This is a genomic window from Roseomonas sp. HF4, assembly GCF_005222755.1.
Taxonomy (GTDB): domain Bacteria; phylum Pseudomonadota; class Alphaproteobacteria; order Acetobacterales; family Acetobacteraceae; genus Neoroseomonas.
On record NZ_STGD01000023.1, the window covers coordinates 1 to 54,904 of the forward strand.

Annotated in this window: 54 protein-coding genes; 21 read left to right on the forward strand and 33 right to left on the reverse strand. The window is 72.7% G+C overall.

Annotation, left to right across the window (positions count from 1 at the left end):
• Positions 1-131 precede the first annotated feature (131 nt).
• Positions 132-1,115, forward strand: a complete 984-nt coding sequence (locus E8M80_RS23590; protein WP_137128188.1) for a hypothetical protein — start codon at positions 132-134, stop codon at positions 1,113-1,115.
• 332 nt (positions 1,116-1,447) lie between these two features.
• Here E8M80_RS23590 and E8M80_RS23595 read toward each other — a convergent pair whose 3' ends face one another.
• From E8M80_RS23595 to E8M80_RS23615, 5 genes are all read right to left on the reverse strand, one after another.
• Positions 1,448-3,061, reverse strand: coding sequence for a GMC family oxidoreductase (locus E8M80_RS23595; protein ID WP_137128189.1), 1,614 nt, complete (start codon positions 3,059-3,061; stop codon positions 1,448-1,450).
• Between the two features lie 63 nt (positions 3,062-3,124).
• Positions 3,125-4,105, reverse strand: coding sequence for an ABC transporter ATP-binding protein (locus tag E8M80_RS23600; protein WP_137128190.1), 981 nt, complete (start codon positions 4,103-4,105; stop codon positions 3,125-3,127).
• Entirely contained in the window at positions 4,102-5,073 is a 972-nt protein-coding gene (locus E8M80_RS23605; protein ID WP_137128191.1) for an ABC transporter ATP-binding protein, read from the reverse strand. Before E8M80_RS23605 ends, E8M80_RS23600 begins: the two co-directional genes overlap by 4 nt.
• Positions 5,070-5,930 (reverse strand): ABC transporter permease, encoded by an 861-nt coding sequence (locus tag E8M80_RS23610; protein ID WP_137128192.1) that lies wholly within the window; start codon positions 5,928-5,930, stop codon positions 5,070-5,072. Before E8M80_RS23610 ends, E8M80_RS23605 begins: the two co-directional genes overlap by 4 nt.
• Entirely contained in the window at positions 5,927-6,904 is a 978-nt protein-coding gene (locus E8M80_RS23615; protein WP_137128193.1) for an ABC transporter permease, read from the reverse strand. Before E8M80_RS23615 ends, E8M80_RS23610 begins: the two co-directional genes overlap by 4 nt.
• A gap of 199 nt (positions 6,905-7,103) precedes the next feature.
• On the opposite strand from E8M80_RS23615, the gene E8M80_RS23620 reads away from it, so the two are divergent.
• From E8M80_RS23620 to E8M80_RS23630, 3 genes are all read left to right on the forward strand, one after another.
• On the forward strand, positions 7,104-8,696 hold the full coding sequence (locus E8M80_RS23620) for an ABC transporter substrate-binding protein (protein ID WP_137128194.1): 1,593 nt from the start codon (positions 7,104-7,106) through the stop codon (positions 8,694-8,696).
• A 5-nt stretch (positions 8,697-8,701) separates the two neighbouring features.
• Complete coding sequence (locus tag E8M80_RS23625; RefSeq protein ID WP_137128195.1) at positions 8,702-9,409, forward strand: creatininase family protein; 708 nt, start codon at positions 8,702-8,704, stop codon at positions 9,407-9,409.
• Between the two features lie 143 nt (positions 9,410-9,552).
• A complete protein-coding gene (locus E8M80_RS23630) occupies positions 9,553-10,128 on the forward strand; it encodes a DedA family protein (protein ID WP_137128196.1) in 576 nt (191 codons plus the stop codon).
• Positions 10,129-10,165: 37 nt separating this feature from the next.
• Here E8M80_RS23630 and E8M80_RS23635 read toward each other — a convergent pair whose 3' ends face one another.
• Positions 10,166-12,202, reverse strand: a complete 2,037-nt coding sequence (locus tag E8M80_RS23635) for a DUF4139 domain-containing protein (protein ID WP_137128197.1) — start codon at positions 12,200-12,202, stop codon at positions 10,166-10,168.
• A gap of 217 nt (positions 12,203-12,419) precedes the next feature.
• Complete coding sequence (locus E8M80_RS23640) at positions 12,420-13,007, reverse strand: LysE family translocator (protein WP_137128198.1); 588 nt, start codon at positions 13,005-13,007, stop codon at positions 12,420-12,422.
• 96 nt (positions 13,008-13,103) lie between these two features.
• On the opposite strand from E8M80_RS23640, the gene E8M80_RS23645 reads away from it, so the two are divergent.
• Together E8M80_RS23645 and E8M80_RS23650 are read left to right on the forward strand one after the other, a co-directional pair.
• A complete protein-coding gene (locus E8M80_RS23645) occupies positions 13,104-13,571 on the forward strand; it encodes a RidA family protein (RefSeq protein WP_206035731.1) in 468 nt (155 codons plus the stop codon).
• Positions 13,558-13,965 carry a hypothetical protein gene (locus E8M80_RS23650; RefSeq protein ID WP_137128200.1) on the forward strand — a complete coding sequence of 136 codons (408 nt, stop codon included), beginning with the start codon at positions 13,558-13,560 and terminating at the stop codon, positions 13,963-13,965. Before E8M80_RS23645 ends, E8M80_RS23650 begins: the two co-directional genes overlap by 14 nt.
• 116 nt (positions 13,966-14,081) lie before the next feature.
• On the opposite strand, the gene E8M80_RS26165 is transcribed toward E8M80_RS23650, so the two are convergent.
• On the reverse strand, positions 14,082-14,303 hold the full coding sequence (locus E8M80_RS26165) for a hypothetical protein (protein WP_170979605.1): 222 nt from the start codon (positions 14,301-14,303) through the stop codon (positions 14,082-14,084).
• Between the two features lie 146 nt (positions 14,304-14,449).
• On the opposite strand from E8M80_RS26165, the gene E8M80_RS23655 reads away from it, so the two are divergent.
• Positions 14,450-16,009, forward strand: a complete 1,560-nt coding sequence (locus E8M80_RS23655; protein WP_170979606.1) for a winged helix-turn-helix domain-containing protein — start codon at positions 14,450-14,452, stop codon at positions 16,007-16,009.
• A gap of 151 nt (positions 16,010-16,160) precedes the next feature.
• Here the strand turns inward: E8M80_RS23655 and E8M80_RS23660 are convergent, their stop codons facing one another.
• Positions 16,161-17,615: an amidohydrolase family protein gene (locus tag E8M80_RS23660; protein ID WP_137128202.1), complete on the reverse strand. Its 1,455-nt coding sequence runs from the start codon at positions 17,613-17,615 to the stop codon at positions 16,161-16,163.
• A gap of 70 nt (positions 17,616-17,685) precedes the next feature.
• A complete protein-coding gene (locus E8M80_RS23665) occupies positions 17,686-19,101 on the reverse strand; it encodes a phenylacetate--CoA ligase family protein (protein WP_170979607.1) in 1,416 nt (471 codons plus the stop codon).
• Positions 19,102-19,217: 116 nt separating this feature from the next.
• Here E8M80_RS23665 and E8M80_RS23670 point away from each other — a divergent pair, with 116 nt between their 5' ends.
• Positions 19,218-19,664, forward strand: coding sequence for a hypothetical protein (locus E8M80_RS23670; RefSeq protein ID WP_170979604.1), 447 nt, complete (start codon positions 19,218-19,220; stop codon positions 19,662-19,664).
• A 19-nt stretch (positions 19,665-19,683) separates the two neighbouring features.
• Here the strand turns inward: E8M80_RS23670 and E8M80_RS23675 are convergent, their stop codons facing one another.
• The 5 genes from E8M80_RS23675 to eno form a co-directional block, all read right to left on the reverse strand.
• Positions 19,684-20,901 carry a hypothetical protein gene (locus E8M80_RS23675; protein WP_137128205.1) on the reverse strand — a complete coding sequence of 406 codons (1,218 nt, stop codon included), beginning with the start codon at positions 20,899-20,901 and terminating at the stop codon, positions 19,684-19,686.
• The gene (locus E8M80_RS23680) at positions 20,898-22,028 is read right to left on the reverse strand and encodes a hypothetical protein (RefSeq protein WP_137128206.1); all 1,131 of its coding nucleotides are present in this window, start codon (positions 22,026-22,028) and stop codon (positions 20,898-20,900) included. Before E8M80_RS23680 ends, E8M80_RS23675 begins: the two co-directional genes overlap by 4 nt.
• Positions 22,029-22,079: 51 nt before the next feature.
• A complete protein-coding gene (locus E8M80_RS23685; RefSeq protein ID WP_240790196.1) occupies positions 22,080-23,414 on the reverse strand; it encodes an MATE family efflux transporter in 1,335 nt (444 codons plus the stop codon).
• Positions 23,411-24,349, reverse strand: a complete 939-nt coding sequence (locus E8M80_RS23690) for a 2-hydroxyacid dehydrogenase (protein WP_137128207.1) — start codon at positions 24,347-24,349, stop codon at positions 23,411-23,413. Before E8M80_RS23690 ends, E8M80_RS23685 begins: the two co-directional genes overlap by 4 nt.
• Before the next feature lie 229 nt (positions 24,350-24,578).
• Positions 24,579-25,865, reverse strand: a complete 1,287-nt coding sequence (eno, locus tag E8M80_RS23695) for a phosphopyruvate hydratase (RefSeq protein WP_137128208.1) — start codon at positions 25,863-25,865, stop codon at positions 24,579-24,581.
• 182 nt (positions 25,866-26,047) lie between these two features.
• Here eno and E8M80_RS23700 point away from each other — a divergent pair, with 182 nt between their 5' ends.
• Positions 26,048-26,827 (forward strand): SDR family NAD(P)-dependent oxidoreductase, encoded by a 780-nt coding sequence (locus tag E8M80_RS23700; RefSeq protein ID WP_137128209.1) that lies wholly within the window; start codon positions 26,048-26,050, stop codon positions 26,825-26,827.
• Between the two features lie 14 nt (positions 26,828-26,841).
• Here E8M80_RS23700 and E8M80_RS23705 read toward each other — a convergent pair whose 3' ends face one another.
• A complete protein-coding gene (locus tag E8M80_RS23705) occupies positions 26,842-27,861 on the reverse strand; it encodes a phosphotransferase (protein ID WP_137128210.1) in 1,020 nt (339 codons plus the stop codon).
• 263 nt (positions 27,862-28,124) lie between these two features.
• On the opposite strand from E8M80_RS23705, the gene E8M80_RS23710 reads away from it, so the two are divergent.
• From E8M80_RS23710 to E8M80_RS23720, 3 genes are read left to right on the forward strand one after another with little or no spacing between them, the layout of a single operon-like run.
• Positions 28,125-29,093, forward strand: a complete 969-nt coding sequence (locus E8M80_RS23710) for a S1C family serine protease (RefSeq protein ID WP_137128211.1) — start codon at positions 28,125-28,127, stop codon at positions 29,091-29,093.
• A gap of 28 nt (positions 29,094-29,121) precedes the next feature.
• Positions 29,122-29,679, forward strand: coding sequence for a cupin domain-containing protein (locus tag E8M80_RS23715; protein ID WP_170979608.1), 558 nt, complete (start codon positions 29,122-29,124; stop codon positions 29,677-29,679).
• 59 nt (positions 29,680-29,738) lie between these two features.
• The gene (locus E8M80_RS23720) at positions 29,739-30,056 is read left to right on the forward strand and encodes a hypothetical protein (protein ID WP_137128213.1); all 318 of its coding nucleotides are present in this window, start codon (positions 29,739-29,741) and stop codon (positions 30,054-30,056) included.
• Positions 30,057-30,304: 248 nt separating this feature from the next.
• Here the strand turns inward: E8M80_RS23720 and E8M80_RS23725 are convergent, their stop codons facing one another.
• Together E8M80_RS23725 and E8M80_RS23730 are read right to left on the reverse strand one after the other, a co-directional pair.
• Positions 30,305-31,270 (reverse strand): polysaccharide deacetylase family protein, encoded by a 966-nt coding sequence (locus tag E8M80_RS23725; protein ID WP_137128214.1) that lies wholly within the window; start codon positions 31,268-31,270, stop codon positions 30,305-30,307.
• A gap of 34 nt (positions 31,271-31,304) precedes the next feature.
• Positions 31,305-31,844, reverse strand: coding sequence for a carboxymuconolactone decarboxylase family protein (locus E8M80_RS23730; RefSeq protein WP_170979609.1), 540 nt, complete (start codon positions 31,842-31,844; stop codon positions 31,305-31,307).
• Positions 31,845-31,962: 118 nt separating this feature from the next.
• On the opposite strand from E8M80_RS23730, the gene E8M80_RS23735 reads away from it, so the two are divergent.
• Entirely contained in the window at positions 31,963-33,384 is a 1,422-nt protein-coding gene (locus E8M80_RS23735) for a M20 family metallopeptidase (RefSeq protein WP_137128216.1), read from the forward strand.
• A gap of 7 nt (positions 33,385-33,391) precedes the next feature.
• On the opposite strand, the gene E8M80_RS23740 is transcribed toward E8M80_RS23735, so the two are convergent.
• The 6 genes from E8M80_RS23740 to E8M80_RS23765 all read right to left on the reverse strand — a co-directional run bounded on the left by E8M80_RS23740 (position 33,392) and on the right by E8M80_RS23765 (position 38,810).
• Positions 33,392-34,087, reverse strand: a complete 696-nt coding sequence (locus E8M80_RS23740; RefSeq protein WP_137128217.1) for an ABC transporter ATP-binding protein — start codon at positions 34,085-34,087, stop codon at positions 33,392-33,394.
• Positions 34,084-35,217 (reverse strand): FtsX-like permease family protein, encoded by a 1,134-nt coding sequence (locus tag E8M80_RS23745; RefSeq protein WP_137128218.1) that lies wholly within the window; start codon positions 35,215-35,217, stop codon positions 34,084-34,086. The genes E8M80_RS23740 and E8M80_RS23745 overlap by 4 nt, the downstream gene beginning before the upstream one ends.
• A complete protein-coding gene (locus E8M80_RS23750; RefSeq protein ID WP_137128219.1) occupies positions 35,214-36,362 on the reverse strand; it encodes an efflux RND transporter periplasmic adaptor subunit in 1,149 nt (382 codons plus the stop codon). The genes E8M80_RS23745 and E8M80_RS23750 overlap by 4 nt, the downstream gene beginning before the upstream one ends.
• A gap of 166 nt (positions 36,363-36,528) precedes the next feature.
• On the reverse strand, positions 36,529-37,341 hold the full coding sequence (locus E8M80_RS23755) for a DUF169 domain-containing protein (RefSeq protein WP_137128220.1): 813 nt from the start codon (positions 37,339-37,341) through the stop codon (positions 36,529-36,531).
• A gap of 111 nt (positions 37,342-37,452) precedes the next feature.
• Positions 37,453-38,265, reverse strand: a complete 813-nt coding sequence (locus E8M80_RS23760; RefSeq protein WP_137128221.1) for a DUF6065 family protein — start codon at positions 38,263-38,265, stop codon at positions 37,453-37,455.
• A 71-nt stretch (positions 38,266-38,336) separates the two neighbouring features.
• A complete protein-coding gene (locus E8M80_RS23765; protein WP_137128222.1) occupies positions 38,337-38,810 on the reverse strand; it encodes a hypothetical protein in 474 nt (157 codons plus the stop codon).
• A gap of 272 nt (positions 38,811-39,082) precedes the next feature.
• Between E8M80_RS23765 and E8M80_RS23770 the strand changes: the two genes are divergently transcribed.
• A complete protein-coding gene (locus E8M80_RS23770; protein WP_137128223.1) occupies positions 39,083-41,092 on the forward strand; it encodes a BTAD domain-containing putative transcriptional regulator in 2,010 nt (669 codons plus the stop codon).
• A gap of 14 nt (positions 41,093-41,106) precedes the next feature.
• On the opposite strand, the gene E8M80_RS23775 is transcribed toward E8M80_RS23770, so the two are convergent.
• The 5 genes from E8M80_RS23775 to E8M80_RS23795 form a co-directional block, all read right to left on the reverse strand.
• The gene (locus E8M80_RS23775) at positions 41,107-41,580 is read right to left on the reverse strand and encodes an MOSC domain-containing protein (RefSeq protein WP_137128224.1); all 474 of its coding nucleotides are present in this window, start codon (positions 41,578-41,580) and stop codon (positions 41,107-41,109) included.
• Positions 41,577-42,416, reverse strand: coding sequence for an alpha/beta hydrolase (locus tag E8M80_RS23780; RefSeq protein WP_240790197.1), 840 nt, complete (start codon positions 42,414-42,416; stop codon positions 41,577-41,579). The genes E8M80_RS23775 and E8M80_RS23780 overlap by 4 nt, the downstream gene beginning before the upstream one ends.
• The gene (locus E8M80_RS23785; protein WP_137128225.1) at positions 42,413-43,384 is read right to left on the reverse strand and encodes a D-2-hydroxyacid dehydrogenase family protein; all 972 of its coding nucleotides are present in this window, start codon (positions 43,382-43,384) and stop codon (positions 42,413-42,415) included. The genes E8M80_RS23780 and E8M80_RS23785 overlap by 4 nt, the downstream gene beginning before the upstream one ends.
• Before the next feature lie 209 nt (positions 43,385-43,593).
• On the reverse strand, positions 43,594-44,031 hold the full coding sequence (locus E8M80_RS23790) for a thioesterase family protein (RefSeq protein WP_137128226.1): 438 nt from the start codon (positions 44,029-44,031) through the stop codon (positions 43,594-43,596).
• Positions 44,032-44,033: 2 nt separating this feature from the next.
• Entirely contained in the window at positions 44,034-44,981 is a 948-nt protein-coding gene (locus tag E8M80_RS23795) for an ABC transporter substrate-binding protein (protein WP_137128227.1), read from the reverse strand.
• Between the two features lie 195 nt (positions 44,982-45,176).
• Between E8M80_RS23795 and minC the strand changes: the two genes are divergently transcribed.
• The 3 genes from minC to minE all read left to right on the forward strand — a co-directional run bounded on the left by minC (position 45,177) and on the right by minE (position 47,114).
• Positions 45,177-45,944 (forward strand): septum site-determining protein MinC, encoded by a 768-nt coding sequence (gene minC / locus E8M80_RS23800; RefSeq protein WP_137128228.1) that lies wholly within the window; start codon positions 45,177-45,179, stop codon positions 45,942-45,944.
• A 64-nt stretch (positions 45,945-46,008) separates the two neighbouring features.
• Positions 46,009-46,827 (forward strand): septum site-determining protein MinD, encoded by an 819-nt coding sequence (gene minD, locus E8M80_RS23805; RefSeq protein WP_137128229.1) that lies wholly within the window; start codon positions 46,009-46,011, stop codon positions 46,825-46,827.
• Entirely contained in the window at positions 46,827-47,114 is a 288-nt protein-coding gene (gene minE / locus E8M80_RS23810; protein WP_137128230.1) for a cell division topological specificity factor MinE, read from the forward strand. The genes minD and minE overlap by 1 nt, the downstream gene beginning before the upstream one ends.
• A 137-nt stretch (positions 47,115-47,251) precedes the next feature.
• On the opposite strand, the gene E8M80_RS23815 is transcribed toward minE, so the two are convergent.
• Both E8M80_RS23815 and E8M80_RS23820 read right to left on the reverse strand, forming a co-directional pair.
• Entirely contained in the window at positions 47,252-48,916 is a 1,665-nt protein-coding gene (locus tag E8M80_RS23815; protein ID WP_137128231.1) for an iron ABC transporter permease, read from the reverse strand.
• Between the two features lie 49 nt (positions 48,917-48,965).
• Positions 48,966-49,781: a hypothetical protein gene (locus tag E8M80_RS23820; RefSeq protein ID WP_137128232.1), complete on the reverse strand. Its 816-nt coding sequence runs from the start codon at positions 49,779-49,781 to the stop codon at positions 48,966-48,968.
• Between the two features lie 100 nt (positions 49,782-49,881).
• Here E8M80_RS23820 and glcF point away from each other — a divergent pair, with 100 nt between their 5' ends.
• From glcF to ada, 4 genes are all read left to right on the forward strand, one after another.
• Positions 49,882-51,198: a glycolate oxidase subunit GlcF gene (gene glcF / locus E8M80_RS23825; protein ID WP_137128233.1), complete on the forward strand. Its 1,317-nt coding sequence runs from the start codon at positions 49,882-49,884 to the stop codon at positions 51,196-51,198.
• Between the two features lie 5 nt (positions 51,199-51,203).
• Positions 51,204-51,494, forward strand: a complete 291-nt coding sequence (locus tag E8M80_RS23830; protein ID WP_137128234.1) for a hypothetical protein — start codon at positions 51,204-51,206, stop codon at positions 51,492-51,494.
• A 40-nt stretch (positions 51,495-51,534) separates the two neighbouring features.
• The gene (locus E8M80_RS23835; protein WP_137128235.1) at positions 51,535-52,107 is read left to right on the forward strand and encodes a tetratricopeptide repeat protein; all 573 of its coding nucleotides are present in this window, start codon (positions 51,535-51,537) and stop codon (positions 52,105-52,107) included.
• Positions 52,108-52,182: 75 nt separating this feature from the next.
• Positions 52,183-53,271, forward strand: a complete 1,089-nt coding sequence (ada, locus tag E8M80_RS23840) for a bifunctional DNA-binding transcriptional regulator/O6-methylguanine-DNA methyltransferase Ada (protein ID WP_305013597.1) — start codon at positions 52,183-52,185, stop codon at positions 53,269-53,271.
• A gap of 174 nt (positions 53,272-53,445) precedes the next feature.
• On the opposite strand, the gene E8M80_RS23845 is transcribed toward ada, so the two are convergent.
• Both E8M80_RS23845 and E8M80_RS23850 read right to left on the reverse strand, forming a co-directional pair.
• Positions 53,446-54,033, reverse strand: coding sequence for a transposase (locus tag E8M80_RS23845; RefSeq protein WP_240790198.1), 588 nt, complete (start codon positions 54,031-54,033; stop codon positions 53,446-53,448).
• A 329-nt stretch (positions 54,034-54,362) separates the two neighbouring features.
• Positions 54,363-54,830, reverse strand: a complete 468-nt coding sequence (locus tag E8M80_RS23850; protein WP_137128236.1) for an alpha/beta fold hydrolase — start codon at positions 54,828-54,830, stop codon at positions 54,363-54,365.
• Positions 54,831-54,904 lie beyond the last annotated feature (74 nt).

Genomic DNA, 54,904 nt, shown 5'->3' on the forward strand with positions numbered 1-54,904 from the left:
ACCAACTCCACCATCTGCCGCCGGAACTCCGGCGGGTAGGGCACTCTGAATCTCGGCATCTCGAACACCTCCGTCTCAAGCCTCGGGGTGTCCACGAAACCGGGTCAACTTCAACTTCAGTCTTCGAGCGCATGGCAGGTGTCTTCTTCGAGCGCCAAGGCGCGGAGGTCGAGTTTCCCGCGACCTCGAACCATCCATCCGCTGATCTGCGTATCAACGGCGAATGGTTTCAGGCGAAGTGCACAACCTCGCTCGCGATCATCAGGCGCCATTTCGAACGCAACCCCGACGTCCCGGTGCTTGTGAACGAGGATATCGCTGGCCACTTCGCGACCGACCCGCGGGTCATGGGCATCCCCGGAGTAACCTCGGACGCAGTCCGAGCTTCTACCAACCAGGCGTTGTCGGACGCCGCCGAGATTCTTGATTTCGAGATCTGTCTATATGTGCCAGCGTCGACTGCGGCACGAGTCGCCTTCGCCTGGTTCAAGGGCGACACCGACCTGGTAGGTGCCGCCACCGAGGCGGGTATGGGCACGACGGGGCGAGCGCTAGGTGCCGGCATGGGAAAGGCGCTGGCGGCGAGCGCGGTTGTGGCGACAGGACTTACCGGCTGGCCGGCAATCATCCTTCCCCTCGCGGCCGCCGTCGGCGGCTCCATCGGAGGCCGGTCCGCGACGACCTGGCTAAAGCAGACCATCCTTGGCCGAGGCCCGACAGCCGCACTTCGTCAGAGCGTCGGCGCATACTGCGTTCGGGCCGTGACTAGGCTCGAGAACATCCTGAGTATCTCGGCTGACCAATTGGCACTCTGGAGAAAGCTCCAGGCCGGCGCATCGGCACAGTGGCACGGGATCATCGACAATTGGATCTCCCGACTCGAGGATCAACGAGATCGCCAAGCCCTAGCGCTGCGCCGCCTCAGAGCCGGTGCCCGGGATCCAGAGTCGCTCGAGAAGCATGGCGGACCGCTCCATAGCGCCTATCGGGCGGCTATACTTGCGGGAGGAGCCGGGGTCACGCCTCGCGAACTGTTCCATGAGACCCAGGACCTGACGATGGCCATCGAGGCCTATCAGAAAGCGATGCAGCGCCACTTCCTGCGAACGGTCTGAAGCCGGGTTGCCCGACTGTGCGCCGGTGCGTGTCCCCTACCGCCTCCGGGACCCCGACGTGTGCCGGCAGGGACGTGGGCCGCGCTCAGATCGAGACCATCACGTATTGGGATCGTCGGTTGCGCGTCCCCGATTTGAACCTGTGGCCGATCCCGCTTTCGCGGAAGACTGCCCTATGGTTCGCGCTCGACGTTTGTTCGATATAGATGGGTATGAGCCCCCGATCCCCCACCCTTCTTTGGCACCTGGTGCCCGTCCTGGAAGGTGGGGCGCCAAATGGCAAAGAAGGTTGAGGGGGGTCCGGGGGGAGAAGTTCCCTTCTCCCCCCGGCCTCACGCCGCGCGACGAATGATCTCCGCCGCCCGTTCGGCCAGCATCAGCACCGCCGGGTGGATGTTCGACGACGGCACCAGCGGAAACACCGAGGCATCGGCAACGCGCAGCCCCTGCACGCCGCGCACGCGAAGCTCCGGGTCCACCACGGCGCGGTCGTCCGCGCCCATGCGGTTGGTGCCGCAGGGATGGTACACGGTCGATCCGTTGCGCCGGATATAGTCCAGCATGTCGTCGTCCGACTGCGTGCCCGGCCCCGGAAATTCCTCGCGCTCGACCAGGCCGGCGAAGGGCTCGGTGGCGGCGATGCGCCGGCCGAGCCTGGCGGATTCCAGCATGATGTGGATGTCGGATTGCGCCGTGAGGTAGTTCGCGCGGATCACGGGTTTCGCATCGGCGCTTGGCGCGCGCAGCGTGAGCTCGCCCCGGCTTTCCGGCCGGCAGACGCAGAAATTGAAGGTGAAGCCCGGATGCTTCGCGAGCGCGCTGCCGCCGAAGGACTGGTCGCCGAGGCTGAAATTCACGTACTGGAACTGCACCTCCGGCTCTTCCGAGCCCGGCAGCACGCGCGCGAACAGGCTGGCTTCGGACGCGCCGACCGCCATCTGGTTCTTGCGCCGCAGCAGCCAGCCGAGGCCGAGCCCGGCGGCGCGGACCGGGTTCGCCATGACCTCGTTCAGCGTGCCGCAGGGCTTCGTGCGGAAGGCGAAGCGGACCATGAAGTGATCCTGCAGGTTGCGGCCCACCTCCGGCGCGTTCACCGCGACGGGGATGCCCATGGCCTGCAGCGCGGCACCGTCGCCGATGCCCGACAGCATCAGCAGCTTCGGGCTCTCGATGGCGCCGGCGCAGAGAATCACCTCCCGCCGCGCGCGATACGTCTCCTCCCCGTCAGGGCCGCGCACCACGACGCCGGTCGCGCGGCCGTCCTCGATCACGATCCGCTGGCCCACGCGGTCGGTGTGCACCACAAGGTTGGCGCGGCCGAGGGCGGGCTTCAGGTAGGCGGTCGCCGGGCTCCAGCGCCAGCCGCGATGGACGTTGAGCTGGTTCGGCGCCACACCTTCGAACCAGGCGGCGTTGTTGTCGGCGTTGCGCGCGAAGCCGAGCTTCTCGCAGGCCTCGACGAAGGCCTGGCAGCCGGGGGAGGGCTCGGGCACCTCACCCACCTGCACGGGGCCGTCCTTGCCGCGGAATTCGCTCTCCGGTCCGGCGAAGGTCTCGAGCTTGCGGAAGGCGGGCAGGCATTCGTCATAGGACCAGCCGCGCGCGCCGGATTGCGACCAGCGGTCGTAGTCGCGCGGGCTGCCGCGCAGGAAGACCAGACCGTTCACGCTGCCCGAGCCGCCGATGACCCGCCCGCGTGGCCAATAGACGCTGCGGCCGCCGAGTTCCGGCTCGGCTTCCGTCTGGTAGTTCCAGTCGAACTTCTTGGTCACGTACAGGCGCGCGAAACCCATCGGGATGTGGATCCAGGGGTTGCGGTCCCAGGGGCCGGCCTCGAGCAGGATGACCTTCGCGTTCGGGTCCTCCGACAGTCGCGCCGCCAGGACGCAGCCGGCGGAACCGCCACCCAGGATCACGTAGTCCGCCTCGCGCGCGCTGTCGGTCACGGTTGCATTCCCATCCCTCGTTGCGGGGCAGGATAGCGGAACGGCACGGCCTGACAGCCCCCCTCAGGCATGGTGGCAGGCGACCTCGATGCCGCCCGGCCGCGGCGCCAGGGCAGGGCGTTCGCGGCGGCAGAGTTCCGTCGCGCGTGGGCAGCGCGGGTGGAAGGCGCAGCCCGGGGGCGGGGAGAGCGGCGAGGGCAGCTCCCCCGCGATCGGCCGGAAGGTCACGGCGTTCGCGTCGAGCCTGAGCTTCGGCACGCTGTCGAGCAGCCCCTGCGTGTAGGGGTGGCGCGGCGCGCCGTAGACCTCCGCCGCTGGCCCGACCTCCACGATGCGGCCGAGATACATGATCGCGACCCGGTCCGAGACATGCCGCACCACGGACAGGTCGTGCGAGATGAACAGGCATGTCAGCCCGAGCGCCTGCCGCAGGTCGAGGAACAGGTTCAGGATCTGCGCCTGGATCGACACGTCGAGGGACGCGACCGGCTCGTCGCAGACCAGGATGTCCGGCTGCATGGCCAGCGCGCGCGCGATCGCGACCCGCTGGCGCTGCCCGCCCGAGAACTGGTGGGGAAAGCGCTGCGCGACGGCCGGGTCGAGGCCCACGCGCGCGAGCCAGTCGGCGACGAAGGCGGGCGCCGCGACGCGCGTGATGAGGCCATGCGCGATCGGCCCCTCGCTGATGGTCGCGCCGATCCGCCGGCGCGGGTTGAGCGATGCGAAGGGGTCCTGGAAGACGGTCTGGATGCGCGTGGTGGTCTTGCGCCCGCGCTCCATCACTGGCGCGCCGTCCAGCCGGATGCCGCCCGAGGTCGGCGGCAGGATGCCGGCCACCATGCGCCCGAGCGTCGATTTCCCGCAGCCGGATTCGCCCACCAGGCCCAGTGTTTCCCCTTGGCGGATGGCAAAGGAGACATCGGTCACGGCGCGCACCGGGCGGGTTTCCACCGGCGCGCCGAACAGGGCGGCGATGCGGTCGCCGATGGACAGCCGCGGGTCGAAGCGGCGCGTCAGGCCGGCGGCCTCCACCAGGTCGGTCATGCCGCCGCGTCCAGCGGATGGTGGCAGAGCGCGAGCCGGCCGGCGCGCTCGACCGCCGGCGGCGGCGTGGCGCAGATGTCGCTGGCACGCGCGCAGCGCGGCGCGAAGGGGCAGCCCGGCGGCAGCGCGAGCAGCGAGGGCGCCGCGCCCTGGATCTGGCGCAGCCTCTGGCCGGGTTCGGCCATGGCGGGCAGGCTGTCGAGCAGCCCGCGCGTGTAGGGATGCAGCGGCGCGCGCAGCACCTCGCCGACCGGCCCGCTTTCGACGATGCGTCCGGCATACATCACCAGCACGCGGTCCGCGAGGGAGGAGACGGTCGCGAGGTCGTGGCTGATCCAGACCAGCGCGGTGCCGCTTTCCTTCGCCAGCGTCTTCATCTCGGCCAGGATCTGCGCCTGGATCGAGACGTCGAGCGCCGTCGTCGGCTCGTCCGCCACGATCAGGTCCGGCCCGTTCAGCAGCGCCATGGCGATGGCGACGCGCTGGCGCATGCCGCCCGAGAATTCATGCGGGTAGTTGGACAGGCGGCTCGCGGCCTCGGGGATGCCGACGCGGGTCAGCATGGCGCCGGCGCGCTCGGCCGCCGCGCGGCCGGAGACGCGGCCATGCGCCTGCAGCGCGAGCGTCATCTGCGTGCCGATGGTCAGCACGGGGTTCAGCGTGGCCTGCGGGTCCTGGAAGACCATGGCGATGCGCTGTCCGCGCAGGGCGCGCATTTCCTCGGCCGGCAGGCCGACCAGTTCGCGCCCGTCGAAGCGGATGGAGCCGCCGGCGATGCGCCCCGGCGGATCGACCAGGCCGAGCAGGGAGAAGCCGGTCACGGTCTTGCCCGATCCACTTTCGCCGACCAGGCCCAGGATCTCTCCCGGGGCAAGGGAAAAGGAGACGCCGTCCACGGCCTTGGCGACGCCCGCGCGCGTGAAGAAATGCGTGCGCAGGTCGGTCACTTCGAGCAGCGGCGCGGTCATCGGCGCAACCGGGGGTTCGTCTGGTCGCGCAGCTGGTCGCCGACCAGGTTGATCGCGACGATCAGCACGATCAGCGCGATGCCGGGATAGACCGAGATCCAGGTCCGCCCGCTCATCATGTACTGGAAGCCGTTGGCGATCAGCATGCCGAGGGAGGGCTCGGTCGGCGGCAGGCCGAGGCCGAGGAAGGAGAGCGTGGCTTCGAGCGAGATCGCGTTCGCGACCTGCACCGTTGCCACCACGATCAGCGGCGGCAGCACGTTGGGCAGCACGTGGCGCAGCACGATGTGCAGCGTGGAGAGCGGCGTCGCCGCCGCGGCCTCGACATAGTCCTTGCGACGCTCGGCGCTGGCCGCGCCATAGGCGGTGCGCGCGAAATACGCGTATTGCGCGGCGACCAGCGCGATCACGAGCTGCGTCTTGCCCTGGCCCAGCACCGCGACCAGCACGAGCGCCAGCAGGATGGCGGGGAAGGACAGCTGCAGGTCCACCACGCGCATGATGGCGGTTTCGACCCAGCCGCCGGCCTGGGCGGCCACGATGCCGAGCAGCGCGCCGACGGTCAGCGCCACTGTGCCGGCGGCCAGCCCCATCTGCAGCGAGATGCGCAACCCGTACAGGATGGCCGAGAGCAGGTCGCGCCCCTGCGCGTCCGTCCCCAGCAGGTGCGCATAGCCGCTGGAGCCCACGAAGCCCGGCGGCCGGCGCGCGTCCATCAGGTCGAGATTGGCGAGGTCGTAGGGATCCTGCGGCGCGACCCAGGGCGCCAGCAGCGCCGCGCCCACGATCAGCACGACGACCGCGAGCGCGGCCAGCGCCACGCGGTTCTCGGCGTATTCGCGCCAGAAGGCCCTCATGCCGAGGCGCCGCCGCGCCGCAGCCGGGGGTCGAGCAGCGCGTAGGAGAGGTCGACCACCAGGTTGATGGTCACGAACAGGAAGGCCACCAGGACCAGGTAGGCGACCATCACCGGCCGGTCGAGCGTCGTGATGGAATCAATGATCAGCTTGCCGACCCCGGGCCAGGAGAAGATGGTCTCGGTCACAACGGCGAAGGCGAGGGTGGAGGCGAGTTCCAGCCCGAACACCGTGACGATCGGGATCGAGATCAGCCGCAGCACGTGCCGGCGCAGGATGGTCGCATCCGACAGCCCGGCGGCGCGGGCGAACTTCACCGTGTCGGTCAGCATCACCTCCCGCGTGCCGGCGCGCGACAGGCGGATCATCATCGCCAGCTTGAACAGGCTGAGGTTGAGCGCCGGCAGCGCGAGGAAGGACAGGCCCTCGAGCGTCAGGAAGGACCAGCCGATGCCCAGCACCTCGACCGTCGGGCCGCGGTTGCCGGCGGGCAGCCAGTCGAGGTTCACGGCGAAGGTCAGGATCAGGATCAGCCCGACCCAGAAGGTCGGCACCGAGAAGCCCAGCACCGAGACAGCCATGATCCCACGCGAGAGCGGGCTGTCCGGCCGGTAGCCGGCATAGATGCCGAGCGGCACGCCCGCGATGGTGCCGATCAGCACCGCCGCCAGCGCCAGTTCCAGCGTGGCCGGCAGGCGCGACAGGATCAGGTCGATGACCGGCATGCCGAAGACGAAGGACTGCCCGAAATCGCCCGACAGCAGCCGGCCGAGGAAGGCCACGTATTGTCGCCAGAGCGGCAGGTCGAGCCCGTAGCGGCGGATCGCGTCCTCCCGGATGTCCTGCGTCGCGTCCGGGGAGATCAGCACGTCGATCGGGTTGCCGATGGCGTAGACGCCGGCGAAGACCAGCGCCGACATCGCCAGCATGACGAGGACGGACTGCAGGAGCCGCTGGATGACGTAGCCGAGCATCCGCCCAGTGTGTTGGGCATGGACACGGGCCGCAAGCCGTCCCTGGAGCAATATCCGACCGGAGGGAATCATCCGGTCGGATATTGCTCCAGGTGTTTTTCGACCCGGAGCAGCGCCTGTCCGGTCGGCGGAACCGCGAGGCGGTTCCACTCGGCCGGACGCTGCTCTAGCATCCCCGCCGCAACAAGGGGGCCGAACGATGACCAGACTTGCCCGTTTCCGCATCGCGCTGCTCGCGGGCGCGGCGGCGATGATCCCGGCGCTCGCGCCGGCGCAGACGCTGACCATGGGCGTGCGCGCGGGGCCCGAGAGCATCGACCCGCACTTCACCGCCACCGGCACGCATTCCGAGGCGCTGAAGCACATCTTCGACACGCTGACGCATCTCGGCCCGCAGCTCGAGATCCAGCCCGGGATCGCGGAATCCTGGCGCGTGGTGAACCCGACCACCTGGGAATTCCGGCTGCGCCGCGGCGTCAAGTTCCACGACGGCTCGGACATGACGGCCGAGGACGTCGCGGCGTCGATCGTCAGGATGCAGACGCTCTCCGGCCCCAATCCGACGCGAATCTACGTCCGCCGGGTGCAGGAGGTGCGGATCATCGACCCGCACACGATCCACATCGTCACGGCCGGGCCGTCGCCGACGCTGCCGAACGACTTCATCCGCCTGTTCGTCACCTCGGCCCGCGCGACCGCCGGCCTGACGCCCGAGAATTCCAACGAGGCGTTCAATTCCGGCCGCGCCGCGATCGGCACCGGCCCCTACCGCTTCGTCTCCTGGACGCCGCGGGAACACATCACGATGGACCGCTTCGACGGCCACTGGTCCGGCCGCCCGGCCTGGGCGCGCACCGTGCGCCGCGAAGTGCCGAACGATGCCGCGCGCGTGGCGCAGCTGCGCACCGGGCAGCTCGACATGATCGTGCGCGTGCCGGCCGCCGACGTCGCGACGCTCGAGCGCGACCGCAACCTGCAGGTGGTCAAGGCGAGCACGGTCTATGTCTTCAACTTTTCCTTCGATTTCCGCGAGCAGACGCCGCAGGTGACGGCGCGGGACGGCTCGCGCCTCGCCGCGAACCCCTATCGCGACCCGCGCGTGCGGGAGGCGATCGACCTCGCGCTCGACCGGCGCGTGCTGGCCGAGATTGCGATGGAGGGCATGGGCACGCCGCAGGGCCAGATGGTCACGCCGAACATCTTCGGCTGGAACCCGAATCTGCCCATCACGACGCCGAACCTGCCGCGCGCGCGCCAGCTTCTGGCCGAGGCCGGCTTCCCGAACGGCTTCCGCATGGTGCTGAACTTCACGCAGGACCGCCTGCCGGGCGACCGCGGCGTCGGCACCGCCATGGCGCAGATGCTGGCGCGCATCGGCATCGAGGTGCAGGCGGCGGGCCAGCCGGCGGCGGTGATCTTCCCGGCGCGCTCGCGCGGCGAACTCTCCAACATCATGGCTGGCTGGGGCACGCTGACGGGGGAGGCGAGCTACTACTATTCCTCGAACGCGCATACCAACGACCGCGAGCGTCGGCTCGGCGCCTTCAACTGGCACGGCTACTCGAACCCCGAGATGGACCGCCTGATCCAGGCCGCCGAGTTCGAGCTCGACGAGGCGAAGCGGCGCGACCTGCTGATGCAGACGGCCGCGCTGTTCAACCGCGAACGCGTGGCGCTGCCGCTGGCCTCGGTGGGCTCGGCCTGGGCGCTGCGCCGCGACCGCGCCAGCATGCAGGCCGGCCGCGCGGACGAGGAAACCTACGCCTGGGACGTGACGCCGGCGGCGCGCTGAGCGCCGTGCGCGTCGCTGAGAGCAACTGGTCCGACATCGAGGCGTATCTTCGTCGCGACGATCGCTGCGTGCTGCCCTTCGGCAGCACGGAGCAGCATGCGGGCCTTTCGCTCTCGGTCGACGCGATCCTGGCCGAGCGGGTGGCGGTGGAAGCCGCCGAGCCGCTCGGCGTGCCGGTCTACCCGGCCATGCCCTTCGGGCTCGCGCCCTATTTCGCGGCCTTCCCGGGCAGCGTCAGCCTTCGCGTCGAGACGCTGCTGGCCGTGGCGCGGGACGTCGTCGCCTCGGTGGCGCGGTCGGGCTTCCGGCGGATCCTGATCGTCAACGGCCATGGCGGGAATGCGCCGGTCGGCGCGCTGGCGCATGACCTGATGGCGGAGGACCCGCGGCTCTCGATCAGGTTCCACAACTGGTACAACGCGCCCCGGACCTGGGCCGCGGCAATGGCGGTCGACCCGTCCGGCAGCCACGGCAACTGGATGGAGAACTTCCCCTGGACGCGCCTGCCGCACGCTCCCGCGCCCGCGGGCCGCAAGCCGCCGGTGGACGGCACGCTGCTGAAGGCGAGCGCACCCGCGCAGGTGCGAGAGATCCTCGGCGACGGCAGCTATGGCGGCCCCTGGCAGATGCCGGACGAGGCGATGGCGCGCATCTGGGCCGAAGGCGTTGCCGAGACGCGGGCCGCGCTGGAAGGGCCATGGCCGGCACGGTGAGGCCCGGCCGGGCCTGCCTTGCCCCTGCGGACGCGCCGGGCCCTGGGCGGCGCGGCGGTTGAAGGCCCGCCCGTCACCTTTCCATTTCCCCGGACGGCCCGGACCGGGCAGTGTGATGCCTGGGACGCGGGGGCACGAGGGGCTTGGCTGAAATCTGGGCGGAATGGGGCGCGCTTGCCTATGTGGGTGCGGCCCTCTGGGCTTTCTTCGAAGGGGAGACCTTCGTCCTGGCCGCCGCCGCGATCGGCGCGACGGTCGGCCTCGTTGATCCCTGGATCTTGATGCTCTCGGTCTGGCTCGGGTCCTACCTCGGCGACCAGACCTGGTTCTACCTCGGGCGTCGCTACGGGCCGCAGGTGCTGCGCCGCTTCCCGAAGTCCCGCCCGCGGGTCGAGAAGGCGCACGCGCTGCTCGAGCGCTACGGCACGCTGTTCATCCTGTCGTTCCGCTTCCTCTATGGCATCCGCAACGTCGCCTCGGTGGTCTGCGGGCTGGCCGGCTACAACTGGGCGCGCTTCGCGGTGCTGAACTTCATCGCGGCCGGCGTCTGGGCCGGGTCCTTCGTGGCGGCCGGCTGGTTCCTCGGCGCCTGGCTCGGCGTCGAGCGGCTGTTCTGGACGATCTGCGGCATCGCCGCCTTCGCGCTGACGGGCTTCGTCGCGCGACATTTCTGGCTGCGGTCGCGCGCGCGGCGGGCGCGGGGTGCCACGGCCGGCTGACCGCCCACCGGGCGGCGCCGGCCCTGGCCCGGCCGCCCTACGAGCCCCGCTGCAGCAGCGCCACCACCGCGCGCTGCCACGCTTCCCAGGCCTGGTCGGCCGCCGCGCCGGCCTGTTCCGCCTCGCGGCTCGCGGCGTTCAGTCGCCGGCGGGCCTCCTGCAATTCCGACCCGGTGCGGTCCTCGGCCGCCTGGCGGGCGCGGTCGAGCGCGTTTTCGGCCGTCCGCCAGGTGCGCTGGCGCAGCCGCGCCGCGTCGAGCAGCGTGCGCAACTCGCCCATCGCCTCGACCACCGCCGCGAGGTCGGCGCGCCCCGGCACATCGGCCGGCGCCCGCGCCAGGATGTCGCGGAGGCGCTCCAGCGTGCCGGGCCCGCCCGGCAGGCGGCGGAGGTTCTGCTCGGCGTCGAATTCGCGCCAGCGCAGCAGGATGGGCTCCCCGAGGCCCGCGTCCCACAGCGGAATCTCCTGGCGCATCGTGCGCTCGAAGGGCAGGCGGATGGTCTGCGCCGTGCCGTCGAGCGTCACCTCGTGGCGCAGGCCGAAATCGCCCTCGGACACGACCTCGAATTTCGGCGTGGCACCGCTGCGTCGCGGCAGGTCGATCACGAGCATCCCGCGCGCGCCGCGCGGCTCGACCGCGAGCGCCGTCTCCTCCGTGCGCAGCACCTCGAGCGTGACGTAGCCGCGCCGCTGGCCGATGCCCGCGATTCGGTCCGTGCTGCTGGAGGCGCTGGTGTACTGCACGTCCCGGTCGCGGGCGAAGGCGAGGATGCGGCCGTCGCCGGCCGGCATGGCGCGCATCTCGGCATCGCCCAGGAAGACGCCCGCCTCGGCACCCTCCCCGCCATAGACGGTGGCGAGGCCGTCCGGCAGCGTATGCGCCGAGGCGTTGCGGATCCGCGCGGCCTGCAGCGGATGGCGGGCGGCGAGGTCCTGGATCCACCAGATGCGCTCGGCCGGCAGCCGGACATCGAGGAAGGGCACGTTCGCCGTCTCGCCGCTGCGGATGGTCACGGGCTCTGCCAGCACGAAGGCGACGCGCCCGGCGGAAGCCTCGGCCTGCGCCGCGGCGGCCGGCGCGGCGGCGCCGGCGATGCCGCCCACCAGCCGGTCGCGCGTGGCGCCGACGCCGCGCGCCATCTGCGGCGCGGCCGACATCTCGGCCGCCGGGGCGGGCATGGGTGCCATCACCGGCGCGGGCGGCGGCGGCGGGCGCCCGCCGGTGTCGGGGCGCACATGCACCGCGCCGGCGATCCGCACCGGCAGTTCCGGCCGGGCCACCGTGATCGGGTCGTAGATCCGCTGCCGGAAGGCCGCGGCTTCGCCCGAGACGAGCGCGAGTCGCACGCGGTCCCAGTCGCTGCCCGACGCGTTCTCGACCACCGCCCAGCCTTGCAGCCGCGCCTGCGCGGTGCCGCCCGCGGCGCCCATCGGCGGCACCAGCAGCCGGTAGGACGGCTTCCACAGCGGCGCGCCGGCGACGTAGAGCACCGCCACCTGGCGCGCGCGGTCGGCGCGCAGCCGGATCTCGATGCGGCGCTCGTCCTCGCTGCGCGCGGCGGCCAGCGCCTCGGCGGCGCGGGCGACGCGGGCGGCGAGACCCTCGTCGACCAGCTTCACCTCGTCGCCTTCCCGCAGCAGCACGGTGATGAGGCCGCGTTCGGTCACGAGCGAGAGGCGCAGGCCCGTGGCCGCCTCGGCGGCATCGGCGATGCGCCCGCGTGTGCCGCCCGCCTCGGCCTCCTGGCCGCGCAGCGCGCCGAGCAGCCTGACGCGGCTGTCGAAATCCTCGGGGCGGAGCGGCAGGCCGCGGAAGGCTTCGCCCGCCAGGTCGCGCGCCGGCAGCCGCAGGCCGACGACCGTGCCGGCCGTGTCCACCACGATCAGGCTGCGCAGCAGGTCGTCCACGTCGTCGATCGGCGCGCGGAAGACGACGTTGCCCTCGGGCTCGACCTCGCCCGCGCGTTCGATCTGCGCGAGGCCGGCGGAGGAGAGCGTCACGCTGCGCACCGGCAATTCGGTCGCGAGCGCGGTCGAGGCCATCAGCAGGAAGGCGAGGCTCAGGCGGCGCATGGCGGTCTCCTCCAGGATCGGGGGCGGGAGGGTAGGAAGCCGGGGACCCGGGGTCCAGCGCGCCGGGTCACGCGGCGTGAAGCGCTTGGCAGCGCGCCGGCCGGGCCGCCATGCCACGCCGACGGAGTTCCGAAATGCCGCCCGAAGGGCCTGGGCCGCGATGCGGCCCGCCGGCAGTCCGGCGAAAGCCAAGGAACCCGGAGGGCTCCGCCCGGCATCAGAGGAAGGCGGGCAGCAGGGAGGCGACCATCAGCACCGCCATCGCGAGGTTGAAGGCGCGCAGCCGCGACGGCGTGCCGAGCAGTCGCCGTGCGCCTGCGCCGAGCCCCGCCCAGAGCGCCGTGCAGGGCAGGCAGACCGCGGCGAAGGTGGCGCTGATCAGCAGCGTCTCGGCCAGCGTGTCGCCCTCGGGCGTCGTGAAGGCCGGGATGGCGGCCAGCGCGATCATCCAGGCCTTCGGATTGACCCACTGGAACAGCGCCGCGCCCAGGAAGCCGAGCGGCGGCCGCGCCGGCCCCTCGCCGGGCGCGCCGGCACGGGCGATCCTCCAGGCGATGACCAGCAGCCAGGCGCCGCCCACCCATTTCAGCGCCGCGTGCAGCGCCGGCCAGGCGGCGAAGGGGGCGGCGAGGCCAAGGCCCACGATCAGCAGCATGGCCGCGAAGCCGAGCGTGATGCCGAGCATGTGTGGCAGCGTCGCGCGCACGCCGTGATTGGCCGCCGCCGCGGTGACCATCAGCGTGTTCGGCCCCGGCGTGACCGAGGCGGCGATGGCGAAGCCGAGCAGGGGCAGCAGGGTGTCCATGCGGCGATATTAGGTCAGAATGACTGACATGGCAGCGTGCTCTTGCCGGGACGGCGCTGCGCGTGTCGCATGGCGGCGCCATCGCAGGAGGACGCCATGCCCGACCAGACCCCCGAACAGCGCCTGGCGGCGCTTGGCCTGACGCTGCCGCCGGTGCCGAAGCCGCTCGGCACCTATGTGCCCTACCGGGTGGAGGGGGGCTTCCTCTACACCTCCGGCCAGGGGCCGCGGCGGGCGGATGGCGCCAAGGTGCGCGGCAAGGTGCCGTCCGAGATGAGCGTGGAGGAGGCCTATGCCGAGGCGCGCGCGGTCGGCCTCGGCCTGCTGGCGGCGGCGGCGGAGGGCGCGGGCGGGCTCGCGCGGCTCAAGGCCGTGAAGGTGCTCGGCATGGTCAATGCCGACCCGGATTTCGAGGACCATCCGAAGGTCATCAACGGCTGTTCCGACCTGTTCGTGGCGGTGCTGGGCGAGAACGGGCGGCATGCACGCTCGGCGGTCGGGTTCGCGAGCCTGCCGAACCGCATTCCGGTCGAGATCGAGGCGATCTTCCGTGTCCTCGACTGATGACGCCGATCCCGCGCTGCAGCCCGAAGCGGTCGCGGCGGCGATGGCGGTGCTCGACGCGCACATCGCGGCGCTGAACGCGCGCGACGCCGAAGCGATCACGGCGACGCTGCATTTTCCGCATTATCGCCTCTCGCCCACGGGGATGAAGGTGTGGGACGCGCCGGCGACCTACCTTTCGGACTTCCTGGCCCGCGCTGGCGCTGGCTGGGCCGCGAGCGCGTGGGAGTTCCGCCGCCCGGTCGCGGCGACCGCCTCCAAGGTGCATCTCGACGTGCAGTTCGCGCGGCGCGACGCGGCGGGCGCGGTGACCGGGCGCTATCGCTCGCTCTGGGTGGTCACGCAGGCGGCGGGGCGCTGGGCGGTCGCGCTCCGGTCGACCTTCGCGCCATGACGCGCCGGCCGGGTTCCGGAAGGCCTTGAAGGGGGGGGGGAGAAGGGAACTTCTCCCCCCGGACCCCCCACAACCTTCTTTGGCATTTGGGGCTGGCGCCCCGCCGATGCGGCGGGTCAGCGCGAGAGCAGCCCACCCACCCCCCAGATGCGGTCGTCGTATGACGGGCCGGGGGGGAGCCCTTGGTCGCGGGCCATATGCGGGCTCAGGCAGGCCGGCAGGTCGACCTCCGCCCTGCGCTGCCGCAGCGTCGCCAGCCAGCCCGCGATCCGCCCGCGCCAGTCGCGGCACGCCGGTGCCGCAGGGACCAGGATCGGGGAGAAGTCCGTCGCGCTCATCGTCGCCTCCGTTGTCCGCGACCCGGCACCGCGCCGGGCGTGGCCGAACCATCGCCCGCACCGCCGCCGCGCGTCCTGAGCGGCGCCTGACCTTCCGCCGATGCTTTGTGTATGATCCCCCGAGTTCTGAACGGATGGCGGGACGCATGGCGGAGAAGGCCGAGGAGGAGGTGCTGCACTTCGCCGGCGTCACGCTCGACCTCGGCCGCGGCAGCCTGCGCAACGCGGCCGGCGCCGAGGTGCCGCTGGCGCCCAAGCCCTTCGACCTGCTGCGCACCCTGGCGCGCGAGGCCGGGCGGACAGTCTCCAAGGACGCGTTGCTCGATGCGGTGTGGCCCGGCGTGACCGTCACCGAGGACAGCCTGTTCCAGGCGGTGCGGGATGCACGGCGGGCCATCGGCGACGAGGACGGGCGCGTGCTGCGATCGATCCCGCGCCGCGGCTACATGCTCGATGCCGTGGTCAATGCGGCGCCGGCCGCGCCGCCGGTCGCCGAGCCGCTCACCCCGCCGGAGGACCGCCCGTCCCTTGTCGTGCTGCCGTTTGCCAACATGTCGGGCGACCCCGAGCAGGACTACTTCGCCGACGGCATGGTGGAGGAGATCACCTCGGCGCTGGGACGCATCCGCTGGTTCTTCGTGATCGCGCGCAACTCCGCCTTCACCTACAAGGGCCGTGCGATGGATGTGCGCCAGGTGGGGCGCGAGCTTGGCGTGCGCTACGTGCTGGAAGGCAGCGTGCGCAAGGCCGGGGGGCGCGTGCGCATCGCCTGCCAGCTCGCCGAGGCCGAGACCGGGCGGCAGCTCTGGTCGGAGCGGTTCGACGCGGCGCTCGACGACATCTTCGAACTGCAGGACCGGGTGACGGAAGCGGTGGCCGGCGCGCTGGAGCCGAGCCTGCGGGCGGCGGAGATCCGCCGCGCCACAGCCAAGCCGACCGGCAGCCTCGCGGCCTATGACCTCTATCTGCGGGCGCTGCCGCACCATTACGACGGGCCGGGGAAGAGGGAGAACGACGCGGCACTCGACCTGCTTCGTCGCGCCGTCGAGGCCGATCCTGACTTCGCGCTCGCCAAGGGAATGGCCGCCATATGCTATGCCGCGCGCGCGTCGCGTCAGTGGTCAGAGCCGGGCGATGCCGCGCGAGGGGTCGCGCTGGCGCGCGAGGCGCTGGCCGGCGCGGGCGATGATCCTGCGACGCTGCTGCGCGCCGGCCATGCCATCGCCCATCTGGGTCGCGACTACGAGGCCGGGCTTGCAGCGACCGCGCGCGCGCTGGCGCTCAATCCGAACTCTGCGCAGGCTGCGAACAGTGCCGGCTGGGTACGCAACTACGTCGCCGATGCGGCCGGCGCGATCCCGCTCTTCCGCCGCGCCGCGCGGCTCAGCCCGCGCGACCCGGAGATCGGGCTCATGCGTGCGGGCGAGGCGTTCGGCCATCTGATGCTGGGCGACCTGCCGGCGGCGCTGCGCTGCGCCGAAGACAGTTTGCGCGAAGGCCAGATGCCTCTCGCCGGCACAGCCCGCCGAGCGCTGATCGTGGCACTCTGGCGTCTCGGCCGCGAGACGGAGGCGCGCGAGGCGGTGCAGGCGTATCTGCGCGCCGAGCCGAATACACGGGTCGGCCGCATGCACGACGTCTGGCGCGACCGCGGCTTCCGCGACGCCTACTGGGGGGATCTGCGCGCGGCCGGCGTGCCGGAGTGAAGGCCAGCCCCGCGCGACTGCCGGTGGGGGTGGCGAACCGACCGAACCGAAGCCCGGTCGAGCCCGCGGCGATCCCGCAAATCATCCGACGCCAGGGGTCCGGGGAGGCGCTGCCTCCCCGGCGGGGGGCGGGGGCGGCGCCCCCGGTCCTTCACACCCGATTGCGCGTCACCAGCCGCCCCGGCTTCTCCCCCGTCGCGCCCTTGCCGGTCACGTAGGTCGGCACCCCGTTGGCCCAGACTTCCTCGATGCCGGCGCTGACCTGCTTCGGGTCCTCGAAGGTCGCGCGGTCGATCACCGTGTCCGCGTCGAACAGCACCAGGTCGGCATAGGCGCCTTCGCGGATCTCGCCGCGGTCCACCATGCCGAACAGGTTCGCGGTGCGGCCGGTCATCTTGTGGATGGCGGTCTCCAGGCTGAACAGGCGCAGCTCGCGCGCATACAACCCCAGCACGCGCGGGAAGGTGCCCCACAGCCGCGGATGCGGATGCGCGTCGTGGGGGATGCCGTCGGACCCGATGACGGAGGACGGGTGCGCCATGATGCGGCGCACATCCTCCTCGTCCATCTGCCAGGTGACCTGGCCGGCGGGCAGCAGGCGCTGGGCGGCGGCGCGGATGTCAGTGTTCCAGCCGCGCGCGATGTCGGACAGGTACTTCCCCGCCATCTCGGGATGCGGGATCGACCAGGTGATCATCACCTTCACGTCGTCGCGCAGCCTGTCGGGCATCAGCACGGTCGATCCCGCCGGGTAGGGATACATGTCGAAGAACATGTCCTGCGTCTGGTTGATCGCGTCGATCAGCGGCAGGGTCTGGGTCGATCGTCCGTAGTTCTCGGGCATCGAGCACTTGTGGTGGCTGACCCAGACCGGCACGCCCACGCGCTTGCCGATCTTGGCCGTCTCCTCGATGGACGCCAGCACGCGGTCGGCCTCGTCGCGCATGTGCGTCACGTAGATGCCGCCGAAGGCGCGCAGCGGCTCGGCCACCGCGATCACCTCCTCCGTCGTCGCGTGCATGTTGGGCGGGTAGTACAGGCCGGTGGAGAAGCCCGAGGCACCCTCGGCCAGCGAGTTCTTCACCCGCAGGCGCATGTGCTCGATCTCGGAATCGCGGGCCGGGCGCATGACGTCGCCATCCATCGCCTCCACGCGCATGGTCTGGTGGCCGACGAGCGCGAAGGTGTTCACCTCGGAGCCGCGCTTCTTCAATTCGTGCGCGTAGTCGCCGAAGCTGTCGAAGCGCCACCAGCCATCCGCCCCGATCAGGTCGAGCGGCGGCGGCGGGCGCTTCGAGAACCGCGCGGGGGAAAGGCTGACGCCACAATTGCCGACCACCACGGTCGTGACACCCTGGCTGATCTTGCAAGTCATGCACTCCGGCCCGCACATCACCGCGCGGTCGTCATGCGTGTGGGCGTCGATGAAGCCCGGCGCCAGCGCGCGTCCATTGGCCATCACCTCGCGATCCGCGCTGGCGCCGCCGAGGTCGCCCACCGCGACGATGCGGTCGCCGCTGACGCCGACATCGCCACGACGGCGCGGCCCGCCCGTGCCATCGAAGATCGTCGCATCGCGGATGATGAGGTCGCAGCGCAGCGCCATGGTCACTTGTCCCGATCAAGGATGAGAACCCGATGATGGACCGGGCGCGGCGCGGGCGGAACCCCGCCGGTCAGGACCCGTCCGGCACCTCGCAGACGAAGTCCTCCGACTTTCCCGCCGCGCTGCGCGGCAATTCGTCGAACCCTTCGACCGTCACGCGGAAGCCCGCGCCGAACTTCGCCCGCGCCCAGGCAGCGACGGCCGCTTCCTCCGCCGCCGTCGCCGGCCGCGCGAGTGCCAGCATCACATGCAGGTGGTCGAGCCCCTTCTGCACGATGCGGTACTGCCGGAGCGCCGGCGCCGCCGCGACAAGCCCCGCGATGTCGCCCGACGACAGCAGCGGCCAGCGCCGCCCGCCGCCCGGCAGGCGCAGCATGTTCTGCCGCCGGCCGAGGATGCGCGTGAGCACCGGCAGGCCGCGTCCGCAGGGGCAGGGCGGGCCGACCTCCGCCGCGTCGCCGATGTCGTAGCGGATCAGCGGCATCGCCAGGTTGTGCAGCGGCGTGACCAGCACGCGCCCGGTCTGCCCCGGCGCGCAGGGGCGCCCGGCCTCGTCCACCACCTCGACGCGCAGCCCCTCGGACTGCACATGGTAGTGTGGATGGTCGGGGCATTGCAGCGCGAGGTAGCCGGCCTCCCGCGTGCTGTAGACATCGACCACCTTCACACCCCAGGCGGCCTCGATCGCGGCGCGGTGCTCCGGGCGGAGCGTCTCGGCGATGGCGATGACCTGGCGGAGCCGCGGCAGGCGAAGCCCCGCCTCCCGCGTCGCCACGGCGAGGCGCGCGAGGATCGAAGGATGCGAGAGCAGGTAGTCCGGGTCCTGCCGCGCCAGCCATTCCGCCTGCCGGTCGACCGGCGTCGTGACGTTGAGGCTGACCAGCCGCCCGGTCTCGAACAGCCCGGCGCTCGAGAAGCCCCAGCCCTGCTGCGCGTCACCCTCCGGCCAGGCGGCCTTGCCGGCGCCGCTTTCGCGGATCACGGCCATCGTGCCGGTGAGGTCGCGCCGGTGCCACAGGTGGTCGCGCAGCGTGAAGGCGCTCCAGACGAGTTCCCAGAGCTGGCTGCGCACCGCGCGCACCGGCCGGCCCGCGGAGCCGGAGGTGAAGATCTCGCGATACTCGCCATGGCCGGGCGGCAGCGCGGCGGCGAGCATGGCCTCGTCCGCATCCGCGGCCTGGATCTCGGCGCGCGTCAGCACCGGGATGGCGCGCCAGGCGTCCTCCCAGGCGGGGCCGTCGGACGGGTCGGGCAGGGCGGGCGGCAGGCGGTCGCGATAGAAGGGCACCTCGGCGCGCGCATGCGCCAGGAGCGCCGCGAGCTGGCGCCGCTGGGCATGCTCGATTCGCGCCCGCGGCCACCATTCGGTCTGGCCGAGCTGGAACAGGATGCCGAGCAGCGCCGCGCCCGGGCCGCCCGGCAGGGCTGGCCAGACCACCCCGGGCATGGCCGAGACGACGCCGAGCGGCGGTGCGGGACGATCCATCCGATCCCCTTCTCCCGAGAACGTGTTCGCGCGACGGCGGCGCCGCCACGCGCTTGCCATGGCATTCTGCCGAAATATCGCACACGAGAGCCCCGACTCGGGGGAAGGAGACTGCGATGCGACCCATGACGATCAGTGCCGTCCTGCTCGGCGTGGCGCATGTCACGCTGGCCGTGGCGGTGGCCGCGCCGGTGCCGCCCCTGGCGGGCCTCGTGCCCGGCGCCTCGGACGGCGCCGATGGGGGTTCTGGGGTCACGCTGGCGCGTGCCGGCGCCAGCCCCTTCCTCGCGGTGCCCGAGACGCGGCAATCGGCGCTGCTGCCGGTCGGCGAAGGCGGCGAGGGCGGGCGCGGGCGCTGGCGCCGGGGCGGCTACGGGCCGGGCGCCTATTACGGCTACGGCTGGGGGCCGCCGCCCCGGTACTACTATGCGCCGCCACCCCCGCCGCCGCGCGCCTGGCGACCGCCGCCGGTCTATTACGCGCCGCCGCCGGCCTATTACGTGCCGCCGCCGCCGGTCTATTACGCGCCGTCGCCGGGGGTGAGCCTGAACTTCAGGTTCTGACCCGGCGCGCCGCGCGGCCTCAGCCGCAGTCGAGCAACCGGAGCGCAGCCTCGGGCCCGGCCAGGATCTCGGTCAGCCGGGCGAGGTCCGCAAGGTTCGACCCCGGGGCTGCGCGCAACCCGGCGAAGCCGTCGGCGAGGCGGCGGACGGCGCCGTCATAGGCGGTGCCGCCGCCCAGGCGCCGGCCGGCCTGCTCCAGCCGCTTGAGTGACCGGGCCGCCCCTTCCATGGCGCCCATCCCAGCGTCGTCGATCGCGCCGCCGCGCTGCGCCAGGGGCTCGGCCAGCATCGTCGCGGCCGTGGCGGCGAAGGCGGCGCGACACGCCTCGTCGGCCTGCCGGCGCAGCGCCAGGATGCGCTGCCGGCGCTCCGGCCGCCGCGCCGCGGGCGCCGCTTCCAGGTCGTCGAGCGCCTTCGCGAATTCCTCGGCCTGGTGGGCTGCGCCCTCCGGGTCGTTGTCGGGCAGGTCCGGCCGGCAGTGATCGATCCAGCGGTCGAGCACGCGGTCCGCCACGCCGGCGGGAAGGGAGCGCGTGGCCGCGGCCGCGGCGGCGACGCTGCCCGGCTGCGACGCCTTCAGCAGGAGGGTGGCGAGCATCGCCTCGGCCACCATCGGCGCTTCGCCGGCGGCGGCGCCGATCGCCTCGCGCACCAGGCTTTCCGGTGGTCCCTCCCGCGCCGCGGCGAGCGCCGCCCAGAGCGACGCCGCATGGCGCCAGACGCCCGCGGCCAGCGCCGTGCAATGGCTGAAATCCGCAGCCGAGAGTCCGGTTTCCGCCCATCGCGCCGGCATGCCGGGCGTCGCGGCCGCCGCGGCGCGCCAGAGCCTGCCGCCGGCCGTCCCCACCACGCCGAGATCGGCGAAGGTCGCCCCGGCGAACGCGGCCTCGATGGCGGTCGCCTCGTCGCCGATCGCGGCGCGCATCGCCTCGGTCAGCGGCGCAAGGGCGCTGCGCGGGATCGACCCGTCGGCGCGCTTCCACGCGCCCGGGTCGACGATGACGCCGTCGAGCGGCAGGAAGAGCAGCCGCCCGAGCCCGATCGGCCGCGGCGGGCGCAGGCGCCGCAGCCGCGGGCGCGCGGCATCGAGCAGCCGGTCCGCCACCCGCCGGTCGGGCATGCGGTCGAAGACCGCGACGATCCGGCCGAGCGCGGCATCCGACGCGGCGGCCACGGCGTGCGTGAGGCGCCGCTGCTCCGAGGGCAACGCGGCGCCCGGCGCCGGCGCCGCCGTCATGCGATGCGCGCCCGCAGGCGCTCGTTCCGCGCGACAAGGTCGAGCATCCGGCCGCTGCGCCAGTCCTCCTTCGCGCGCACCAGGCGCCGCAGCCGCGTCGGGCGGTCCCAGTCCTCCTCGACGCCGAGCCATTCCTCGACCTCGCGCGGCATGACCGGGGCGAGAAAGGCCATCTCCCACAGCGCGCCATGGCGCATCTCGGGCGCCGCGTCGCGCCACAATTCGACGATCACCTGCCAGCCGTCGAGCAGCCAGTCCGGGCGGGTGGCGCGGCGGCCGATGCCGGTGGAATCCTCCCGCCAGGCGCGCAGCAGCGTCGGCGTGTCGGACAGCAGGGAATCGAGGTCCCGGAAGGCGACCTCGGCGCATCGCATCGTGAGCCGCGCGGCTTCGGTGACCATCGTCGCGGCGTGCTGCTCGTGCGGGTCGGGGCTCTGCGCCACCCAGAGATCGACCTGCTCGACCAGGGCGACGAGGTCGCGCGCCATCCGCCGCGTGCGCGACTGCACGGGGTCGCCAGGCACGCCGACGCCGCAGAAGGCGCCGGCCAGCGATTCGAGCCAGGCGGCGATGATCTCGGGCGTCACGCCGATGCGCGGCGCGATGCGCCCGACGGCGCGCCGGGCGCGACGCTCGACGTTGGCCGGGCTGTCGGCCTGCGGCGCGGTCGCGGCTTCCTCGGGCGTCTCGCTGCGGCGAATGAGGTCGAGCAGCAGCATGAAGTTGGCGCGCATCCGCCCGGCCGCCTCCTCCCCCCGCGCCTGGGACGCGGCGCCGGCGGCGTCGCGGCCGGCCAGGCCCTCGGCCGCGACGGCATGCGCCGTCTCCCGCACCAGGGCGGGGGTGATGCCGGTCTGGTCCGAGAGCCGCTGCCAGAGCCGCCGGTCGTGCAGGGTAGGCGAGCAGACCTCGGTCAGCGCCGGCCATGGCACGATGTAGAAGCCCCGCCCGCCGGAGGGGTTCGTGATCACCACCTCGAGCCCCGCGCGCGTATCCGTCGGCCGGATGCGCGCGCCGAGCAGGAAGGGGGTGGTGAAGGGTACCGTGACGCCGCGGTCGAGGAAGGTCGCGGGCTGGTAGGCCTGCGTGCCGAAGCGTTCGAGGAGGTCGGTGCGGATCTCGGTCATGCGATCCCGCATCCTGGCCCGTCCGGGTAAACGCCCGATGAGCGCGCTGCCCTACCGCCACACCCCCCGCCGCACCGAGGCGGCGATCAGCACCCCATAGGCCGCGAGGCCGGCGCCGATGGCCGCGAAGGCGCCCGCGAGCCCGGCCCCGGTGAAGGTCGCGAGCAGCCACCCGCCGCCCACCGCGAAGCCGAGCCGCGCGACCGACCCCGCGAAGGGCCAGCGCATCCGCCCCGCCCCCTGGCACGCGAAATAGAGCGCCATGCCGAGCCCGAAGGGCCCGAAGGACGGCCCGACCCAGCGCAGGAACACCACCAGCGCCGCCTGCACCTCGGGGTCGGCGGCGAACAGCCAGGCGAGCGGATGCGGAAACACCGCCGCGGCGATGCCGATGACCCCGCACAGGCCGGCCGCGAGCAGCCCCCCGCGCCAGGCGGTCGCCCGCGCCCCCGCCCAGTCCCCCGCGCCGACCCGCCGCCCGACCAGCGAGGTCAGCGCCACGCCGATCCCGAAGCCGAGCGGGATCATCAGGAATTCCAGCCGCACGCCGACGCCATAGGCCGCGATGGCCGCCGTGCCGTGCCGCGCCACCAGCGCCGTCATCAGCACCACGGTCAGGTTGGCGATGGTCGCCATCACGGTCGCGACCGCGCCGACCGCCAGGATGCGGCGGAAGTAGTCCGCGCGGAGCGGCGCGTCGAGGCGCGGGCGGAACCCGGCGCCGCCGCGCAGGATGATGGCCGCCATGGTCGCCGCCGCCAGGCCGAAGGCGATGAGGTAGGCCGCCGCCGCGCCCGCCAATCCCCAGCCGAAGCCCAGCATGAACAGGCCGGACAGCGGCGCCTCGATCACCCAGGCGGCCGTCATGACCCGCGCCGGCAGGCGCATCCGCCCGGCGCCGCGCAGCGCCGCGCCCAGGATGTTCGACACCCACACCAGCACCGCGCCGCCGAACACGATCGAGGCGTAGGAGAGCGCATGGTCGAAGATCGCGCCCGCGCCCCCCACGGCGCGGAACAGCGCGGGGCCGAGGCCGAGCGCCAGCACCGTGGTCAGCGCGCCCATGCCGACCGCGATCAGCACCGCGTGCTTGATCAGCGCCGCCGCTTCCTCCATCCGGCCCGCGCCGATGGCGCGCGCGACCGCCGAGGTGACGCCGCCGCCCATCGCGCCGCCGGAGGTCATCTGCATCAGCATCAGCAGCGGCAGCACCAGCGCGTAGCCGGCCAGCGCCTCGGTGCCGAGGCGCCCGATCAGCGCGGCCTCGGCGGTCTGCGCGATGGCCTGGACGAAGGTGACGAGCACTGTCGGCGTCGCGAGGCGAATGATCTCTGCCAGCGGGGCGGGCGCCGCCGGCGGCTCGGCCTCGGCGCGCGGCGTCGTCACGCGACGCGGTGCAGCAACGGCTCGCCCGCCGCGAGGCGCCGGACATTCTCGGCGGCCAGGCGGAAGGAGCGGTTGAAGGTGCCGGTCGTGAGCCAGGCCACGTGCGGCGTCACGACCACGTTCGGCAGGCCGAGCAGCGGATCTGCCGGATCGACCGGCTCGGCGGCGAAGACATCGAGCCCGGCTGCCGCCAGGTGCCCCGAGCGAAGTGCGGCGACCAGCGCCGCCTGGTCGACCAGCCCGCCGCGCGCCGTGTTCACCAGCACCGCGCCGGGCTTCATGCGCGCGATGGCGCCGGCGTCGATCAGCCCGCGCGTCGCGGGCGTCTCGGGAATGTGGAGCGAGACGACGTCGCTCTCGGCCAGCAGCGCGTCGAGGTCGCGGTACTGGCCAGCCGCTGCCTCCTTCGGTGCGCGGGCGGTGTAGAGCAGCCGGCAGCCGAGCGCTGCCAGCACGGGCGCGAGCAGGGCCGGGATGGCGCCGTAGCCGACCAGCCCGACCGTCCGCCCGCCCAGTTCGAACAGGCTGTCCTGCAGTCCGGGCGGCTGCGCCCAGCCGCGGCCCGCGCGCGTCTCGGCATCGAAATGCGCGACGCGGCGCAGCGCGCCCAGCATCAGCAGCAGGGTCAGCTCCGCAACCGCACGCGCATTGGTGCCCGGCAGGTTGCACACGGCGATGTCGCGCGCCCGCGCCGCATCGAGGTCGATGGTGTTCACGCCGACGCCGATCTTCTGGATCAGCCGGAGCCGCGGCGCCTGCGCGATGTCCTCGGCCGAGAGCGGACGCAGCACGTGCCAGATCACCTCGGCCTGCGGCAGGGCGGCGGCGAAGCCGGCCTCGTCCGCGTCGGGCACGATGTCCAGCGACAGGTCGGGCAGGGCGTTCAGCCGTGCGGCGAGGCCGGGTCCGGCGGCGTAGTGGAGCAGGACCTTCACGGGCGGTCACCGGAGGGGCGCTGCCCCTCCGGACCTCCCCGCCAGAGGCCGAAGGGTCTCTGGACATCGATACCTGATCGGGGACGGGCGTCATTGGCGCATCCGGCATCGGGGGCACGCCATGCCCGCAATCCGCGAATCTGAGGGTTTCCAAAGGCCTTTCGGCCTTTGGTGGGGTGGGGTCCGGGGAGGGGCAAAGCCCCTCTCCGGGACAGCGCCGCCCCCGCCCTCACCGCGACCGCCCCAGCACCGCCCCGCCCGCGAAGCGCGCGCGGCTGCCGAGCGCTTCCTCGATGCGCAGCGCCTCGTTCCACTTCGCCATCCGTTCCGACCGCGCGAAGGACCCCACCTTGAGTTGCCCCACCCCCCAGCCGAGCGCCAGGTGGACGATGGTCACGTCCTCCGTCTCGCCCGAGCGCGCCGAGACGATGCCGGCGTAGCCGACGTCCCGCGCCGCGTCCCAGGCGGCCTTGGTCTCGGTCAGCGTGCCGCGCTGGTTGGGCTTGATGAGAACCGTATTGGCGGCGCCCGCGGCGGCGGCGCGGCGCACGCGCGCGGCGTCGGTCACCAGGAAGTCGTCGCCCACCACCTGCACGCGGCGCCCGACTTCCTGCGTGAAGGCGGCGAAGCCGTCCCAGTCGTCCTCGGCCAGCGGGTCCTCGATGGAGGCGATGGGGTAGGCGTCGATCCAGCCGGCCAGCATGCGGATCATGCCGTCCGTGTCGAGCTCGCGGCCTTCGAGGCCGAGCCGGTAGCGCCCGCCCTTGCCGAAGTCGGTCGCGGCGACGTCGAGCGCGATGGCGACCTGCGATCCCGGCCTGAAGCCCGCGCGCTCGATGGCCTGCACGAGCGTCTCGAGCGCCTGCTCGTTGGCGTCGAAGGCCGGCCACCAGCCGCCTTCGTCGGCCACGCCCTGCAGCAGTCCGCGGTCCTTCATGATCGACCCGGCGGCGCGGTAGACCTCGGCGGTCCAGTCCAGGGCCTCGGCGAAACTGGTCGCGGCGGGGCAGATCACCAGGAAGTCCTGGATGTCGACGCGCCGCCCGGCATGGGCGCCGCCGCCCAGGATCTGGATCTGCGGCAGGGGAAGAAGGGTCGCGTTCTCGCCGCCGAGGTATGTCCACAGCAGCATGCCCTTCGCATGCGCTGCGGCATGCGCCGCGGCCATCGACACCGCGAGCGTCGCATTGGCGCCGAGCCGCGACTTGTTCGGCGTCCCGTCCAGCGCGATCAGTGCCGCGTCGATCCCCGCCTGGTCGGCCGCGTCCATGCCGGCGATGGCGGGGGCGATCTCCGTGTTCACCGAGGCGACGGCGCCCTTCACGTCGTAGCCGCCGAAGGCGGTGCCGCCATCCCGGCGGTCGAGCGCCTCCCCGCTGCCGGTGCTGGCGCCGGCGGGCGCGATGGCGATGCCGCGCGCGCCGCCCGCGAGCCGGACCTCGGCTTCCACGGTCGGGCGGCCGCGGCTGTCCCAGACGCGGCGGCCGCGGATCGAGGCGATGGTGGTGCTGGTCATGCGCGTTCCGGCGTTCCCTCGCGGCGCGCAGGCCGTGCGCCGGTCCCTTCAGGTAGCCGAGCCCTGCGGCAGCGTCCACGCGCGGCCCGTCCGCCGTCGCCGCCCCGGGCGCCGGCCGGCCCTGCACGGCGGCGGCGCGGTGGTGTAGGAACGGGGGCGCAGTCGCAACCGGAGAGCCCCGCATGGCCGCCAAGGTCGCCCTCGTCACCGGTGCCGGGCGCGGCATCGGGCTTGCCACCGCGCGCCGCTTCCTGGCCGAGGACTGGCGCGTCGCGCTGCTCGACATCGACGCCGCGCTTCTGGAGCAGGCCATGGCCGGCCTTGCCCGGCCGGAGGCGACGCTCGCGCTGCACGCCGACGTCGCCGACGCGGCGGCGGTACAGGGCGCGGTCCGTCGCACGGGGGCGGAGTTCGGGCGGCTCGACGCGCTCGTGAACAATGCCGGCATCGCCGTGTTCAAGCCGCTGCTCGAGACGACGCCCGAGGACTGGGCGCGCGTGCTCGCCGTGAACCTGACCGGGCCCTTCCTCGCGACCCAGGCGGCGGCGCCACTGATGGCCGAGACGGGCGGCGGCGCCGTGGTCAACATCACCTCGATCTCGGGGCTGCGCGCCTCGACGCTGCGCGTCGCCTACGGGACGTCCAAGGCGGGGCTCGCGCATCTGACCAAGCAGCAGGCGGTGGAATTGGGCGCGCTCGGCATCCGGGTGAACGCCGTGGCGCCGGGGCCGGTCGACACGGCCATGGCCAAGGCGGTCCACACGCCCGAGATCCGGCGCGACTACCACGACACCATTCCGCTCGACCGCTACGGGCTCGAGGAGGAACTGGCCGAGGCCATCTTCTTCCTCTGTTCCGACCGCGCCTCCTACCTAACGGGCCAGGTGATCGCGGTGGATGGCGGTTTCGAGGCGACCGGGATCGGGCTGCCGACGCTGCGGGCGGCGCGGCGGAACCTGTAGCGGCGGGGCGCGCCTCAGGCGGAGATCTCGGCGGCCCAGGCCGCCCGCACCGCCGCAAGCCGGGCGGGTGGACGCCGCAGGAAGGCGCCCGCCACCCGCCGCACGCGGTCCTTGCCGGCGTCCTCCGTGATGTATTCGACCGGGCTCTTGCCGTCGATGCGGGCGAGAAACAGGCCCGGCAGCAGGCTCGCCGCCCGCGCCTCGAGCGCCGCGGGCGCCTCCCACGCGACGCCGGCGAGGTAGGCCGCGGCGAGCGCATCGAAGGCCGCGAGGAAATCCGCCGCCGCGCGGGGCGTCCAAAGGCATTTCAGCAGCAGGTGGTTCAGGCAGAAGGCGAGGTCGAAGGCCGGGTCCCCCCACCAGGCGCATTCCGCGTCGAGGAACACCGGCCCCGCCGGGCCGGCCAGGATGTTCTTCGGGCTGACATCGCCGTGCACCAGCGTCCGCCTAGTCGCCGCGGTGCGCGCCGCCAGCGCCTCCAGCGCCGGCGCGAGGTCGGGGTGCGCGCGCGCCGTCGCCAGCAGGTAGGGCTCGAGCCGGATGGCGTGGAAGATGTCGTCGGTCGGGAAATCGGCGGCCAGCGCCGGGCGCGCGGCGGCATGGGCGTGGATGCGCGCGATGCGGCGCCCGACCTCAGCGGCGAAGCCGGCATCGGCGTCCCCGTCGCGCAGCAGCGCCTTCCAGACCGGATGGTCGCCGGGCGGCAGCCATTGCATGGCCAGGGTGCCGGTCGCCGCGTCCTGGCCGAGCAGGGCGGGCGCCGCACCCGGCACCGCCTCGGCCGCGAGCGCGAGCCAGCGCGCCTCGTACAGGTTGCGCACGACCGGCGCGCGCCAGTCCGCCGCCACCTTCAGCTTCGGCAGTGCGCGCTTGACGCAGGCCTCTCGCCCGCCCGGCAGCACGACATGCCAGATATCGGACGACACCCCGCCCGAGAGCGCCGTGCCGGCGGCCGCGGCGCCCGGCGCCAGCAGCCCCATGGCGCGGAGCCCGTCTCGGATCGGCGCGGGCAGGGGGGCATCGGGAAGGGGCATGGGCGGGTCCGGATCCTGCCGCGGCGCAGGCCGCGGGGTCCCAGGATGCCGCGCGCGGGACGCCCTGCCCATCCCGCGCGGCGGCGGGCCGTGCTAGGCTTCGCCCTGGCCGGATGACAGCGACGGGCCGGATGTCCCGTTCGGGGAAGTCCCGTCGCGGAGCGGATCAGGCCCGTTCGGCGGAACCGCGGCAGTGTTCCATCCGGTCGGGCGCTGCTCTAGGAGGATGGCCGAACGACAGGCGGGGCTTCGACGGACACGACATGGCCAAGGACGAGTGGGACATCCCGGAACACCTGCAGCCCGACCCTTCCGAGTTTCCCTTCGACATCGGGGCCGCGCTCGGCAGCATCGTCGCGCTGCGCACGGCGGTGCCGGCGGATGCCTTCACGGCGCGGGTGCTCGGCACCGAGCGCGAAGGCAGCGGCGCGGTCATCCGCGACGGGCTGATCCTCACCATCGGCTACATCGTGACCGAGGCCGAGGGCATCTGGATCACGACGGCCGACGGTCGCGTCGTGCCCGGCCACACGCTGGCGGTGGACCAGGAAACGGGCTTCGGCCTGGTGCAGGCGCTGGGCAGCCTCGGCGTCGCGCCGCTCGAACTCGGCGACAGCGAGGCGCTGCGCATCGGCGCGCCAGCCATCCTGGCGGCGGCCGGCGGGCGCCGCGCGGCGGTCGGCTGCAAGCTGGTCGCGCGCCAGCCCTTCGCTGGCTACTGGGAATACCTGATCGAGGACGCGCTGTTCACCGCGCCGGCGCACCCCTCCTGGGGCGGTGCCGGGCTGATCGGGCCGGACGGGAAGCTGATGGGCATCGGCTCCCTGATCCTCCAGCAGGGGGAGGAGGCACGGCGGCTCGACCTCAACATGGTGGTGCCGGTGCACCGGCTCTCGCCCATCCTGGGCGACCTCGTGACCCTGGGGCGCGTGAGCCGCCCGTCCCGGCCCTGGCTCGGCCTCTATGCGACCGAGGATGACGAGGGGGTCGCGATCGCCTCCCTCGCGCCCGGCGGGCCGGCCGAGAATTCCGGCGTGCGCACCGGCGACCGGGTGCTGGCCGTGGGCGGCGTGGCGGTGACGGACCTGGCCGAGCTCTGGCGCGCCGTCTGGTCGGCGGGCGATGCGGGCGCGACGGTGAAGCTGAGGCTCGGCCGGGCGCGGGGCTCACGCGATGTCGCCGTCGTCTCGGCCGACCGCACGGATTTCCTCAAGCACCCGCGGATGCATTGATGGTGCGCGGGATGATCGTGGTGCCGTCATGGCGCCCCAGATGATCGTGGTGCCGCCGGGGGGCGGCGAGCAGCACTGGCAGCCGGAGCCCGCCAATGGCTGGATCGAGGTGCTGACCGCGCCACGCCTCGCCGGCGCGGTGCCGGGGCTCTCGGCCGGGCTGCAGGAACTCCCCCCGCTCGGCAAGATCCGCGAGCACGCGCACCCGGCGCAGACCGAGATGTTCTGGATCATCCAGGGCCAGGCGCTGGCGCGGCTCGACGGCGAGGTCCGGCGGATCGTCGCCGGCACCTTCATGGTGGCGCCGCCGCATGTCCGGCACGGCTTCATCAACGACGGCGACGCGCCCTTCCGGATGCTCTGGACGCTGGTGCCGGCGGGGCTCGAGGAATTCTTCGTGGCGATCGGCCGGCCGAAGGGGCCGGGCCTGCCCGACCCGACGCCCTATCCCCGCCCCGCCGAGGCCGGGAGCATCGAGCTGGCCACGGTGTTCGAGACGCTCGACCCGCCGCCCGAGCCGCCCTGGGACACGGCGCCGATCGCCGACCCCGCGGTGCTGGAGCCGCTGCGCCGCCTGGCGCGCTGAACGTGCTTGGCGGCGGGACGTGCCGCCGCATATCCTCAGCCAAGCATAAGGGGGCTCTGATGCGTCGTTCCGGGATGCCCGTCGCCGTCCGCTTCATGATCCTGCATGGGTTGGTGGGCTTCGGCCTGTCGGCCCTGTTCGTCGCCGCGGTGCTCTGGGCGGACCCGGGCGGGGTCGGCAGCCTGATCCTGCGTCATGGCGGCCTGCCGGTGATCGCGATGCTGTGGTTCTTCACCGGGCTGACCTTCGGCTCGGTGCAGATCGGCGCAGCGATCATGCTGGATGACGGGCGCGAACAGGGGCCGCGCGGCGGGCGGCGGATGCGCCTGCCGGCCGTGGCGGTGCCGGCCCGGGCGGCGGCACGCGCTCGGCGCTGAGCGGCCGGCGTTCCGACGGAGGGCGGGTTGCGCCGCCCGTGCCCGCCTCGACGTGGATGGGCTGTCGACAAGGTCGGGGGAGGAGCACCTCCCCCGAACCCCCTCCCTTGTCTGTCATTTGGCACCGGTCCTGGAAAGCGGGGCGTCAGGTGTCGGAAAAGGTTGTGGGGGAGAAGTTCCCTTTTCTCCCCGCCCTGTCTTCCACGCGCCATCCCGCGTCGCGACCGCAATCCGCCGGCACGGGCGCCCTACCGGGGCAGCACTGCTGCGTCGCGCGGCGTGAGCTCGCGCCCCCGGCCGAGCGCCCAGTCCGCGATCTCGTCCCGCCGCGCGAACCACACGCCGGGATGGCCGGCCGCCCAGCGCAGGAAACGTTCCACCGATGGCACCACCGCGGGCCGGCCGGCCACGAAATCGTGCAGCGGCACGCTCATCATCCGCCGCCGCGTCGCGCCCTCGGCGTAGAGCACCTCGAATTCCTGGGCCAGCATCTGCTCGTAGTCCGCCAGGCCGCGCTGCTGGTTCTGGAAGAAGTTCAGGTCGTTCACGTGGCCCATGTAGGGCACCAGGCAGAAGTCGCGGTCGCCGTTGACCGTCGTGATCCAGGGCTCGTCGCGCGTGCGGTCGTCGATGGAATAGATCAGGCCGAGCTCCTGCAGCAGGTCGTTGGTGTTGACCGACCCCTGCAGGCCCTGCGCGTTGAAGCCCTTCGGCCAAAGCCCGGTCGCGGTCCTGAGCGCGTCGAAGCCTTCGCGAAGGAACGCGCGCTCCTCGTCCTTCGGCAGGTGGAACTGCGGCGCGTGGCGGATGGCGCGGCCGCCCGCCTCGTGGCCGCGCGCCACGATCTCCCGCGCCAGGTCGGGGTAGCGGCGGATGCTCTCGCCGATCATGAAGGAGGAGACGCGGCAGCCCACGCGGTCGAACAGGTCGAGCAGCCGGGGGATGCCTTCCTTCACGCCATAGGTGCGGTTCATGACCATCGGCAGGTTCGGGAAGCGCTGGCTCGCCTGCGGCGTGCCGGGCGGGCCGGGCTGGAAGGCGGCGGGCTGGCCGCCATCCGCCTCGAACATCATGCAGATGCCGATCGCCAGTCGCGCCCCGCCCGGCCAGAAGGGCCCGCGCGGGCGGGCGGGCTGCGCGCGCACCGGCGATGGCGCGGCGAGCAGCCCGATCGCCCCGCCGCCAAGGCCGCGCCGCGTCCATCGTCCCGCCATGGTCGCCTCCCGCGCCGGTCTTACTGCCGCGCTGTCAGGCATGCGCGTCCGCCGCCGCATCGATGCCGAGGGCTGCGGAGAAGCGGTTGAAGAACCCGGTCAGCGTGATGCGCAGCGTGAGTTCGACGATCTGCGCGTCGGTGAAGTGCTCGCGCAGGCTCCGGAACAGACGCTCGGGCACGCGGTGGCTGTCCTCCCAGGCCGCGATGGCGAAGGCGATGACGGCGCGGTCGCGGGCGGTGAAGGCCGGGTGGTCCGCATTGCCGGGCAGGCCGGCCACCGCCTCGGGCGGGATGCCCTCCACCGCCAGGAAGGGCTCGTGATGCGCGATGCAGTAGTCGCAGGCATTGAGCTTCGAGACGACGACGATCGCGAGTTCCAGCGCGCGCCGCGGCAGCGTCCCGGCGGCGCGCAATTCCATCAGCATCGGCATCAGGTGCCGCAGCGCCGCCGGCACATGGGCGAAGACCTCGAGCTGCGCCTCGAAGGGTCCGTAGGCGGTGGCGTAGCGGTGCCACGTCTCGGCCAGGTCGGGCGGCAACGTCTCGGGGCGGATGGGCGTCACGCGGGGCATGGGCGGGCACTCCTCGTCGGCGGGATGCTGCGTCCCGCCGGGCGCGGCTGTCCAGCGCTGGACGGAGGGGCCTGCGCAGGCGAGACTCGCCGCCCGAGCCCCGAGAAGGACCCCGCCCATGCAGAACACCGAGGAAGTCTGGCGCCACGTGGACGCCAAGGCCGCGGACGCGATCGCGCTCGCCGACCGCGTCTGGGGCATGCCGGAGCTCTGCTACGCCGAGGTCAGGTCCTGCGCCGAGCACACCGCGATGCTGGAGGCGCACGGCTTCCGCGTGACCAAGGACGTCGCCGGCATCCCGACCGCCGTCATGGGCGAGGCGGGGGAGGGCGGCCCCGTCATCGCCATCCTTGGCGAATACGACGCGCTGCCGGGGCTTTCGAACGAGGCCGGCGTGGCCGAGCACCGGCCGCTGCCGGGCGACGGGTCGGGCCATGGCTGCGGGCATAACCTGCTGGGCTCCGCCTCGCTGCTCGCGGCCTCGGCCGTGAAGGACTGGCTCGCGGCGAATGGCGTCAAGGCGCGCGTGCGCTACTACGGCTGCCCGGCCGAGGAAGGCGGCGCCGCCAAGGGCTTCATGGTGCGCGAGGGCGCCTTCGACGACGTGGACATGGCGATCTGCTGGCACCCCGCCGCCTTCACCGGCGTGAACGAGGCGGTTTCGCTGGCCAATACCCGGATCGACTTCGCCTTCACGGGCCGGTCGTCGCACGCCGCCGCGGCGCCGCATCTCGGGCGCTCGGCGCTCGACGCGGTCGAGCTGATGAATGTCGGCGTGAACTACATGCGCGAGCACATGCCGTCGGACGCGCGCATCCACTACGCCTACCTCGATGCCGGCGGCATCGCGCCGAACGTGGTGCAGGGCGCGGCCAAGGTCCGCTACCTGATCCGAGCGCGCGACCTGACGGAGCTGAACGGCCTGGTCGCCCGGGTGCGCAAGATCGCCGACGGCGCGGCGCTGATGACCGAGACGACGGTGACCACCAAGGTGGTGAGCGCGGTCTCCAACCTGCTGGCGAACACGCCGCTCGAGAAGGCGATGTACGAGAACATGCTGCGCCTCGGCCCGCCGCAGTTCGACGAGGCCGACCGCGCCTTCGCCGCCGAGATCCAGAAGACGCTGTCGGACGACGACATCGCCGCCGCCTTCCGCCGCCACGGGCTCAAGGTCGAGCGCGGCAAGGAACTCTGCGACATCATCGTGCCGCTGGATGCGAAGGGGAATGGCGGCGTCGGTTCGACCGACGTGGGCGATGTCTCCTGGGCGGTGCCGACGGTGCAGGCGCGGGGCGCCACCTACGCCATCGGCACGCCGGGGCATTCCTGGCAGCTGACGGCGCAGGGCAAGTCCGGCATCGCCCACAAGGGGCTGGTGCATGTGGCGAAGATCATGGCCGGCACGGCGGTGGACGCGATCCGCAACCCGGAGATCCTCGCCGCGGCCAAGGCGGACCACAAGGCGCGAACCGACGCGCATCCCTATGTCTGCCCGCTGCCGCCGGACGTGAACCCGCCGATCCGGATGAGCGGGGACTGAACCCGCGCTACCCGACCGCCTCGATCCGCCCGTCGCGCAGCCCGACGATACGGTCGAAGCGGTCGAAGATCTTCTCGTCATGCGTGACGACCAGGACCGCTGCCCGCTGCTCCCGCGCCACCTGGCGCAGCAGGTCCATCACCACCCGGGCGCGCTCGGAATCGAGCGCCGCGGTCGGCTCGTCGGCCAGGATGACGCGTGGGCGGTTGGCCAGCGCGCGGGCGATCGCGACGCGCTGCGCCTCGCCGCCCGAAAGGCGGGAGGGCATCGCCGAGGCGCGCCGGCCGACCTGCAGGTAGTCGAGCAGGTCCCGTGCCCGCGCCCGCGCGGTGCCGACATCGGTGCCGGCCAGCGTCATGGCCAGCGCGACATTGTCCGTCGCATCCAGGAAGGGCAGCAGGTTGTGGAACTGGAAGATGAAGCCGATGCGCTCGCGGCGCAGGCGGCGGAGATCGCCGATCCGCCAGGCGCCGTCCCAGACCACCTCCTCCCCCAGGCTGAGCCGCCCCGCGCTCGGCTCCAGGATGCAGGCGATGATGTTGAGCAGCGTGGACTTGCCGCTGCCCGACGGGCCCTTGAGGCCGACCACCTCCCCCGCCGCGACATCGAGGTCCACGCCGTCCAGCGCGCGCACCGCCGCCTCGCCCTCGCCGAAGACCCGGCCGATCCCCTCCACCCGCACCAGTGGCGCATCCGCGCTCATCCACCGAGCGCCTGCTGTGGCTCGATCCGCAGCGCCGCGCGGATCGAGATGACGCTGCCCGCGACGCAGATCGCCCCGATCACGCCGGCCATGACCGCGACCTCCGCCGGGCCGAGCGCGACCGTGCGCGGGAAGGCGCCGCGCGTGGCGAAGACGATCGCGACCGCCGCCGCATAGCCCGCCGCGCCCAGGATCAGCGCTTGCTGCAGCACGAGCCCGATGATCGTGCGGTCGGACGCGCCGATCAGCTTGAGCGTCGCTATCTCCCTGAGCTTGTCCATGGTCATGGTGTAGATGATCAGCGAGATGATCACCGCCGAGACGAACAGCAGCACGACGGTGAACATGCCGAGCTGCACACGGGCGCGGTTCACGACCGACCGGGTCAGCAGGTCGGACTGCTCGGCATCGGTCAGCGCGCCGAGGTGCTTCCACCGCCGGGCCACCTCGGCCACCGCCGCGGGGTCGGCCGCGCGCGAGAGCCGCGCGATCACGGCATTGACCGTGTCGGTCGAGCCGCCGCCGGTGCCTGCCGCCTGCGCCCGCCGCGCGGCCGGCGGCGCGAGCTTGAACTGCAGCTCCTGGCTGTCGCGCAGCGTGATGAACACGAGCGGATCGCCTCCCGCGGCGACCAGGCCGCGCGTGGTGCCGACCACCCGGTAGCGGTCCCCGCCCAGGATCACGGTCGCGCCGGGGGCGAGCCCGGCGCGCGCATCTGCCACCATCTCGAACCGCGCGCCGCCCAGCGCGCGACCGCGCTCGATCGCATCCGGCCCGCCCGGCCGGCCGGGCTCGTAGCCCATCACCTGCGCGCGCAGGATGCCCTGCGGCGCGGCCATCTCCGCCGTGCGCAGCGTGATCGCGCCGGCCGCGGCGACGCCGGGCAGGCGCGCGACCATCTCCCGCACGTCGCCCGGGATGCGCGACGATTCCGCGAAGGGCCCGCGTGTGCCGGATTCGACCACCCAGAGATCGGCGCGCAGGCTCCGGCTGAGCGCCAGCGCCTCGGCTACCACCCCCTGGTAGATGCCGACCATGGAGAGCGCCACGCCCATCAGCAGCCCGAGCCCGATGCAGGTCATCAGGAAGCGGCCGAGCCCGTGGCGGATGTCGGCCAGGGCGAGGTTCACGGCGCCGGCACTGCCCGCGCGGCCCGCCCCTCGGCGAATCCGGACGCGACGCGGGTCACGACCTGCGTGTCCGGCGGCAGTCCGTCGGTGATCGCGGCGCGGCCATCCATCAGCCGGGCGGCAAAGCGCGCCTCCCGGCGCGCGAGGCGGCCGTTCGCGACCACCCAGACGGTACCGGTCGCGCCGTCGAAGCCGTGGATGGCGTTCTCCGGCACCAGGCGCGCGCTGGGCAGGCGGCCGGTCTCGATCACGACCTCCGCCTGCTCTCCGAGCACGGGCATCTCGGGGCAGGCGATGCAGCGGACATGGACGCGGCGCTCCTCGGTCACGCGGTCTGCCTCGAGGCCGATTCGCGCCACCTGCGCCGCGACCGGCCGCCCCGGCCGGCTACGCAGCGTGACGGTCGCGGGCTGGCCGAGCGCGATGTCCCCCGCCCGGCCCTCGTCCACATAGGCGAGCGCCCAGAGGCTGTCGGGCGCGACCAGGGTGAAGATCGGCTCGCCCGGATTGACCGCCGCGCCCGCCTCGCGCTGCCTCGCGATGACCACGGCGTCGTAGGGCGCGCGGAGCGTGTGCTTGGCCAGCGCGGTCTGCTCGGCCGCGACGTTGGCGCGCGCCTCGGCCTGCAGGGCGCGCGCGACCGCGGCATCGGCTCGGTTCACCGCAAGGTCGGCCTCGGCGGTCGCGACCTCGGTCTCGGCGAGCTCGGCCGCCTCCAGGCTGCCGACATTGCGGTTGGCGAGTTCCCGCCGGCGCCGTGCGGTGGCCTGGCGCTGGGCAAGCAGCGCCTCGGCCCGCTCGCGCTGCGCCTCGGCGCGCTGGGCCTGCGCCGCGGCCGAGAGCACGGCGGCCTCGGCGCGGGCGAGGCGGGCCTCCTGGCTCGCGGCACTTAGCCGCGCGAGCGGAGCGCCGGCGGCGAGGCGGTCGCCGTGGTCGGCCATCACCTCGGTGAGCGTGCCGCCGACCTCGAAGCCGATGCGGGAGAGGATGCGGGCCTCGACCGCCCCCAGGCCGAAGACCGTGACAGGCACGTCCTGCGCGACGGCGGCGACCGGGACGAAGAGCGGCCGCTGCGTCGCGAACCACCAGCCGCCGCCGCCGACGGCGAGGAGCAGGAGAGCGGTTGCGGCGGCGAGGCGGCGCATGGCGACATCCAGGACATTCAGAATATCTTATCTAATGTGCCCGGCCCCCGCCGCCAGACCCCCATGCCGGGACGGCGGGCAACGAGGAAGAGCGCCGGCGCGCTGCCCGTGTGGCGCGCGCCTGCACCCGTCCGCGGCATCCCGACCGGGCGTCGCGGGCCGATTGTCACGTCTTCCCGGCGTAGGACTTCGCCATGCCTTCCCCGGGATCCGCCTGCGGCCCGTAGGGCATGATCGGATAGCGCAGCCCCGCCTTCGACAGCCCGAGCAGCCCCTCGACCGCCACCGCAAGATCCGCCGGCGGCAGCGCCATCAGCATCTCGTCGTCCGCGACGCCGCCATAGCGCCGTTCCGCGTAGCAGGGGATCGACAGCGACGGCGCCCGGTCGCGCAGGGCGCGACCCCAGGAATCGGCGCAGGCGCTCTCCCCCGTCACGGAGAAGTCGAACCGCTTGTAGGTCTTCCACTGCAGCCCGTTGATGAACAGGATCATCTGCGCGGGGTTGGCGTAGAACAGGCAGATGTCCGGCGGGTCGAGCCTGGCGCTGCGCAGCGGCGAGACCACGAGGCCCGCGTAACGCGCCGGCACGCGCGGCATCTCGGCCTGGTGCTTGGCGGCCGCTTCGCGGTTCTCGAACCAGACGCCCTCGAACTTGCGGCCCGAGAGATAGAGCTCGGACGGTTCGTTCAGCCCGATCACGCCGCCGCAATTGGAAAAGCCGGGCACGTTCTCGTGCGCGATGCCCATTGTGAAGCCGGCGATCCGCGCCTGGGTCACCAGCTGGCAGGTGGAGAATTTGCGTCCCTCCGGCGGGCGGCGCAGGCCCGGGACCTTCGCCATCTCCTCCGCGCTCTCGAACAGCTTCATGCCGATCGGCAGGGTGCGCAGGCGGAGCAGCTCGGTCAGCTGGCGCGCCAGCTCGGCCACCTGGCGGCCGTCGAGCTGTGGCGTCCCGGCCACGGGCGGGGCATCGGTCATGGGCGTTTCTCCTCAACGCCGCCGATGATGCGCCGATGGACCGGCCTGTCCAGAACGAGCGAAGCCGCCGGCCTTGCGGCACGGCGGCTTCGGGCGGCGCAGGCGGAGGGGTCAGGCCGCCGGCGCCGCTTCCCGGGCCGCGGCCATGGCGGCGAAGGGGCAGCCCTGGCCGCGCCGCGCGCGCCGCACATCGGCGGCGTAGCGGCCTGGCTGATGGTCCTCGGCCATGGCGGGCGTGACCACGCTGTCGCGATAGGCGTTCCACTCCGTATCGCCCCACTGCGTGAAGGCGTCGGTGACGGAGGACGCGTTCATCACCGCATCCGCATAGGCGAATTGCGGCACGGGCTGGACCTGCAGGATGGGGCGCAGCTGGTTGATCTCGACCGGGATGTCGGTGCGCGTCATGCGGATGTTGGTAAAGAGCGGGCCGAACCACTTGTCGAACTCGACCACGCCTTCGAACTGCTCGTAGTGCGGGGACCGCGGCAGGTTGGCCGGCGCGCGGCTCAGCAGCGACCAGCCGGGTGCCGTGCGGACGAACAGGCCGGTCCACATCTGGACGACGCCCGGCTCGGGAAGGCCGGTCAGGAAGGGGGGCGAGAAGCCGCGGATGTCCTGCGGCACCTCCTCGTCGAAGCGGGCGCGAAAATGCGGGTACTGCACGGCGCCGAGGCCGAGCGGCATCCATTCGTGCTCGAGCTCCTCGCAGGTCCAGAGGATCTCGTGGCCATCCCACATCAGCGTGAAGTCGAGCGGCGCGGTGATGTGCCAGCCATAGCCGGCGGCGGTGGTGACGGCATCGCAGTAGCGGAAGGCGCGGGTCGGCAGGCCGCCGAGCCCCGAGCGGTCGGCGCGCTCGGGCGCCGGGATGCCGGGAATGAGGCGGTGGAAGGCGACGATGGGCGTCCTGTCCGGGGTCATGGCTGCCGTCCTGGCCGGATTCGGGAAGGGGGGGCGGGGGCTCCCCGGGCGGAGAGCCCCCAGCTCCGCGGTCAGGCGGGACGGCGGAGGCCGGCACCGGTGCGGACGGTGCCCTTGTCGGCGACGGAGGCCTTGGGCGCGCGGAGGCCGGCGCCGGTGCGGACGGTGCCCTTGTCGGCGACGGAGGCCTTGGGCGCGCGGAGGCCGGCGCCGGTGCGGACGGTGCCCTTGTCGGCGACGGAGGCCTTGGGTGCGCGGAGGCCGGCGCCGGTGCGGACGGTGCCCTTGTCGGCGACGGAGGCCTTGGGTGCGCGGAGGCCGGCACCGGTGCGGACGGCGCCCTTGTCGGCGACGGAGGCGAGGATCTTGGTCATTGGCTTGATCTCCGGGAGGGTGATGATGTCTGGCTGGTCGGCCATTGCCCCGGAGGCTGGCTGCAGGCGAAGGCCAGCGCAAGTAATCATTCCTACTTGTTTAAACTTATTTTCTTGATAATCTAATTGAATAGGAATACGATCTTTTTGAAGTACGTTGGTGCTGTTCAAAGGTCAGCAACATGGACCAAGCGAACGCTAAATTCATGTCGCGATGATGCGTATAACGCGAAATTCACGGTCCAGATTACAACCTATTAGTTAATTTCTCCGCGTTTCATCGCCGCTGACGTCTCTCGCGGATTGAGGCGGCGGCGCATCTGGCCGTGCCGGGTGCTGCTCCCCAGGGCTTGCGCGGCGTGCCATACCCCGGCCGCCGCGTCGTCCCCGACCGCACGGCCCCTGTTTGTCATTACGGCAAAGGCCGTTAGGCTAGCGTGAGAATGTCAGACCTCACCGGCATCGAGATGCAGGACCGCAGACCTTTCGCCGAGGTCGGCCCGAGCGTCGGGCGTGCCGGCACCCCCACCCCCGCGCGGCTGCGCGTCACCATGCTGGGGCGGATGGATGTGCGCGCCGTCACGGGTGAATCCCTCGTGCCGCGGTCGCGCAAGACGCGAGCGGTCCTCGGCGTACTCGCCATGGATGCGCCGACGCCGATCTCCCGCCAGCGCCTCGCCGAGTTGCTCTGGAGCCGCCGCGGCGAGGACCAGGCGCGCGGCTCGCTGCGCCAGGCGCTGCACGAGCTGCAGGACGTCCTCGGGGAATGGGGCCGCGGGCTGATCGTCGCCACCCGCGAAACGGTCGCGATCAACACGGAAGGCGTCTGGATCGACGCGCGCGAGGTCCCCGCCATGGCGCGCGACCGGCTCGAGGCGCTCAATCTCCTGCAGGCCGACCTCCTGGCCGACCTCGATGGCCTCGATGCCGCCTTCGACATCTGGCTGGCGGAGCAGCGGCGCCGCCTGCGCGACGTGGCGCTGGACGCGGCAACGGCCCGGCTGGCGGCGGCCGGCAACGTGGAGCAGCGCGTGCAGGAGGCCCGCCGCGTGCTCGCCATCGACCCCGCGCAGGAACCGGTCTGGCGCATCCTCATCCGCGCCGAGGCCGAGCGCGGCGACCGCGGCACGGCCTTCGCCGCCTGGGAGGAATGCCGGCGCATCTTCGCCGAACGGTTCCGCAGCGCCCCGTCGCCCGAAACCAGTGCCCTGGCCGAATCGCTCCGCGGGGAGGTCGCCGCCCCGGTCCAGGTCACGCCGCGCCGCGGCAGCATCCGTGGCGCGCGGCTCGGCGTCGTGCCGCTGCGGCTCATCGGCGGCGGCACGGACGCGGATGTCTCGCTCGGCCTGGCCGGGGAGATCACGGCGGCGCTGGCGCGGTTCCGCTGGCTCGTGCTCGTGGACAGTTCCTCGGTTGCCGCGGCCGAACGGCAGCCGGGCGGCGGCGAGGAACTCGGCCTCGACTTCAGCCTCTCCGGCTCGGTGCAGCGCAGCGGCGACCGCGTCCGCGTGACCTTGCGCCTGACCGACCATCGCCCGCCGGAATCGGTCGTCTGGGCCGAGCGGTTCGACCGCGACGCCGGCGACATCCTGGCGCTGCAGGACGAGATCGCGGCCGAGGTCGTGGCACGGGTCGACCCCGAGATCCTGCTGATCGAGGCGAATCGTGCCGTTGCGCGCCCGCATGTGCACGCGAACGCCTACGACCTGCTGCTGCGCGCGATCCCGGCGATCTACCGGCTCGACCGGCAATCCTACGAGCTCGCGGGGCGCATGCTGGACGAGGCGACGCGCCTCGAGCCCGACTATGCGCCCGCCTTCGCCTGGCACGCCTACTGGCATCTGTTCCTGGTCGGCCAGGGCTGGGCGCAGAACGACGGCGATGTCCTGGCGAAAAGCGAGGAGCTCGCCTCGCGTGCCGTGGCGCTCGACCCGTCGGATGCGCAGGCGCTCACGGTCCTCGGCCATGTGCGCGCCTTCCTGCATCATCGTGTGGCCGAGGCGGTCACGCTCTACGATCGCGCCCTTGCGCTCAATCCGAACCTGCCGATGGCCTGGGTCTTCTCCGCGCTGGCCCTGTCCTATCGCGGCCAGCACGCCGAGGCGCTGACGCGCTGGGAGCGCTACAAGCGCCTGGCGCCGCTGCATCCGCACGCCTTCTTCTTCGACGCTGCCCGGCTCGTGCCGCTGCTGCTGCTGCACAGGCACGCCGATGTCGACGCGGATGCGCGGCGCGTGACGGCGCTGCATGCGGGCTTCACCTTTCCATACAAGGCGTGGCTCTCCGCGCTCGGCCATCTCGGTCGGCGGGAGCAGGCGGCCGAGGTGCGCGCGCGCCTTCTCGCCATCGAGCCTGATTTCACCCTGGCCAAGGCGCGCGAGCGTGCCCCGATGCGGGTGCCGGCCGACCTCGATCACTACCTGGGCGGCCTGCGCCGCGCCGGCATTTCCTGAAGGCTGCGGCGCGTCTACAGCGGCCGGATCGCATCCCCGGGGCGGATCGTGCCGCCCGTCACGATCCGGCAATTGAGCCCCGAGCGGTGGATCAGCGGCTTGAACACCGGCTTGCCCAGCAGGTCCTCGAGATACTGGCAGGGCACGTTGAGCCGCCCGCCCACCAGCACGACGTCGCCCACGCGGAATTGCCGTCCGACCAGGTGGTTCAGCGGCACGCCGGCGGTCGTCAGGTTCCGCCGCGTCTCCCGCGGCGGCAGGTCGATGCCGTGGTCGCGCGCGAGCGCGTCCAGCGTCTCCATCTCGATCAGCGTCACCTGGCGGTCGGCGTGGGGCTTGTGGCTGTAGGTGCCGCGCGCGGTCGCGTAGCGGTCGCCCTCGATGCCCACGCCCTCGATGAGGTGCGCGGCATCCAGTTCCACCATCGGGGCCGAGGCTTCCGCGGCGACATGGATCGCAAGCAGCACGCCCGTGAAGTCGTGGCTCATCGGAGCAGCTCCGCCGCGGCACGCAGCAGCGTGCCCCCCGGCTTCCAGAGCGATTCCAGCACGCGGAAGTGATCCGCGCCCGGGATCGGGATGAGCGGTCCGGGCGCCTGCGCCTCCGCCCGCACGCGATGGAAGGCGCGCGACTGGCGCCGCAGTTCCGGCAGTTCCGCGCCGCCATACGCCACCGCGACGGGCTTCTGCACCACCGGCCGGCGGATCGGCGAGAGGTCGGCGATCTCGGCCTCGGTCAGCCGCAGCTTCTCGTTCAGCATCGTGTCGCGGATCGGCGCCAGCTCATGCACGCCCGAGACGGCGAGCGCCGCCGTCACCGCCGGATGCTCGGCCGCCAGCGCCGCCAGGTGCCCGCCGGCCGACCAGCCCGAGGCGACGATCGGCCCCGCGATGCCATGCGCCGCGCCCTCGGCCGCCAGCCAGTCGAGCGCGCGGCTCACCTGCCAGCAGATCGTCGTCAGCGAGGCCTCCGGCGCCAGCGTGTAGCCGGGCAGGGCGGCCGACCAGCCCATGGCGAGCGCGCCTTCGGCCATGATGGCGAAGTCTTCCCGCCGGTTGCGCTGCCAGTAGCCGCCATGGATGAAGACCAGGCAGGGCGCGGCGGGATCGCGGCCGGGGAACAGGTCCCAGCGCTCGCGCTCCGCCTGCCCGTAGGGCAGGTCGAGATGGCCCGAATGGGCGGCGCGGAAGGCCTCGGACAGCGCGACGCGGGCCGCGATCTGCTGCGCGCTGTCGGCCACCATGCCGGTGTTGTCGTAGGCGTCGTCGCGCTGCTTCTGCGGCCAGGACGACCAGCCTTCCGGCAGGGCGAAGGGCGTGCTCACGGCGCGATGACGCGCACCGGCGCGCCGGCGTCGAAGGCCTCGATCGCCTCGACGCAGCCGGCGTAGTAGGCGCGGTAATTCTGCTGCGACACGTAGCCGAGATGCGGCGTCAGCAGCGTGTTCGGCGCGGCCAGGATCGGGTGGCCGGCGGGCAGCGGCTCGATGTCGAAGACGTCGATGCCGGCGCCCGCGATCCGCCCGTTCCGCAGCGCCGCGATCAGCGTGTCCTGGTCGATCAGCGGCCCGCGCGAGGTGTTCACGACGAAGGCCGAGGGCTTCATGCGCGCGAGGTCCGCCGCGCCCACGATCCCGCGCGAGCGGTCGGACAGGATCAGGTGCAGCGTCACGACGTCCGCCTGTTGGAACAGCGCGGCCTTGTCGACGCGCGTCGCGCCCACCTCGGCGGCGCGCGCCTCGGTCAGGTTCTGGCTCCAGGCGATGACCTTCATGCCGAAGGCGTGCGCCACCTTAGCGACCCGCCCGCCGAGCTTGCCGAGCCCGACGACGCCGAGCGTCCGGCCCTCCAGCGCCGTGCCGACCGAGGTCTGCCAGCGGCCTTCGCGCAGCGCGCGTTCCTGCGCCGGCAGGTCGCGCATCAGCCCGATAATCAGCCCCCAGGTTATGTCCACCGTCGGGTCGCCGTGTGAGGGGGTGCCGCAGAAGACGATGCCCCGCTCCGCACAGGCCGCCGCGTCGATGGAACGGTTGCGCGCCGCGGTCGTGATCAGCAGCCGCAGCTTCGGCAGGCGCTCGATCAGCGCGCGCGGGAAGGGCGTGCGCTCGCGCATCGCCAGGATGGCGTCGAAGGGTGCCAGCCGCGCGGCCAGCGCATCGGCGTCGGTCAGCGTGTCGCGGAACACCGTGACCTCGACGCCCTTCAGCCGCTCCCAGGGCCCCATCGACATGGCCACCCCCTGGTAGTCGTCGAGGATGGCAAGCCGCGTGATGGGGGCGGGGGCCTCGGGCATGGGTCGTCTCCGGATCGATTCTGTGCCGCTAGATCGCGCCGTTGCGCGGGACGCGCAAGCGCGGGTCAGAGACCGTTTGAGAATGCCGGCACCGGCCCGCTCCGCCACCCTTCCACCGATCGAGGATACTGTCGTTGGGTGGCCGGGTGGGGGAGCGGGCCGGCGCCGCACTGCAGGATGCGCCGAACGACGCATTCTCACATGGTATCTCAGCCGGCGGCGATGCCGGCGAGCGCGCGGCGCAGCAGGTCGGGCAGCGGCGTCGGCGTCTTCTGCGTCGCGCGGTCCACGTAGACATGGACGAAATGGCCCTCGGCGCTCGCCACGTCCTCGTCGCCCCGGAAGATGCCGATCTCGTAGCGGACGGAGGTATTGCCCGCGCGGCCGCAACGCAGCCCCGCCGTCACCTCGTCCGGGAAGGCGATGGGGGCGAAGTAGCGGCACTGCGTCTCGACCACGAGGCCGATGACCGGCGCGGTCGGGATGTGCAGGAAGCCCGTATCCATGAGGAACCGCGCCACGACCGTGTCGAACCACGAGTAGTAGGTCACGTTGTTCACGTGGCCGTAGACATCGTTGTCCATCCAGCGCGTCGGGATCGGCAGGAAGAAGCGGTAGTCGGCCCGCGTGCCGCGCGGCGGGGCCATGCTCAGCCGCCCAGCGCGCGCGCGACGATCGCCTCGTCCACGCAGGCCTCGAAGGCCGGGGCGCCCTTCAGGATGCTGGCGCTCCGCATCGCGCCCTGCAGTTGGTCGAAGGCGGCGCGCGGGAAATGCGGCGTCGCGGGCCAGAGGCCGAGGCCCTGGTAGCGCGCGAGCGCCGCCGTCAGCGCAGCTCGCGGCACGTCGGGAAACAGCGGCGCGACGGTCGCCGCGATCTCGGCCGGCGGCGCCGCGTTCACCCAGGCGAGCGCGCGGGCCATGGCGCGGATCATGGCCTCGAACGCCGCGCCGCGCTCGGCGATGCGCGCCTCCGTCGCGTAGAAGGCCGTGTAGGCGGACGGGCCGCGGTCGGCCGCCCGGTGCCAGACGGCGCCGCCCGCGGCCTCGGCCAGCGCGGCATGCGGCTCGAACACCTGCGCGACATCGAGCGTGCCCGCCAGCACCGCCGTGGTGTTCTCGGCCATCGAGCGGTCGGTCACGCGGGTCAGCGCGTCAGGATCCACCCCCGCCTTCCGCAGGTCGTCCTGCAGGCACCACCAGGGGGTGGGCACCTCGTTGACCGTGCCGAAGCGCAGGCCCGGCAGGTCCGTCAGCGCGAAGCCCGGCCGCGGCGCGCGCCCGACCAGCAGGAACGGGTCCTTCATCACCACCGCGCAGAAGGACCGCAGCGGGCAGGACGGGTCGCGGTCGCGCAGCCACATCGGGCGCATCGGGCCCGACCAGGCGATGTCCGCCCGGCCGGAGAGCAGATTCTCCGCCGCCTTGTTCGGGTCCCCGGCGGTGTCGCGGCGGACCTCCACGCCCTCGGCAGCGAAGAAGCCCTGCGCCTCGGCCACGTAGAAAGGCGCGTAGAAGACGGCGCGGAACGGTTCGTTGAGGATGATCGGCTGCACAGCGGTCCCCGGGATGGCGTTGGCGCATCCTGCGAGACGCATGGCAGGCTGGCCAGCCCCGCCGATTCGCCGCTGGCATCGGCTGCGAAGATCGCGGCATAACGCCTTGCCCCCGCTCGATCGCCTCTGCGCGGCCTTCGCCGGGACCCGTTACAACGCTATATCTGGTGTGCATCGGGGGCTTCGGCCACAATACCTATGGTGCCAACCCCCACGAATGACCGCCTCGGGAGACCCATGTCCGCCGCGCCAAGGCCCGATACGCCGCCCCGCCTGGAGCCGTTCCGCCTGCGCGGCGCGAACTTCAACCTGCTGGTGCTGCGCCTGCTCGACCCGCGGCCCGAGGCCGTGGTGCCCGCGATCGGCGACCAGTTCCGCCGGGCGCCCGGCTTCCTGCGCTTCGCGCCCGTGGTGCTCGGCCTCGGCGACCTCGACGTGCCGCCGAACGCGGTCGATTTCCAGGGGCTGATCGAGGGGCTGCGCGGGCTCGAGATCGTGCCGATCGGCACCACCGGCGGCACCGCAGAGATGCGCAACGCCGCCATGGCCTACGGCCTGCCGCCGATCCGCGCCACCGGCGGCAAGGAGACCGAGGAGGCCGCGCCGCCCGCCGCCGCCACCCCGGTCGAGCCCGCACCGCCGCCGCCGGCCGCCCCGCCCCCCGCCGGCCTGCAGCGCCCGACCATGGTCGTCGAGCAGCCGGTGCGCGCCGGCCAGCGCATCTGGGCCGAGGGCCGCGACCTGATCGTGACTGCGACCGTGAATGCGGGCGGCGAGGTCATCGCCGATGGCAATATCCACGTCTATGGCGCGCTGCGCGGCCGCGCGATCGCGGGCGGCAGCAACAACGCGGACGCGCGCGTGTTCGCGCAGAATTTCGACCCCGAGCTCATCTCCATCGCCGGCTACTACGCGGTGCGGGAGGGGCTCGCGGGCGCGCCGATCGGCAAGGCGGTGCAGGTGCGGCTGACGGGCGAGCGCATGCGCTTCGACCCGATCGGCTGATGGCGACGATGCCGGCACCGGCCCGCCGGACGCCGGCCCAGGACTGAACGAGGAGGCAGGGGACATGGCACAGGTCGTCGTCGTCACATCGGGCAAGGGGGGCGTGGGCAAGACCACCTCCTCCGCCGCCTTCGCCACGGGCCTTGCGCAGCGGGGCAAGAAGACCGTCGTCATCGACTTCGACGTCGGGCTGCGCAACCTCGACCTCATCATGGGGGTCGAGCGGCGCGTGGTGTTCGACATCGTCAACGTCATCAGCGGCGAGGCGCGGCTGAACCAGGCGCTGATCCGCGACAAGCGCGTGGACACGCTCTCCATCCTTCCGGCGAGCCAGACGCGGGACAAGGACGCGCTGACCAAGGAAGGCGTGCAGAAGATCATCGAGGAACTGTCGGCCGAGTTCGACTACATCCTCTGCGACAGCCCGGCGGGGATCGAGAAGGGCGCGCTGCTCGCGCTCTATTTCGCCGACCAGGCAGTGGTGGTGACGAACCCCGAGGTCTCCTCCGTCCGCGACAGCGACCGCATCCTCGGCGTGCTGCAGTCCCGCTCGAAGCGCGCGGAGGAGAAGCGTGACCCGGTGCGCGAGCACCTGCTGGTCACCCGCTTCGACCCCGTCCGCGTCGAGCGCGGCGAGATGCTGAAGCTCGAGGACATCCAGGAGATCCTGTCGATCCCGCTGCTCGGCGTCATCCCCGAGAGCGAGAGCGTGCTGAAGGCGTCGAACACCGGCACGCCCGTCATCCTGGATGCCGAGAGCATGGCCGGGCAGGCCTATGCCGACGCCGTCTCCCGATTCCTCGGCGAGGAGAAGCCGCACCGCTTCATCGAGCCCGAGAGGAAGGGCCTGTTCAAGCGGCTGTTCGGCGGGAGGGCGGCGTGATGTCCTGGCTCGACTTCTTCCGTGGCCGGCGGGTGGAGCCGGCGAGCGCGTCGGCCGCCAAGGAACGCCTGCAGATCGTGCTGGCGCATGAGCGCATCGGCCGCAACCGCGAGGACTTCCTGCCGAAGCTGCAGCAGGAACTGGTCGCTGTCGTCGCGCGCTACGTCGCGATCGACCCGGGCAAGGTGAACGTGAACCTCGACCGCGGCGGCGACATGTCGACGCTGGCCATCGAGATCGAGCTGCCCGCGCCATCCGCCATGCGGGTTGTCGCCGCGGCGCGGTGAAGGTCGGGGGAGGGGAACCTCCCCCGAACCCCCTCCCTTCTTTGGCACCTGGTGCCGACCCGGGAAGGTGGGACGCCATGTGCCAAAGAAGGTCGAGGGGGGGTCCGGGGGGAGAAGTTCGCTTCTCCCCCCGCCCTTCAATCCGCCCGCCGCATCGCCCGCGTCAGGATCACCACCGGCACCAGCCCGACCGCCACGATCAGCAGCGCGGCGGTCGAGGCCTCCGCCAGCCGTTCGTCGGATGCCAGGTTGTAGATGCGGACGGCCAGCGTATCGAGGTCGAAGGGCCGCACGATCAGCGTCGCCGGCAACTCCTTCATCGTGTCCACGAAGACCAGCATCCCCGCCGTCAGCAGCGCGCCGCGCGCCAGCGGCAGCTCCACCTCCCGCACCGCCTGTCCCGGCGTGCGGCCGAGCACCCGGGCGGCGGCGAAGAACGACGGCTTGAGCCGCTCCAGCCCCGATTCCACCGAGGACAGCGCGACGGCGAGGAAGCGCACCAGGTAGGCGAAGACCAGCGCCGCCATGGTCCCCGACAGCAGCAGCCCGGTGGAGACGCCGAACTGCGCCCGCATCCAGGCGTCGAGCGCGTTGTCGAACAGCCCGAACGGCACCAGCGTGCCGACCGCGATGACCGAGCCCGGCAGCGCGTAGCCGAGCGCCGCCACGCGGTTGGCCAGGCGGCGCAGCGGCGAGGGATGCATCCGCAGCGCCCAGGCCATCATTGCCGCGATCAGCACGGCCAGCACCGCCGTCACGCCTGACAGCGTGAGCGAATTCACCGCGAAGGGCAGGAAGCGCGACCCCGAGAGCGGGTCCCCCGAGGTCGCGGCCAACCAGGCGAGCGCGCCCGCCGGGATGCCGAAGCCCAGCAGCACTGGCATGAAGCAGGCAAGGATCACCAGCGCCTCCCGCCAGCCGCGCAGCACGACGGGGCGGAGCGGCGGGTGGCGCGTCGTGGTCGGGTGGAAGCGCCGGTCGCCGCGCGAGACGTGCTCCAGCGCCAGCAGCAGGAAGACGCAGCCGAGCAGTGCCACCGACAACTGCGCCGCCGCGCCGCGGTCGTCCATGCCGAACCAGGCCTCGTAGATGCCGGTGGTGAAGGTGCGCACGCCGAAATGCTGGACGGTGCCGAAATCGGCCAGCGTCTCCATGAGCGTGAGCGCGATGCCGGCGGCGAGCGCCGGGCGCGCCAGCGGCAGCGCGACGTGCAGGAAGGTGCGCGGCAGCCCGTGGCCGAGGGTGCGCGCCGCTTCCAGCAGGCAGACGCTCTGCTGCAGGAAGGCGCTGCGGCACAGGAGGTAGACATAGGGGTAGAGCACCATCGCGAGCATCAGCGCCGCGCCGTTCAGGCTGCGGATCTCGGGCGCCCAGTACTGTCCGTAGCGCAGCCCTGTCAGGTCGCGGAAGGCCTGCTGCAGTGGCCCAGCCACGTCGAACAGCCAGGTGTAGACATAGCCGTTGAGATAGGCCGGCATCGCGAGCGGCAGCAGCAGCGCGACTTCCAGCGCGCGCCGGCCGCGGAACTCGCAGGTCGCGACGAGCCAGGCGGAGATCGCCCCGGCCGAGCCCGCCATCAGCCCGACCAGCAGCACGAGCAGCGCGGAATTGCCGAGCATCTCGGGCAGCGTCGTGGTGGCGATGTGGATGAAGCTGACGCCCGGCCGAGCGGCCGCGGTGATCGCGACGGCCACGAGCGGCGCCGCGATAGCCGCCGCGACGAGGAGCGACCCCCAGGCCCAGAGCGGGACGCCGCGCCGACGCGGGACGGCCGGCGCCTCCAGGGAAATGTTGCGAGCCATTCTCAGCTGGCCGATAGCACGGCCCGCCGCCGGGCGGGAGGCCCCGCCCTCAGCGTGCCGGCGCTGGCGGGATGGTCACGCCGCCCTGGAAGCCCTGCAGCGTCCACTCATAGGCGGCGGTGCCGACGCGGATGCCGCCGAGCCGCGGCGCGCCGAGGTCGAAAACCAGCGTCAGGATCGCTGTCCACATCGCGACCAGCACCAGCGACATCAGCCGCAGGCGCTGGTTGCGCATCCCGAGCTGGTAGCCGAGCGATCCGATCGTCAGCGTGCTCATGGCCGACAGCAGCCAGAACAGCACCGGCGGGATGCCGAGGCTGAAGGCGAGGCGTTCCGAGGTGGCGAGGTCGAAGGTTTCGTTCAGGGCGGCCAGCAGCCCGGCGGCGACGGCGTCGGGCCTCTCGCGCGAGATGGCGGTCGCGTGGCCCCACATCTCCCCCTGCATCGTGGCGGTCCGGGCGTTGATGGCGGCGATCCCCTCGGCCGCCCGGTCGGCCGCCACGAAGGCGATCCGCTGGCGCGTATAGTCCTCGAGCAGCCGCGCGATCTCGAGCCCGCGCGGACCGCCGATCGCCTGGGCGCGCAGCCAGGCGGTGCCGATCGCGTTCGCCTCGGCCAGCACGCCGGTGCGGCGTTCCTGGAAGCGGGCGCTCGAGTGGGAGAGCGTGAGCGCCAGCACGAAGGCCAGCAGGCCGAGCATGCCGCCGACGATCACGCCGACCCCTTCGCGTGGCGCCTGGTCGTTGCGGGCCTGCCGCAGGCCGAGCCGTAGCCCGATCTCCCCCGACGTCGCCTGCACGAGGAACAGCACCGCGGCGAAGGCCAGGGCGCCGAAGGACGCGATCTCGATGACAGCGGCGTTCATGGGCGACTCCAGCCTTCCGCCGGAGAGTAGGGGCGCGCCGCGGCGTCGGGCAATGCGCGGTACGCTGGCGGGCGCGCGGGCCTTCGCCTAGATTCCGCCGATGCAGACCAGCTTCTCCGCCGCCCAGCTCGCCGACCCGGATACCGCGGAGAGCAACCGGATCCTGCGCACCTGTGTCCATTGCGGCATGTGCACTGCGACCTGCCCGACCTTCCTGCTGCTGGGCGACGAGCTCGACAGCCCGCGCGGCCGCATCTACCTCATCAAGGACATGCTGGAGCAGGGCAAACCCGCGACCGAGCAGGTGGTCCGCCACGTCGACCGCTGCCTGTCCTGCCTGTCCTGCATGACGACCTGCCCGTCCGGCGTGCACTACATGCACCTGGTCGATCATGCGCGATCCTACATCGAGCAGACCTACACCCGGCCCTGGCCGGAGCGGGCAATGCGTCGCGTGCTGTCCTTCGTGCTGCCCCATCCCGGGCGGTTCCGCCTGGCGCTGGTCGGCGCCTGGTTCGCGCGGCCCTTCGCGGGACTGGTGCCCGGCGCGTCCATGACGGCGCAGCGGCTGCGCGCCATGCTGCGCCTGGCACCTGCCGCGGTGCCCTCGCCCTCGCCCTTCGAGCGGCCGCGGGTGCATCCCGCCGAGGGCCCACGCCGCGCGCGCGTCGGCATCCTGATGGGCTGCGCGCAGCAGGTGCTGGCGCCGTCGATCAACGAGGCGACGATCCGCCTTCTGACCCGCATGGGGATCGAGGTGGTGGTGACCAAGGGGCAGGGCTGCTGCGGCGCGCTTGACCACCACATGGGGAACCACGACCCGGCGATGCGCCTCGCGCGCGCCAACATCGCCGCCTGGACGGCCGAGATCGAAGGGGAGGGGCTCGACGCCATCGTGGTGAATGCGTCGGGCTGCGGCACCACGCTCAAGGACTACGGCCACATGTTCCGCGAGGCGCCGGAGGCCGCGGCCGCCGCGCGCGTGGCGGGCCTCGCCGCCGACATCAGCGAGGTGCTGACCCGCTTCGGCTACGCCCCATCCCGCCCGGCGCCGGGGCTCGCGGTCGCCTACCATGCCGCGTGCTCCCTCCAGCACGGGCAGAAGATCACGGCCGAGCCCAAGGCGCTGCTGAAGGCCGCCGGCTTCGTGGTGCGCGAACCGGCGGAGGGGCACATCTGCTGCGGCTCGGCCGGGACGTACAACATCCTCCAGCCCGAGATCGCCGGGCAGCTGAAGGCGCGCAAGCAGGACAACATCGCACGCACGGGGGCGGCGCTGGTCGCGTCCGGCAACATCGGCTGCCTGACGCAGCTCGGCGACGGCGCGATCCCGGCGGTCCACACCGTCGAACTGCTCGACTGGATGGCGGGCGGGCCGGAACCCGCGGCCGTCGTCCGCGCCCGCGCGGCGGCCTGAACCCCGTGCTCCGCCTCTGGCGCGGGGAATTGCCGTTGGGCGAGGCCTTCTGGAGCTGGGCGGTGCTGGGCGGGCTGCTGGTCAATATCACCACCAGCATCGGCTTCCTCTGGCTCATCATGGCCGGGCAGATGATCCCGGCCTATGTCGTCGGCTACGGCATGTCGCTGCCCTACAACCTTGTCGTGGTCGTCGGCACGCTGCGCTCGGCCGCCCGCCCGGACGCCGATCCGCGCTGGGCGAGGACGGCGCGGATCGCCGTGGTCCTTCTCATGACGGTGCTGAGCCTTACTTGAGGCTTGCCCCGACAGGCCCCGACAGCCGAGCATCGCCGCCATGCGCGCCGCCCTCCTCGTCCTCCTCCTGCTGCTGGCCCCGACGCTTGCCGCGGCGCAGTCCCGCAGCGCCGCCCGCGCCGGGGAACAGCGCCAAGCGGAACTCGACAGCCTGTTCGAGGCCCTGAAGGCCGCCCCGGACGACGCCGTGGCGGCGATGATGGAGGGGCGCATCCGCGCCCTCTGGGTGCAGGCGGCGTCACCCGCCACGGTTCTGCTGCTGCGCCGCGGGGCGCGCAACCTGGCCGCGCGCACCTATGACGAGGCGCTCGAGGATTTCGACGCGGCCCTGGTTCTTGCCCCGCACTCCGCCGAGGCCTGGCACCAGCGCGCCCAGGCCCATGCCGCGATGGGCGACGCCGCGGCCGCCGCGCGCGACCTGCAGGAGGCGCTGCGGCTGGAACCCCGGCACTTCGGCGCGCTGGTCACGCTGTCCATGCTGCAGGAACAGGCGGGCCAGCCGGCGGCGGCGCTGCGCAGCATGGAGGCCGCGATCGCGCTCCACCCGCGCCTGCGCGGCGGGCAGGAGAGGCTGCGCGAGCTGCGCCGCAAGGCGGAGGGCGACGCGACCTGACGGCGCGTGCCCGCCCGCAGCGCGGTGGACACCAGCGCGCCGGCGCAACGCCCGGATGGCGACGGGGAGCGACCCATGCGACGCAGGCCCATGCCCGATGCCCTGCCCCCCCACGACCCCGACGCCGCCCGCTGGGCAGCCGTGTTGTCGCGCGACCCGGAGCCCGACTGCGGCCCCTTCCTCTATGGCGTCTCGACGCAGGGGGTGTACTGCCGGCCGGGATGCCCGTCGCGCGCGCCGCTCAGGCGCAACGCCCGCTTCTTCGCCAATGCTGCCGCCGCCGAGGCCGCGGGCTTCCGCGCCTGCAAGCGCTGCGACCCGAAGGGTGAACGCGCCGCGATCCACGCCGCCGCCATCCGCGCGGCCTGCGACCTGATCGAGGCGTCGGAGGCCATCCCCTCCCTCGCCGCGCTGGCGGCCCGCGCGGGCTATGCGCGCCACCATTTCCTGCGGTTGTTCCGCGATGTCACCGGCGTCACGCCGCGATCCTATGCCGAGAGCGTGCGCGCGCGGCGCCTGGCCGATGCGCTGGCCGCCGGGGACCGCGTGGCCGATGCCGTGGCCGGCGCCGGCTTCGGCAGCGAGAGCCGGGTCTACGAGGACCACGGGCGGGCGCTCGGCATGACGCCCGGGGCCGCCAGGCGCGGCGGCGCGGGGGAGGTGATCCGCTGCGCGCTGGCCGAGACCGCGCTCGGCCCGCTGATGGTGGGCGCGACCGCGGCGGGCGTCTGCTTCATCGGCTTCGGGGAGGATGCCGCGGCGCTGGCGGGCGACCTGGCGCGGCGCTTCCCCCGCGCGCGCATCGAGCAGGCGCCGGAGGCGCTGGCCGCGACGGTGCGCGAGGTCGTGGCCTTCATCGCGGAACCCAGGCGGGCGCTCGACCTGCCGCTCGACCTGCGGGGGACGGCGTTCCAGCGGCGGGTGTGGGAGGCGCTGCGGCGCATCCCGCTGGGCGAGACGCGGACCTATGGCGGGCTCGCGGCCGAGATGGGGGAGCCGCGCGCGACGCGGGCGGTGGCGCGGGCCTGCGCGGAGAACAAGGTCTCCTTGGCCGTGCCGTGCCACCGGGTGGTGGGCAAGGATGGCGACCTGACGGGGTATCGCTGGGGCATTCCGCGCAAGCGGGCGCTGCTGCGGGCGGAGGCGGCGGCGCGGCGGGGCTGAGGCCGGCGTCTCGGCGGCACCGGGCCGCCCGGCCGGGGGGATGCGCGGGCGCGGATGCCGGCCGGGCGTGGGGATTGCGGCCCCGGCGCCCGGGATGGCGGCCCAGCGGCGTCGGGCGGGGCGTTCCGGCCCCGGCCCCCGGGTGGCCAGGCGGCCGGTGCGGGGCGGGGCGCGTCATGACCAGCCGAGGCGGAGCGCGCGGGGGATGCGCTGGACGCCCCCCGACCGCCGGTGCAGGCGGCGCAGCGTGCGGAGGATGTCGAGGAAGATGCCGCGCTGCGTCTCCGCGACCGGGGCGGGCGGCAGGCGGAGGGTGCGGCGGAGGTTTTCGGACAAATCGGGGTCGGGGAGCTTGGACGGGGGGCCGCTCAGGGCCTGGAGGAAGCCGAGGCGGCGGACGAGGGCGATGAAGCGCAGGCCGCGCAGCCGGACGGCGCGGCGGCAGGCGCGGAAGATCCTCGGCGCGAGGGCGCGGAGGGGATGGTTGGGACCGGAGTCCTTGATGGCTTCGAGGAGCTTCTCCCAGAGGCCGGCATGGGTAAGGCGGCGGAAGTAGCGGGCGATGGTGTCGGGCTTGCCGTGTTCGGGGGGCAGGCAGCGCCAGGGGGCGGTGGTGGAGGCGAGGTGGAATATGGCGTCCATGCGGGCGCGGAGGTCGCCGATCTGGCGGCCGGCAGGGGAGCGGGGGAGGAGGTAGGGGAGGAGGGCGAGGAATTGGTCGGGGGTGAGGGGGCGGGGTGCATCGTAGATCGAAAAGCACACGCCTGGTGAAAAAGCAATAAATTCCTAAATCATCCACGGATCATCTTTCCGTCGCGTAGCCGCTCGGGCGACCGCGCACTCTGGGTTAGCCTGCCGGTCGTTCTTCGGTCGGGAGAATGGTGAGCATTGCGCGGCGCAGGGTCTGCGTCTGGCATATCGTACGTGAGTTCGGCGCGTCGGAGCATAAGGGCTGTACGGTGCTGGGGCAGTACGGAACGACGGCGCAAAAGGCGCACTGCGTGCTCGTCTTCCTCGACGCGGCGCCTGCCAAGGGCTGAACAGGCGGCAATCGTCGCTGGAGTTGATACTCGCGACGGCGCCGGGCGGCGTCAGGGCCTTTCCAGGAAGGCCAGCACCGCCGCGTTCAAGGCATCCGGATTGTCCATCTGCATGCTGTGACCAGCGTTCGGGATGGTCACGCGCGTGGCGTTGGGCATGGCGCCTTCCAGCGCGTCGAGAACGATGCCGAAGCGTGGCCCGGATTGCGCGCCTCCGACCAGCAGCGTGCGCAGGCGGATGCCTTCGGCTTCGGCGCGGCTGTAGGGCTTGCGCTGTTCGTTGACCTGACCGAGCAAGGTGCGGGCATTGGCGCGGTTCACCGCCTTGCGCGGCTCGGGGCGCTTCTCCCAGGAGCCGGGGCCGCCGATGTGATTGTTGACGACGGTCAGGCCCTCCTCGACCTTGCCTTCGGCGATCAGCGCGGCGCCTTGCGCGAAGGCGGCGCGTTGTTCTCCCGAGGGTGGCGTGCCGCCGGGACTGTCAGGAATTCCGTGTGTGGCCGGTCGGTTGAACGACACGGTCAGGCCATGGCTTTGGTGAAGCGTTCGCCGAACAGGACGGCGAACTGGGCCTTGGCCATGGACCACTCACG

What these genes read in the sequence shown, in the direction of transcription:
- E8M80_RS23705 (WP_137128210.1), bottom strand. Translation starts at nt 27,861, where the DNA reads ATGCCCCTTCCCGATGCCCCCCTGCCCGCGCCGATCCGAGACGGGCTC.
- E8M80_RS23640 (WP_137128198.1), bottom strand. Translation starts at nt 13,007, where the DNA reads ATGGACACCCTGCTGCCCCTGCTCGGCTTCGCCATCGCCGCCTCGGTC.
- E8M80_RS23835 (WP_137128235.1), top strand. Translation starts at nt 51,535, where the DNA reads ATGCGCGCCGCCCTCCTCGTCCTCCTCCTGCTGCTGGCCCCGACGCTT.
- E8M80_RS23720 (WP_137128213.1), top strand. Translation starts at nt 29,739, where the DNA reads ATGCGTCGTTCCGGGATGCCCGTCGCCGTCCGCTTCATGATCCTGCAT.
- E8M80_RS23590 (WP_137128188.1), top strand. Translation starts at nt 132, where the DNA reads ATGGCAGGTGTCTTCTTCGAGCGCCAAGGCGCGGAGGTCGAGTTTCCC.
- minE (WP_137128230.1), top strand. Translation starts at nt 46,827, where the DNA reads ATGTCCTGGCTCGACTTCTTCCGTGGCCGGCGGGTGGAGCCGGCGAGC.
- E8M80_RS23755 (WP_137128220.1), bottom strand. Translation starts at nt 37,341, where the DNA reads ATGACCGATGCCCCGCCCGTGGCCGGGACGCCACAGCTCGACGGCCGC.
- E8M80_RS23665 (WP_170979607.1), bottom strand. Translation starts at nt 19,101, where the DNA reads ATGGATCGTCCCGCACCGCCGCTCGGCGTCGTCTCGGCCATGCCCGGG.
- E8M80_RS23725 (WP_137128214.1), bottom strand. Translation starts at nt 31,270, where the DNA reads ATGGCGGGACGATGGACGCGGCGCGGCCTTGGCGGCGGGGCGATCGGG.
- E8M80_RS23710 (WP_137128211.1), top strand. Translation starts at nt 28,125, where the DNA reads ATGGCCAAGGACGAGTGGGACATCCCGGAACACCTGCAGCCCGACCCT.
- E8M80_RS23790 (WP_137128226.1), bottom strand. Translation starts at nt 44,031, where the DNA reads ATGGCCCCGCCGCGCGGCACGCGGGCCGACTACCGCTTCTTCCTGCCG.
- E8M80_RS23795 (WP_137128227.1), bottom strand. Translation starts at nt 44,981, where the DNA reads ATGCGTCTCGCAGGATGCGCCAACGCCATCCCGGGGACCGCTGTGCAG.
- E8M80_RS23715 (WP_170979608.1), top strand. Translation starts at nt 29,122, where the DNA reads ATGGCGCCCCAGATGATCGTGGTGCCGCCGGGGGGCGGCGAGCAGCAC.
- E8M80_RS26165 (WP_170979605.1), bottom strand. Translation starts at nt 14,303, where the DNA reads ATGAGCGCGACGGACTTCTCCCCGATCCTGGTCCCTGCGGCACCGGCG.
- E8M80_RS23680 (WP_137128206.1), bottom strand. Translation starts at nt 22,028, where the DNA reads ATGACCGAGATCCGCACCGACCTCCTCGAACGCTTCGGCACGCAGGCC.
- E8M80_RS23605 (WP_137128191.1), bottom strand. Translation starts at nt 5,073, where the DNA reads ATGACCGCGCCGCTGCTCGAAGTGACCGACCTGCGCACGCATTTCTTC.
- minD (WP_137128229.1), top strand. Translation starts at nt 46,009, where the DNA reads ATGGCACAGGTCGTCGTCGTCACATCGGGCAAGGGGGGCGTGGGCAAG.
- E8M80_RS23760 (WP_137128221.1), bottom strand. Translation starts at nt 38,265, where the DNA reads ATGACCCCGGACAGGACGCCCATCGTCGCCTTCCACCGCCTCATTCCC.
- E8M80_RS23700 (WP_137128209.1), top strand. Translation starts at nt 26,048, where the DNA reads ATGGCCGCCAAGGTCGCCCTCGTCACCGGTGCCGGGCGCGGCATCGGG.
- E8M80_RS23660 (WP_137128202.1), bottom strand. Translation starts at nt 17,615, where the DNA reads ATGGCGCTGCGCTGCGACCTCATCATCCGCGATGCGACGATCTTCGAT.
- minC (WP_137128228.1), top strand. Translation starts at nt 45,177, where the DNA reads ATGTCCGCCGCGCCAAGGCCCGATACGCCGCCCCGCCTGGAGCCGTTC.
- E8M80_RS23610 (WP_137128192.1), bottom strand. Translation starts at nt 5,930, where the DNA reads ATGAGGGCCTTCTGGCGCGAATACGCCGAGAACCGCGTGGCGCTGGCC.
- E8M80_RS23735 (WP_137128216.1), top strand. Translation starts at nt 31,963, where the DNA reads ATGCAGAACACCGAGGAAGTCTGGCGCCACGTGGACGCCAAGGCCGCG.
- E8M80_RS23770 (WP_137128223.1), top strand. Translation starts at nt 39,083, where the DNA reads ATGTCAGACCTCACCGGCATCGAGATGCAGGACCGCAGACCTTTCGCC.
- E8M80_RS23615 (WP_137128193.1), bottom strand. Translation starts at nt 6,904, where the DNA reads ATGCTCGGCTACGTCATCCAGCGGCTCCTGCAGTCCGTCCTCGTCATG.
- E8M80_RS23785 (WP_137128225.1), bottom strand. Translation starts at nt 43,384, where the DNA reads ATGCCCGAGGCCCCCGCCCCCATCACGCGGCTTGCCATCCTCGACGAC.
- E8M80_RS23600 (WP_137128190.1), bottom strand. Translation starts at nt 4,105, where the DNA reads ATGACCGACCTGGTGGAGGCCGCCGGCCTGACGCGCCGCTTCGACCCG.
- glcF (WP_137128233.1), top strand. Translation starts at nt 49,882, where the DNA reads ATGCAGACCAGCTTCTCCGCCGCCCAGCTCGCCGACCCGGATACCGCG.
- E8M80_RS23670 (WP_170979604.1), top strand. Translation starts at nt 19,218, where the DNA reads ATGCGACCCATGACGATCAGTGCCGTCCTGCTCGGCGTGGCGCATGTC.
- E8M80_RS23635 (WP_137128197.1), bottom strand. Translation starts at nt 12,202, where the DNA reads ATGCGCCGCCTGAGCCTCGCCTTCCTGCTGATGGCCTCGACCGCGCTC.
- E8M80_RS23645 (WP_206035731.1), top strand. Translation starts at nt 13,104, where the DNA reads ATGCCCGACCAGACCCCCGAACAGCGCCTGGCGGCGCTTGGCCTGACG.
- E8M80_RS23815 (WP_137128231.1), bottom strand. Translation starts at nt 48,916, where the DNA reads ATGGCTCGCAACATTTCCCTGGAGGCGCCGGCCGTCCCGCGTCGGCGC.
- E8M80_RS23820 (WP_137128232.1), bottom strand. Translation starts at nt 49,781, where the DNA reads ATGAACGCCGCTGTCATCGAGATCGCGTCCTTCGGCGCCCTGGCCTTC.
- E8M80_RS23740 (WP_137128217.1), bottom strand. Translation starts at nt 34,087, where the DNA reads ATGAGCGCGGATGCGCCACTGGTGCGGGTGGAGGGGATCGGCCGGGTC.
- E8M80_RS23620 (WP_137128194.1), top strand. Translation starts at nt 7,104, where the DNA reads ATGACCAGACTTGCCCGTTTCCGCATCGCGCTGCTCGCGGGCGCGGCG.
- E8M80_RS23750 (WP_137128219.1), bottom strand. Translation starts at nt 36,362, where the DNA reads ATGCGCCGCCTCGCCGCCGCAACCGCTCTCCTGCTCCTCGCCGTCGGC.
- E8M80_RS23655 (WP_170979606.1), top strand. Translation starts at nt 14,450, where the DNA reads ATGGCGGAGAAGGCCGAGGAGGAGGTGCTGCACTTCGCCGGCGTCACG.
- E8M80_RS23675 (WP_137128205.1), bottom strand. Translation starts at nt 20,901, where the DNA reads ATGACGGCGGCGCCGGCGCCGGGCGCCGCGTTGCCCTCGGAGCAGCGG.
- E8M80_RS23775 (WP_137128224.1), bottom strand. Translation starts at nt 41,580, where the DNA reads ATGAGCCACGACTTCACGGGCGTGCTGCTTGCGATCCATGTCGCCGCG.
- ada (WP_305013597.1), top strand. Translation starts at nt 52,183, where the DNA reads ATGCGACGCAGGCCCATGCCCGATGCCCTGCCCCCCCACGACCCCGAC.
- E8M80_RS23730 (WP_170979609.1), bottom strand. Translation starts at nt 31,844, where the DNA reads ATGCCCCGCGTGACGCCCATCCGCCCCGAGACGTTGCCGCCCGACCTG.
- eno (WP_137128208.1), bottom strand. Translation starts at nt 25,865, where the DNA reads ATGACCAGCACCACCATCGCCTCGATCCGCGGCCGCCGCGTCTGGGAC.